Below are 56158 nucleotides of genomic sequence, written 5' to 3' on the forward strand. Positions count from 1 at the left end.
CGCGGGCGAAGGGACCGTCCGCAAGCGCGGGCCGGGAAGCCCAGGAGCCCTCCGCAGGCGCGGGCGCCGGAGCGAAGGGACCGTCCGCAGGCGCGGGCCCGGATTCGCGGGCGAAGGGACCGTCCGCAAGCGCGGGCCGGGAAGCCCAGGAGCCCTCCGCAGGCGCGGGCGCCGGAGCGAAGGGACCGTCCGCAGGCGCGGGCTCGGGCGCGGTGGGCACGTACCCGGGGCGTCCGGCGGCGAAGCCGTCGTAGGTGCCGCCGGGGCTCCGGCCCGGGTTCATGGACTTCCGGCCGGCAGGCTCGCGGGGTGCCTGGCCGCCCGGTGCCCGCCGGTCCGACTCGGCCATGCGGGCGCGCAGTTCGGCGCAGCGGGCGGAGGCGCGTTCGTGGTCGTCTCGGGCCCAGGCGAGGTCGAGGCGGACCGATTCGGCCTCCTCCCGGGTGGTGGCGGAGTCCAGCAACCGGCCGAGTTCGGACTGCCGTTCGGCGGCGTACCGCTGCTCGCGGAGCATCTCGTCGAGCCGGCCCCCGAGTGCGGCCCGGCCGCCGGGCCGGGCGTCGTGCGCGGCGAGCGCGGCGGCGTGCAGGGCGCGGGCCCGCTCGGTCTCCGGCGCCGCGACCGCAAGTCCGTACGCGGCGGCCAGGTCGTGCAGCAGCGCCTCCACGACGTCCCAGGGCGGTACTTCACGCCCTTCGAGGCAGGCCCGCATACCGTCGGGGTCGCGCTCCCAGAAGACCGCGCACCAGCCGCCGCCCTGGTCCAGGCGGCCCAGCAGGCCGTCCAGGTACGTCGAGAACTCCCGTACCCGGACCGAGAGTTGATCCACCGCCATCGCCCAACTCCTGCCAGACCGGAACACTCCGTCCGGCAGGAAACACGACCAGTGTTACGGGACGGCTACAGGGAGTTTTCGGAGTGGCCGCAGCGATCTCAACGATCCCGCGCCCCGACGGCGACCCCGGCCCCCGAGGCCCCCAGGGCTCCCGAGACGTCGAGCGCGCCGAGCCCACCGGCCCCGTCGAGTCCGTCGAGGGCCCCCAGGGCACCGGCCGGGGCGCACCGCCCGACCAGTTCGTCCATCGACAGCCCGAGCGCGCGGGCCAGGGCGGCCACCGTGAAGAAGGCCGGGGTCGGCGCGCGGCCGGTCTCGATCTTGCGGAGGGTCTCGGCGGAGATGCCCGCGCTCGCCGCCACGGACGTCATGCTGCGGTCGCCGCGGGCCTCGCGCAGCAGTCTGCCGAGCCGCTCGCCGCGTTCTCGTTCTTCGGGGGTCAGCGGGGTACGCACCATGCCCCCATTCTAATACCGGTATAGTAATTGGCATGGTGGAGTTGAAAACCGATACGTCGATCGACGCGATGCACGAGGCCGGTCAGGTCGTCGCCAGGGCACTCACGGCCGTGCAGGAGGCGGCGGACGTGGGCGTGTCCCTGCTGGAACTCGACGCGCTGGCGCGTGAGGTGCTGCGCGAGGCGGGCGCGACCTCGCCCTTCCTCGGCTACCGGCCGTCCTTCGCGCCCACCCCGTTCCCCGGCGTGATCTGCGCCTCGGTGAACGACGCGATCGTGCACGGCATCCCGGACGGCTACCGGCTGCGCGACGGCGACCTGCTCTCCGTCGACTTCGGTGCCGAGCTCGGCGGCTGGGTGGGCGACTCCGCGGTCAGCTTCACCGTGGGCACGCCGCGCCCGGCGGACACGAGGCTGATCGCGACCGCGGAGCGGGCGCTGGCCGCGGGCATAGAGGCGGCCGTGGTCGGCAACCGCATCGGGGACATCGCGCACGCGATCGGCTCGGTGTGCCGCGCCGCCGGATACGGCGTCCCGGACGGCTTCGGCGGCCACGGCATCGGGCGCCGCATGCACGAGGACCCGGGCGTCCCGAACGAGGGCCGCCCCGGCCGCGGCCTCCCGCTGCGCCGCGGGATGGTCCTGGCGATCGAGCCCATGCTGGTGGCGAGCGGCAGGGACGACTACCACGCGGCCGCCGACGGCTGGACCCTGCGCACCAACGACGGCTCCCGCGCGGCCCACGTCGAACACACCGTGGCGATCACCGAGGCCGGCCCGCGCGTCCTGACCGCCCGCTGACCGCCGCCCGCCGACCACCCGCGGGAGCCCCCGGCGCGTCGGCCCCCGCTCCCCCGCCGACGCGCGGCCGGGTCCCCCTGCCGCGCACACCGCACCTCCAGGACCACGGGCTGCCGCCTCCGCCGCGCCCCGGCCTCAAGCCGACCGCGGCCCCCGGCCGGTGCGTCGTCCTGGAGGTGCTGCGGGGCAACGATCGTGCGATCGTGTTCTACGTGCACCAGGGCTGTGTGCGTACGGCCGAGCGCCCGCTGCGGCCGGCCTGTGACCTGGTGCCGGACGGGATCGAGTACCCCTGGCCCGCCGCCGCGGTGGGCCGCCCGGCGGCAGCGGACGTGAGGGACGCGCCGCGGGCGTAGACCGGCCGAGTCCGGGCACCCGCGTTCGGACATGCACGTCGATCAGCGAGCGCGTCCCGCGTACTTTCCCCGGGTCCACCGGTTTCCGCGCGGACCGGGAAATCCCCTCGGGACGCCGGAACGGAACGCCATGACCAGCGGCTTCACGGGACCGGAAGGACACGGCCCGGACCCCTTCGGAGATTTCCTCGCACGCTTCTTCAGCGGACCGCGCTCCGGTCCCCGGCAGATCGACATCGGCCGGCTGCTGAGTCAGCCGGCCCGGGAGCTGGTGCGCGGCGCCGCCCAGTACGCCGCCGAGCACGGCAGCCGGGACCTGGACACCCAGCATCTGCTGCGGGCCGCGCTGTCCGCCGAGCCCACCCGGAGCCTGCTCAGCCGCTCCGGCGCCGACCCCGACTCCCTGGCGACGGAGATCGACCATCGCGCCGGTCCGGTGCAGCACGAGGCGGGCCAGGCCCCGCCGCCCACCTCGCTGTCCCTGACCCCGGCCGTCAAACGGGCCCTGCTGGACGCGCACGAGCTGGCCCGCTCCAGCGGCGCCGGCTACATCGGCCCCGAACACGTGCTCGGAGCACTGGCGGCGAACCCCGACTCGGCCGCCGGGCACATCCTGAACTCGGCCCACTTCGCCCCCACCGGCCTGCCGCCCGAGGCGCAGGACGTGACGCAGCAGCAGCTGCATCCCGAGCGCCCCCGGCCCACCGCGACCCCGACCCTGGACAAGTACGGGCGTGATCTCACCGGGTTGGCCCGGGAGGGCCGGATCGACCCGGTGATCGGGCGGGACGACGAGATCGAGCAGACCATCGAGGTGCTCTCCCGGCGCGGCAAGAACAATCCGGTGCTCATCGGCGACGCGGGCGTCGGCAAGACGGCGGTCGTGGAGGGGCTCGCGCAGCGGATCGCCGAGGGGGACGTGCCGGAAGGGCTCACCGGCCGTCGGGTGGTCGCCCTGGACCTGACCGGCGTGGTCGCCGGCACCCGGTTCCGCGGCGACTTCGAGGAGCGGATGAACAACATCGTCAACGAGATCCGCGCACACTCCGACGAACTGATCGTCTTCATCGACGAGCTGCACACGGTCGTCGGCGCGGGCGGCGGCGCCGAGGGCGGCACGATGGACGCGGGAAACATCCTCAAGCCGGCCCTGGCCCGCGGCGAGCTGCACATCGTGGGCGCCACCACGCTGGAGGAGTACCGGCGGATCGAGAAGGACGCGGCGCTGGCCCGCCGCTTCCAGCCGATCATGGTGCCGGAGCCGACGGTCCCGGACGCGATCGAGATCCTGCGCGGACTGCGTGACCGTTACGAGGCCCACCACCAGGTCCGCTACACCGACGAGGCGCTGGTGGCGGCCGTGGAGCTGTCCGACCGCTATCTCACCGACCGCAGGCTGCCCGACAAGGCCATCGACCTGATCGACCAGGCCGGCGCCCGGGTGCGGCTCGGCGCCCGCACCAAGGGCACCGACGTACGGGCGATGGAGCGCGAACTCGAGCAGCTCGTCCGGGACAAGGACCAGGCGGTCGCCGACGAGCAGTACGAGCAGGCGACCCAGATCCGGGACCGGATCGGCGCGCTGCGGCAGCGGATCGCCGAGAGCAGCGGCGAGGACACGGCCGACGAGGGGCAGGACCTGGAGGTGACGGCCGAGGCCATCGCCGAGGTGGTGTCCCGGCGGACCGGTATCCCGGTCAGCCGGCTCACCGAGGCGGAGAAGGAGCGCCTCCTCGGGCTGGAGAAGCACCTGCACCAGCGGGTGATCGGCCAGGAGGAGGCGGTCGCCGCGGTCTCCGAGGCGGTCATGCGCTCGCGCGCCGGACTGTCCAGTCCCGACCGGCCGATCGGCAGCTTCCTGTTCCTCGGCCCGACCGGGGTGGGCAAGACCGAGCTGGCCCGCGCGCTCGCCGAGGCGCTGTTCGGCAGCGAGGAGCGGATGGTCCGGCTCGACATGAGCGAGTACCAGGAGCGGCACACGGTCAGCCGGCTGGTCGGCGCCCCGCCCGGCTACGTCGGGCACGAGGAGGCGGGCCAGCTCACCGAGGTGGTGCGCCGACACCCGTACTCGCTGCTGCTGCTGGACGAGATCGAGAAGGCGCACCCGGATGTCTTCAACATCCTGCTCCAGGTGCTGGACGACGGCCGGCTCACCGATTCCCAGGGCCGCACGGTCGACTTCACCAACACGGTGATCGTGATGACGAGCAACCTCGGCTCGGAGGCCATCGTCCGGCGCGGCGCGGGCATCGGGTTCGGGCCGGGCGGGGACGGGGCCGACGAGGAGGCGCGGCGCGAGCAGATCCTGCGGCCGCTGCGTGAGCACTTCCGGCCGGAGTTCATCAACCGGATCGACGAGATCGTCGTCTTCCAGCAGCTCACCACCGAACAGCTGCGGAAGATCACCGATCTGCTGCTGGAGAAGACCCGCCGGCTGCTGCACGCGCAGGGCATGGAGATCGAGTTCACCGACGCGGCCGTCGACTGGCTGGCGAGCCGCGGCTACCAGCCCGAGTACGGCGCGCGGCCACTGCGCCGCACCATCCAGCGGGAGGTCGACAACCAGCTGTCCCGGCTGCTCCTGGACGGCCGGATCGCGCAGGGCAGCGAGGTGACGGTGGACGAGGCGGACGGCCGGCTCACGTTCCGCACCGACGACATGCCACCCGCCCCCACGTCCTGAACGGCCAGGGCGCCGGGGCGGGTCGAGACGGCAGGGCTAGCGCGCCGGGTACACCACCATCGCCGAGCCGCCGCCGCGCCGTACGGTCTCGGCGGCGGCCCGCCATTCGCCGTTCGGCAGGCGTTGGACGCCGGTCGCGGCGCCGATCTCCGGGTTGAGCTTGAAGCTGTGCCCGATGTCCTCCAGCCGGGTCCTCAACGCACTGTCGTAGAGCCCGGGTTCGAGTTCGGTCTGGGCGGCGTTGCGCTGACTGGCGCGCGGGGCGGCGATCGCGTCGACGAGGGGCAGGCCGCGGTCGACGAACTCGGTGAGGGTCTGCAGCACGGTGGTGATGATGGACGCCCCACCGGGTGAACCGAGCGCCACGACAGGCCTGTTGTGCCGGTCGAGCACGATCGTCGGGGAGATCGAGGAGCGCGGTCGCTTGCCCGGACCCGGCAGGTTCGGGTCGTGCACGGCCGGGTTGGCGGGGGCGAAGGAGAAGTCCGTCAGTTCGTTGTTGAGCAGGAAGCCCCGGCCGGGGACGGTGATGCCGCTGCCGCCGGTCTGCTCGATGGTGAGGGTGTAGGCGACGACGTTGCCCCACTTGTCGGCGACCGTGAGATGCGTGGTGTTCTCGCCCTCGTACGTCGTCGGGGCCGCGGTGCCGGGGCCGGCGCAGGCCGCCGGGTGGCGCGGGTCGCCGGGTGCCAGCGGGCTGGTGAGGACGGCGGTGTCCTTGATGAGGCACGCGCGCGAGTCGGCGTAGCGCTGCGAGAGCAGTTCCTTCGTCGGTACGTCCTCGAAGGCGGGGTCGCCGACCCAGCGCCCGCGGTCGGCGAACGCGATCCGGCTCGCCTCGATGAGGTGGTGCAGGTACTGGACCTCGCTCGCCCTGGACAGGTCGGTGCGCTCCAGGATGTTGAGGGCCTCGCCGACCGTGGTACCGCCGGAGGAGGAGGGCGCGATGGAGTAGACGTCGAGCCCGCGGTACGAAGTCCTGGTGGGTGCCTGGAGTTTGGCGCGGTAGACGGCGAGGTCCTTGGCCGAGAGGCGGCCGGGCCGGGCGTTCCAGCCGGAACCGGGGTCCACGGGCGGCTTGTCGACGGTGTTCAGGACGTCCTCGCCGAGGTCGCCGCGGTAGAGCGCGTCGACGCCCTTGCGGCCCAACTCCTCGTAGGTGCGGGCCAGGTCGGGGTTCTTGAACGTCGAGCCGACCACGGGCAGCTTGCCGCCGGGCAGGAACAGCCGTGCGGTGTCGGGGAAGTAGCGGAACCGGGTCTCGTTGCCCGCGGTCTGGCTGCGGAAGGTGTCGTCGACGGTGAAGCCGTCGCGGGCGAGGCGTTCGGCGGGTTCGAGGACCGTGCCGAGCTTTCTGGTCCCCCACTTGTCCAGTGCCGTCGCCCAGGTGGCGGGTGTGCCGGGGGTGCCGACGCTCAGTCCGCTGGTGACGGCGTCGGCGAAGGCGAGAGGTTTGCCGTTCTCGGTGAAGAGGCCGGAGTCGGCGCTCAGCGGCGCGGTCTCGCGGCCGTCGACGGTGTGCACGGTGCGTGACTTGGCGTCGTAGTAGACGAAGTAACCGCCTCCGCCGATGCCGGAGGAGTAGGGCTCGGTGACGCCGAGTGCGGCCGCGGTGGCGACGGCCGCGTCGACCGCGTTGCCGCCCTTCTTCAGCACCGCGATACCGGCGGCCGAGGCGTCCGCGTCGACGCTGGCCACGGCGCCGCCGTAGCCGGTGGCTACCGGGACCTTGGCCGCCGTGACGCTCCCGGTGGCCGGCGGGTTCTCGGCCGTCGTGGTGCCCCCGGTGGCGGGCGGTGCCGCCGCGCCCACCGACACCACGGCGGCCGAGACCGCGAGGACCGCCAGTTTCCGCGTGACAAGGCGACGCATCCGCACCTCCAGCGAGTGGACCGTTCGCGTAGCGTAGCCACAATTGTCCCGGCCTCAACAGTCTCATTTCGGCTGCTCCGGCGCGAACGGTACGCATCGAACACCGGTACGCACCAACCGTTCGGGCCGTCGGCGGGCCCGCTAGCATGCGCGCACATGACAGACGACCTGCTCCTCATCGTCCCCGGCGTGGCGGCGGCCGGCCTCGGCGTCGCCCTCGGGTGGCTGACCCGTACCCAGCTCTGGAAGCGAAGGCTGCGGCGCAAGCAGGCCTTCTTCGGACTGCCCGACAACTCCGAGTCGTTGCTCGTGGTCAACCGCGAGGCGGGCGGCCCGGAGCTGACCGTGCTGCGCCACGACGTGTTCGCGCTGCTCGAACTGGCCGCGCTCATCAAGGACTGCAACGCCAACGCCCAGATCGTCGCGCACGACGCGGCCCAGCAGGGGTTCGGTGAGCGCACCGAGTTCTGCGTGGGCGGTCCCGCCTCCAACCGCCGGATGGCCGCCCATCTGAACTCGCTGCTGCCGGGGGTGCGGGTGGACGTCGACGCCGGGCCCGGTCCCGAGCGCGGAGCGTTCCGGATAGGCGAGGAGAAGTACCTGCTGGATTCGGGCAAGAGCGAGTACGTGCTGCTCGCGCGGCTCACCGCGGGCCAACGCCGGGAGGCGCGCCCGGTGTTCCTCTTCTGCGGCCAGCGCGCGATCACCAACCAGGCCGCGGCCCGCTACCTGGCGCGCAACCACGAGCGGCTGGCCCGCAAGCACGGCGGCGCCTCCTTCGCCCTGCTGCTGCGGGTGGTCAACTCCCAGGCGTACGGCCCCGACGTCGTCGAACTCGTCGCCGACGTGACCCGTGCCGCCCAGACCCCGCCGCCCGCCCCGGACCCCGCCGACGAGCCCAAGCCGGAGCCCAAGCCGCGCACGAGGTCCCCCAGGACCACGCCCCGCGCCTCCTGAGTCGACCTCGCGCCAAAAATCTTTACTCACGCGTAACTTACCGACGGGTTACCTCCAGTAAGGAAACACGGTTACCGTCGGGTCACTTTGCTGTGTCGCGCGTGAGGAGTGACCCATGGGCCGAACGGGCGCGGAGCGCTTACGAGCAGGGTGGCGGCGGTCGCCGGGCGGTCGCCCGCGCACGCCCCTGCGTACGATCACCGCGGGCGCCCTCTCGGCGACCCTGATCGCCGGCGGCGTCCTCGGTCTCGCCCCCGCCGCGCAGGCGGCCGACGGCCGCGTCCGCTTCGTCGACATCACAGGCGACGGCGGCATCGTCCTGAAGGCGAACGTCGTCACCCCCGCGGGCTCCGACAGCACCCGCCGCTACCCGCTGATCGTGCTGCCCACGAGCTGGGGCCTGCCCCAGGTCGAGTACCTCGCCCAGGCCCGCAGACTCGCCGACTCCGGCTACGTCGTGCTCACCTACAACGTGCGCGGCTTCTGGCAGTCCGGCGGCGAGATAGAGGTGGCCGGGCCCTCCGACACCGCCGACGCGTCCCGGGTGATCGACTGGGCCCTCGCCCACACCCCGGCCGACGCCGGGCACATCGGCATGGCGGGCGTCTCCTACGGCGCCGGCATCAGCCTGCTCGCCGCCGCGCACGACCCGCGGATCAAGGCCGTCACCGCGCTGAGCGGCTGGGCCGACCTGATCGACTCGATCTACTCGGGCCGCACCCAGCACGTCCAGGCCACCGCCCTGCTGGACGTCGCCGGAGCGGTCACCGGCCGCGAGAGCGCCGAGGCCCGGCAGGTCTTCGACGACTTCTACTCCTCGAACCTGGCCCGCGAACAGGCCCTCCTCGCCTGGGGCAGGCAGCGCTCGCCCGCCACCTACCTGGACCGGCTCAACGCCAACGGCCCGGCCGTCATGCTCGCCAACGCCTGGGGCGACACCATCTTCCCGGCCAACCAGTACGCCGACTTCTACGAGAAGCTGACCGGGCCCAAGCGGCTGGAGTTCCGCCCGGGCGACCACGCCACCGCCGAACTCACCGGTCTTTTCGGCCTGCCCAACGACGTGTGGACCGACGCCGGGCGCTGGTTCGACCACTACCTCAAGGGCGTCGACAACGGCATCGACCGCGAACAGCCGGTCGAGCTCAAGTCCCGCTCCACCGGCGGCTACGAGGGCTATCCGGACTGGAAGTCGGTGGGCGCCGCCACCCGCAAGTTCGGTCTGTCCGGCACCACCACGATCCACACGAACGTCGACTCCGGGGCGGACGGCGGGATCGTCCTGCTGTCGAGCCTGTTCGACCAGGTCGCCCGGGTCCCCCCGATGGCCTCGATCCCGCTGCTGCCCCGACGTTGGGCCGCCGTCTGGCAGTCGGAGAGGTACCCCACCGCCCAACGGGTGCGCGGCACCGCCCGACTGCACACCACGGTCACCCCGACCAGGGAGAGCGGCACCCTCGTCGCCTACCTGTACGACGTGGGGCCGCTCGGCCTGGGCAGGCTGGTCAGCAACGCGCCCTACACCTTCCACGGGCGCACCCCGGGCGAGCCGTTCGGTCTCGACCTGGACCTGTTCTCCACGGCCTACGACGTCCCGGCGGGACACCGGCTCGCCCTGGTCGTCGACACGGTCGACCCGCTCTACATCGAGCACAACCCGTCCGGCGCGCAACTGACCTTCTCCTCGCCTGCGGACGACCCGTCGTACGTGACGGTGCCGCTGCGCGAGCAGTGATCTCCGGCCGCGGCCGGGCGGGTATGGCTCTGCGCGCTGCCGCCCCTACGGTCGAGGAGCCATGGGGGGTTCCCCACCCGGCAGCAGCGTCCCGGGGTCGGCCGTGGTCAGCTCCACGGCCCGCGTCTTGGGACTGCGCCGCTCCCACCGGGACACCCGGCCGGCGAACCAGGAGAGCAGCATGCACATTCCGATGTAGATCGGCGAGATCACCATCACCACCGGGATGAACGGCAAATCGTAGTCGAGGTTCGAGGCGATGAGTTTCCCGGCATGGAGAAACTCCTCGTAGGTGATGAGGTAGCCGAGGGAGGTGTCCTTCAGCGCCACCACCAACTGGCTGATGATCGCAGGCAGCATGGCCCGCACGGCCTGGGGCACCAGGACGTGGACCATGACCTGCGTCTTGCGTATGCCGAGCGCGAACGCGGCCTCCCGCTGCCCGCGTTCCACGGCGCCGACGCCCGAACGGAACACCTCGGCGAGCACCGAGCCGTTGTAGAGCGTCAGTCCGGCCACCAGGGCGGTCAGCGGCTGCGCCCGCAGGGCCACGAAGATGAAGAAGATCATCACCAGTACGGGCATCGCCCGGAAGAACTCCACGACGACCGTGGCGAGCACGCGCAGCGACCGGTGGTCCGACAGCCGCCCGGCCGCCAGCACCCCGCCGAGGGCCAGCGACAGGACGGCCGCCAGGGCGAAGGCCTTGAGCGTGTTGCCGAGACCGCGCAGCAGCAGTTCCTGGATCCCCTTGTAGGCGAAGGGCATCCACTTCGTGTACGTGAACTGCTCGGTGTCGAAGAGGAGGTAGAGGATCCAGGCCAGCAGGCCGAGGATGACGGCGGCGGCCACGGCCGAGTAGATCCGGTGCCGCCGCCGGGTCCGGGGTCCCGGTACGTCGTAGAGGGCGGTGGCGGTGGCGTTGACAGGTGTCAACGGGCGACTCCCCACTTCTTCTCCAGCGCGTTGAAGAGCGCGCTGATGGCGAACGTGATGATCAGGTAGCCGACGGCGATCCAGACGAACGTCCAGACGACGTCGTAGCCGAGCTCGCCGAGGGTCTTGTACGTGCCGAGCAGTTCGGTGACGCTGAACGCGCCCGCGATCGCGGAGTTCTTGGCGAGCGCGATGAGGGTGGAGCCGACCGGGGGGATCACCGAGCGGAACGCCTGCGGCAGCACGACCAGGTTCAGGGTCTGCCCGAAGGTCATCCCGAGGCTGCGGGCCGCCTCGCCCTGGCCCGTGGGCACGGTGTTGATCCCGGATCTCAGTACCTCGCAGATGAACGCCGAGGTGTAGCAGCCGAGGGCGAGCACGGCGAACACCTCGAAGGGCAGGACGACTCCGAACCGGGGCAGTCCCAGCAGCACCGCGAAGAACAGCAGGGTCAGCGGGGTGTTGCGCAGCACGGTCACCCACACGGTGCCGAAGACCCGCAGCGAACGCACCGGCGCGACCCGGAAGGAGGCCATGAGGAAGCCGAGGAACAGGGCCAGCACCGAGGAGTAGACGGTGAGTTCGAGGGTGCCGAGGAACCCCTCGGCGTAGAGGGAGAAGTTGTCGATCAGAACGTTCATGTACCGGCCTGGTAGCGGTCGATCGGGGGCGGGGTCGGCGCGGGCACTCCGGACAGGCCGAGCGTGGCCTCGTACGCCTTCTTCCAGTCGCCGTTCCTCTCACGGGCCTCCAGCGCGTCGTCGAGGGCGAGGCGCAGGGCGTTGTCGCCGTGCGGGACGCCGATGCCGTAGGGCTCCTCGGAGAAGGGCCGGCCGACCACCTTGAGTTCACCGGGGGCCTTCGCCGCGTAGCCGATGAGGATCGCGTCGTCGGTGGTGACGGCGTCGACCTGGTAGGTGAGCAGGTTGTCGACGCAGACGGAGTAGGTGTCGTAGGCGACGAGGACCGCCTTCGGATAGTCCTCCTTGATGCGCTGGTACGGGGTCGAACCGGCCGCCGAGCAGACGCGCTTGCCGTCCAGGTCCTGCGGGCCATGGATGTCCTTGTCGTCGGCGCGCACCAGCAGCGACTGCCCGGCCAGGTAGTAGGGCCCGGCGAAGCCGACGAGCTTCTTGCGGTTGTCGTTGATGGTGTAGGTGCCGACGTAGTAGTCGATCTGGCCGTTCTGGAGAGCGGTCTCGCGGTTCGCGGAGGCGATCGTCCTGAAGCGGATCGTGCCGGGGTCGAAGCCGAGGGACGCGGCCGTCATCTTCGCGATCTCGATGTCGAAGCCGGCGTAGGCGCCGGTCGCCGGGTCCCGCTCGCCGAGGTACGGCTGGTCCTCCTTGACGCCGACGACCAGGTACCCGCGCTTTCTCGCCCTGGTCCAGGTCGGGGAGCCGGGCAGCTCGAAGTTCTCCGCCACCGCGTAGTGCGGGAGCTTCTCGGGCGCGGGCCCCTTGCCCGGCGGGCTGCCCTCCTTGCCGCAGGCGGCGGCGAGGAGGAGGGCCGTCAGCGCGGCCAGGACGGTGGACACACGGGTGGTGCGGAACATGCGACGCGCTCCCCGCTCAGTGCTTGAGGATCTTGGACAGGAAGTCCTTGGCGCGCTCGGTGCGCGGGGCGGTGAAGAACTCCTCCGGGGGGCGGTCCTCGACGATGCGGCCGTCGGCCATGAACACCACACGGTTGGCGGCCGAGCGGGCGAAGCCCATCTCGTGGGTGACCACGACCATGGTCATGCCGTCCCGGGCGAGCTGCCGCATGACCTCCAGCACCTCGTTGATCATCTCGGGGTCGAGGGCCGAGGTCGGCTCGTCGAACAGCAGGGCCTTGGGCGCCATGGCCAGAGCTCGGGCGATGGCCACCCGCTGCTGCTGGCCGCCGGAGAGCTGGGCGGGGTACTTGGGCGCCTGGGCGGCGAGGCCGACGCGGTCGAGGAGTTCGAGCGAGCGTCGGTCGGCCGCCTCCCGGCCGTGCTTGCGGACCTTGATCTGCGCCAGGGAGACGTTCTGCAGGACGGTCTTGTGGGCGAAGAGGTTGAAGGACTGGAAGACCATGCCGACGTCGGCGCGCAGCCGGGCGAGTGCCCTGCCCTCCTCGGGCAGCGGCCTGCCGTCCAGCCTGATCGTCCCGGACTCGACCGTCTCCAGCCGGTTGATCGCCCGGCACAGGGTCGACTTGCCCGACCCGGACGGGCCGATGACGACGACCACTTCCCCCTTGCCGACGGTGAGGTCGATGTCCCGCAGAACGTGCAGCTCCCCGAAGTGCTTGTTGACGCCGTGCAGCTCGATCAACGGATCGACAGCCATGCCCACCGGTACTCACCCTCAGCCGTGTCGTGGTCGCCGCAAACTATCCAGACGACGATCAAGTCCGGGCACGACACGCACTTTTCCGGAATAAGCCGTATTTAAGGTGTCGGCAGGTCCCGGCCAGGACCTGTCCGACCGTTCCCGTCGCCCGGCCGACGGACGGGCGACGGACGGGCGACGGGAACGGCCGGACAAGCCCTACGCCTCGGCCACCTCCGCGTACAGCTGGGACAGTTCGGGCACCCCGCTCGCGGCCCACTCGAGCCCGGCGGTCACCACGTCGAACTCCCGGCCGGAGGCGAGCCGTATGACGGGCTGCCCGCCGGGCCACACCTCCCAGACCGCGCCCGGCACGGTGCGCACGATGACCGTGCCCAGATACAGTCCCGCGTCGTTGCCCAGCCAGGGCAGCACCTCGTCGTCGTCGCGCCAGCGTGGCACCAGTTGGTCGAGCGCCTCCAACGAGGCGGCGGAATCGTCGAGTTGGACGCCCTCCTGGGACGCCTGCGAACGCAGCAGCTCGCACTCGGACAGAAGTTCGGCGACCCCCTCGGGGTCGGCGGAGAACGTCGCACCGTCGCTCTTCTTGCGCCGGTTGCCCAGGAAAGGGATGTTCATACGTCCAGCGTGTCATCGGCACCCGCGCGCGCACCACAGGCGCGCGCGACCGCTCGTCCCGGTGCTTTTCACCACGCCTGTGTGCATGGCGCGTTGACCACCGTCAGTGGTGTCCCTAACTTCACCGTCCGTATGCGTGCGACCGGTGATCGGGAGGAGTCCGTACGTGCACCGAGGTCTCCGGGGTGTCCCGCTGGCGCTCGCCCTGCTCACGACGGCCCTGGTGCCGGCGTCCGCCGCCCGGGCCAGCGCCCCGCCGTCGTCCGCCCCGCTGCCGCTGGAGCGGTTCTTCGACAACGTCGCCGTCAGTGACGACGCGCGGCCCGCCGAGGCCGACTTCGACGGCTCGGGCGCCTCGCTGTCGGCCCGGGACCTGCGGGCCGCGGGCTGGCTGCCCGGCCGCACCCTCACCGTGCAGGGGGCCGCGCTGACCTGGCCGCGCAGCCGGCCGGGCGAGCCGGACAACGTACGGGCCGACGGACAGGAGGTGCGCCTCGGCGGGCGCGGCGACGCGCTGGCCTTCCTGGTGGCCGGCACCCGCGGCGGCGGGGCCGCCGGTTCCGGCACGGTCACCTACGCGGACGGCCGCCGCTCCCCGTACCTGCTCACCGCCCCGGACTGGCGCAGGGGTCCGCTGGCCACCAGGGCGGTGGCGCTCCCGCACGTCAACGGACCCGGCGGCCGGCGCACCGGCAGGGCCCGGCTGTACGTCGTGACGGTGCCGCTGCCGCCGGACCGCGCGGTCGCCTCCGTACGGCTGCCGCGCGCGGCCGGGCTGCATGTGTTCGCCCTGTCGGTGCGGGCGGCGGCGAGCGGCTGGAGCGGCACCTGGGCCACGGCCACCTCGGGTGTGCAGGCCGTGGGGCCGTGGAGCGACCGCACACTGCGGCTCGTGGTGCACACCTCGGTGGGCGGGCGGCGGGTGCGGCTGCGCTTCGACAACACCTTCGCCGCCGCCCCGGTCCGCATCGGGGCGGCGACGGTGGCGGTGCGGGCGGCGGGCGCGGCGGCCCGGGGCAGGCCGGTGCGGCTCGCCTTCCGGGGTGCGCGGGGCGTCGTCGTCCCGGCGGGGGCGCAGGCGGTCAGCGATCCGCTGGGTTTCCGGGTGCCCGCCGACGCGGATCTGCTGGTGAGCTTCCACCTCCCCGGCACGGTGCGGGCGGTTCCCGGGCACCGGCTCGCGGTCCAGCGGTCGTACCTGAGCGCGCCGGGCGACCACACGGCCGACCGCCGGGCGGTCGCGTACACCCCGGCGCTGACGTCCTGGCCGCTGCTGACCGGGGTGGACGTGCGCGGCGGGCCGGGGTCCCTGGTCACGCTGGGCGACTCCATCACCGACGGGGACCGCTCCACGCCGGACACCGACCGGCGCTGGCCCGACGTGCTCGCCGCCCGGCTGCTGCGGCAGGGCACGGCACCCCGCTACGGCGTCCTGAACGCGGGCATCGCGGGCAACCGGGTGGTCACCGACCGCTACCCGGGCGACGGCGTCTCCGCCGGCGGCGCCGGGGTGAGCGCGCTGCACCGCCTCGACCGGGACGTGTTCGCCCAGACGTCGGTGCGCACCGCGCTCGTGTTCGAGGGCGTGAACGACCTGAGGGCGGGCACCACGGCATCCCGGCTCGTCGCCGGGCTGCGGGAGATCGCGGACCGGGCGCACGAGCGGGGCGTGCGGGTGCTGGCGGCGACCGTCCTGCCGTGCGGGGGAAGCTCCCGCTGCACACCGGCCGTCGACGCCCGGCGGGCCGAGGTCAACGCCTGGATCCGGGACTCCGGGGTGTTCGACGGCGTCCTCGACTTCGACGCCGTCCTGCGCGATCCCGCCCGCCCCACCCGGATGCTGCCCGGCTACGACAGCGGGGACCATCTGCATCCCGGCGACGCGGGGCTCGCCGCGCTGGCGGAGTCGGTGGACCTGGCCCTGCTGTGAGCCGGGCCGTGCCGGGGCCGCACGCCGTCCGCCGCTCCGGCCCGCTCCGGCCGGGACCGGCTTACACGTCCAGGTCCACGACCACCGGCGCGTGGTCCGAGGCACCCTTGCCCTTGCGCTCCTCCCGGTCCACGTACGCGTCCTTGACCGCCTTCGAGAACGGCTCGTTGCCGTACACCAGGTCGATGCGCATACCGCGGTTCTTGGGGAAGCCGAGCTGGCGGTAGTCCCAGTACGTGTACGGGTGCGCGTACTTCAGCGGCCGCGGCACCACGTCGGACAGGCCCGTCCCGCGCAGCTCGGCCAGGGCGGCGCGCTCGGCGGGCGTGACATGCGTGAGGCCCTCGAAGACGGCCACGTCGTACACGTCGTCGTCCGTCGGCGCCACGTTGTAGTCGCCGAGGACCGCGAACGGGCGCCCGCCGCCCGCGTCGCCCGCGACGGCCGCCTTCAGGGCCTCGAACCACTGGAGCTTGTAGGCGTAGTGCGGGTGGTCGACCTCGCGCCCGTTGGGCACGTACACCGACCAGACGCGGACCGGGCCGCAGGTCGCCGAGACGGCCCGGGGCTCCTCCACGCCCTCGTAGTCGGGACCACCGGGCAGGCCCTTCACCACGTCTTCGAGGCCGACGCGGGAGATCACCGCCACGCCGTTCCACCGGCCGGTCGCGTTCACCGCGGCCTCGTAACCCAGCTCGCGCAGCTGGTCGAACGGGAACTGCGCCTCGGCGATCTTGGCCTCCTGGAGGCACAGCACGTCCGTGCCGCTGCTCTCCAGCCAGGCCAGCAGCCTCGGCAGACGGGCGGTGATCGAGTTCACGTTCCAGGTGGCGATGCGCATGCCCCACAACCTACCGGGCGGGTACGACAACGGCCCCGCTCCCCGCTCCCCCGCTACAGCTGCGCCGACGCCCCCGAGGCCAGCCGCAGGTGCTCCGCGCCGCCGAGGGCGCCGATCTGCCGGTCGTAGATCGGGCGGGCGAGGTCGGTGAGCAGGGCGTCGTGGATGTCGTAGGCGCGCTGCGGCTCGACCTCGCGGACGTAGTCGATGACCTCGGAGATCTTGTTCCAGGGGGCCATCACCGGCAGCATCAGGGTCTCCACCGGGCGGTCGGGGACGGTGAGCGCGTCGCCCGGGTGGAAGAGCCGGCCGCCGTCGACGAGGTAGCCGACGTTCGTGATGCGCGGGATGTCCGGGTGGATCACCGCGTGCAGTTCGCCGTGCACCTGGACGTCGAAGCCGGCCGCGGTGAAGGTGTCGCCGTGGCCGACGGTGTGCACCCGGCCGGGGAAGGCGGCCGAGAGCTGGTCCGCGACGGAGGCGAGGGTCCAGATCTCGACGGCCCGGTCCGCCTCCAGGGCGGCCCGCAGCCGCGCCTCGTCGAAGTGGTCGGGGTGCTCGTGGGTGACGAGGATCGCGTCCGCGCCGAGCGCGGCGTCCTCCTCGCTGAACATCCCCGGGTCGAGGACGAGCGTCCGGCCGTCCTTCTCCAGCCGGACACAGGAATGCGCCTTCTTCGTGAGCTTCATGAGTCCCATCCTGCCCCCGCCGGCCCGGCGGCGGGGGCTGAGGACGGCGCCCGGAGGCCCGTCGGGGCGCATCCGAGGTCCGTCCGGGGATCGCTCGCGCAGTGCCCGCCGAGCGTGTCCCCGGCGCGGTGGTCACTCGGCGAGCGTGGTCTCCTCACGGATGACCTGCTGGGCCACCCGGAAGGCGCTGTTCGCCGCCGGCACCCCGCAGTAGACGGCCGCCTGGAGCAGCACTTCCCTGATCTCGTCCGGGGTGAGGCCGTTGCGCAGCGCGGCCCGGGTGTGGAAGGCGAGCTCCTCCAGGTGTCCCCCCGCGACCAATGCGGTGAGGGTGACACAGCTGCGCGAGCGCCGGTCGAGTCCGGGCCGGTCCCAGATCTCGCCCCACGCGTAGCGGGTGACGAACTCCTCGAAGTCGCCGGAGAAGTCGTCGGCCTGCGACAGCACCCGGTCGACATGGGCGTCGCCGAGCACCTCCCGGCGCACCTTCAGCCCGGTCTCGTAGCGGTCCGTCTCGCCCCAGGACTGCGCCGGTACGACGGCCGGGGCGATCGCGGCGATGGGCGCCGCCGACTGGAGCAGGGCGGGGGCCGGTCCGGCCGGGACCGGCGGAAGGGCGACCTGACCGGTGGTCGCGTCGAAGCCGGGGTCCCAGGCGGTCGAGAAGTGGTGGACGAGCAGGTCGGTGACGGCGGCCGGCTGCTCCACCGGGACCAGGTGGGAGGCGCCGGGGACGACCGCGAGGCGGGCGTCCGGGATGCCGGCCACCAGGGTGCGGGCCTCGGCGGGGCCGGTGACCTGGTCCTCCGAGCCGACCAGGACGAGGGTCGGCACACCGACGCGGGCCAGTTCGTCCCGCACGTCGAACACGGCGAGCGCCTCACAGGCCGCGATGTAGCAGCCGGGGTCGGTGGTGCGCACCATCTGCACCGCCCACTCGGTGATCGCGGGCTGGGCGGCCGCGAACCCGCCGGTGAACCAGCGGTCCGGGGACGAGCGGGCGATGGGGTCCAGCCCGTTCGTCCGCACGACCACCCCGCGCCGGCGGAACTCGTCGGCCGTGCCGAACCGGGGCGAGGCGGCGATCAGCACGAGCGAGGCGAGCCGCTCGGGACAGCGCAGGGCCAGCTCCACACCGATCGCGCCGCCGAGGGAACATCCCGCGTACCCGAAGCGCTGCACGCCGAGCGCGTCGAGCGTGGCCAGCAGCCGGTCGGTCAGATCGGACACCGCGCCTGCCGGGTGCGCGGGCGCGCCGCCGTGTCCTGGCAGGTCGAACCGGAAGACCCGCCACTGCCTGGTCAGCTCCGGGACCTGACGGTCCCACATGTGCCAGGTGGTCCCCAGCGAGGGACCCAGGATCAGGACGGGGGCGTCTTCCGGGCCGTCGAAGCGGTATTGCAGGCTGTTCGGTGGTGTCTCGCTCACCCTTCTGACCCTCTCATGTATCACAGAAGCACCTATACCAGGGCCCACAGGGAGGCGCGCCGTGTCCTTCCACAAAGACCGAAACTTGCAGGAAACGGTCTCGGCGCGAACAGATTTCCGCACCGGGCCGAGGGCCGCGGCCGGCTGAACGCGGCTGCCACGAGGAACCCGAAGCCGCCCGAACGCGGCTGGCACCAGGATCCCGAAGCCGCCCGCGACGACGGTGCCGGCCGGTCAGAGTTCGTCGCTGCCGCCCAGGCCGGTCAGGGCGCCGACCGGGTCGAGGTCGGGGGTGCCGCGGGGCCACCAGTCGTCGGCGCCGGGGTCCGACTCGTAGGCGTACCACAGGCCGTCGCGGCCGAAGCGGAGTTGGACCCGGCCCTGGGGGTGGGTGAGGCGGTTGCGGGCGGGGCGGAACGCGGGCAGGTCGGCGGCGAGCAGCAGGGGGCGGGCGCGGTCGAAACGTCCGGCGGGCGGGTCCCAGGGCTCTTCGAGGACGGCGAGCCCTTCGAGCCCGCCCTGCCGCCAGGCGGCCACCGCGCGGGCCAGTTCGGCCGGGGTGCGGTCGACGGCGGAGGAGAGCGAGGAGTAGAGGGCGCGGGTGCCCGCGGTGAGTCCGGAACCGGGGCGGGCCGCGGCCAGCCGGACCGCGTCCTGCCACAGCGTCAGTTCCCCCGCCTCGTCGTGTCCGGTGCTCAGCAGGGCGTGGGCGCGGGCGGCGGCGTCGGTGGCCAGCTGGTCGAGCGCGAAGGGGTCGGGACCGCCCGGCGCCGAGGGGTAGACGGGCGGCTGCCCGGGATGGGCGGGCAGGGGAAACGGGTTGGGCAGGGGCGGGAGCAGGCGCTCCGCCAGGGCGTCGGTGGCCCGCACTCCGGGGAGCGGCTCGGGATCCCTGTCCTGGGCGGCGCGGGCCGCTCGGGCGGCGCTCAGCCGGGACAGCGCGTCGAGCAGCTCGCGCTCGCCGCGGCCGCGCAGCAGGAGCAGCACGAAGGGGTCGGCGTCCAGCAGACGGGCCGTCTGGAAGCAGAGGGCCGCCGCGTGTTTGCAGGGGTGGCCGTGGTCGGGGCAGCTGCACTGCGGTTCCAGGTCGCCCGCGCCGGGCAGGAGAGGGACCCCGCAGTCGGCGAGGGACTGGGGCATCTCGCCGTCGAGCAGCGCGGCGATGTGCCCCGCGCGGTCGGCGGCCGCGTCCAGGAACTGCTCCCAGTCGGTGTCGTCGAGGGTGCGCAGGCGCACCTGGACGCGGTACGGGCGGGGGCGGCTGCCCTGTACGTAGGCCAGGACGAGTCCGGGGGTCACCGTGATCGCGTCCACGTGCCCCTGTGCGGCGTAGGCCCTGCCGCGCGCCAGCCGCTTGGCGTCCAGCGCGCCCGCCTCCAGCGCGGCGACCCAGGCGTTTCCCCACCAGCTCTCGACGAACCGGCCGTCCCCGCCGTCGCCCTCCCCTACGCCGGTCAGGGGCGGGAAGGCGGGGAAAGTGCGGCGCAGGTCGCCGTCCCGGTGGGGGGAGGCCATGGACCGGGGGGCGCGGGGAGCGGCGGCGGGTGCGGGCGGGGAGGGTTCGGGGAGTGCGGGTGATGCGGGAGGTGCCGTGGCGTCCGGGGCGACGAGGTCCGAGGGGTCGACGCTGCCGAGGGCGACGCGCCCGGGGCCCACGCTCCTGGGGCCGACCGGCACGCGACCGGCCTTCGGGGAATCGGCCGTCGGGGCAGCGGCCTCGGGGGCAACCGTCTCGGGGGCAACGGAGGCCTGGGAACCGGCCTCCGCCTCCGCCGGTGTCGTCGCGTCGGACGGCATCCGGAAGGCGTCGGCGAGCAGCGCCCGCAGTGCGCGGGCCCTGGCGCCGGGGGTGTCGGCGCGTGCGGGGGCAGGGTGGCGGGAGGCCTCGGGCTCGCGCCGGGGCGCGGCGTCGGCACGCGGTTCCCCGGCGTCCGTGCGGGCCTGCCGCGCCTCGGCGCGGGCGGCCCGCAAGGCCTCTCGGGCGACATCCGCGGGGCGGGCGGGACGTGGCTCGGGCGCCCCCTCGTCGGACGTGGCATGTGCGCCCGTCGAGGCAGCGGCGGACGGGGCGGGCGTGCCGGTCGTGCCGTCCTGCGCGGGGCTCCCGGCGAGGGCGTCCCCGGTCCTCCCGGGACTCGCGGACACGTGCTCCCCACGGCTCAGCGAGACGCCAGGGCCGGCCTTCCCGCGACTCGCGGACACGCCGGGGCCGTCACCGGCCGTACCCAGGGGCGCACCGCTGTCCCCGAACCGGCCGCTGCCGGTATCGGTGCGCGTGCCGGTCTCGGTGCCGTCGCCTACGCCCGTGCTCGGGCCGGGGCCGGTACCCGTGCCGGGGCCGTGGTCGGCGCCCGTGCCGGCACGGTGGCCGGTGGCTGTGCCGTGGCCCGGCTCGGTGCCCGGACCCGTGCCGAGGCCGGGGTAGGCGCCCGTGCCGGGGCCGGAGCCCGGCACGGTGGGGACACCGGGATCCGCTTCCGCGCCCGCGCCCGTGGTGCGGCTCGCGGCCATGGCCCGGCGCAGGGCCGCGCGGGCCGCGTCGGCCGGTCCGGGCCGGCTGGTCCCGGGCTCCTCAGCAGCGGGGTGGCGCCCGCTCGGCTCCCCGGTGCCCGCAGGTTCCGTACGGACCGCACGGCCCGGCGGGACCCCGCCGCCCTGCGGGTCTCCCTCGGCTTCTGCCCCGGTCGCGGTCGCTGCTCCCTCGGCGGTCGGCGCCGTGCCCGCGCCCGCACGCTCGCGCGCCGCCCGCAGGGCCCGGCGTGCGGCGTCGGCCGGGCGTTCCTCCACGGTCGGCCCCGCCGCCTCGCCCGGGGCGTGGACCGTGTGCGCCGACGGTGCCTGCTCCGCGGCGGTCACCCCGTTCGGCGGTTCCTCCGCCGACGTCGCCCGCACCGGTGTCTCCTCCGTCCCCATCACGCCTCCCTGCGCAGGGACACCAGGTCGGCCAGCTCACGGTGCGTCAGTTCGGTGAGGGCCGACTCGCCGGAGCCGAGGATCGCGTCGGCGAGGGCGCGCTTGGACTCCAGCATCTGGGCGATGCGGTCCTCGACCGTGCCCTCGGTGATGAGACGGTGGACCTGGACCGGCTGGGTCTGGCCGATGCGGTAGGCGCGGTCGGTGGCCTGTTCCTCGACGGCCGGGTTCCACCAGCGGTCGAAGTGCACGACATGGCCCGCGCGGGTGAGGTTGAGGCCGGTCCCGGCGGCCTTCAGGGACAGCACGAGGACGGGTGTCGCGCCGCTCTGGAAACGGTCCACCATGCGCTCGCGCTCCGGCACGGCCGTGCCTCCGTGCAGGAGGTCCATGGGGATCGCGCGGGCTGCGAGGTGGGCGGCGATCAGCCGGGCCATGCCGACGTACTGGGTGAAGACGAGCGCCGAGCCGTCCTCGGCCAGCACGGTGTCCAACAGCTCGTCGAGCAGGGCGAGTTTGCCGGAGCGGGCGGCGAGCCGGTCGGCGGGTGCGGCCGCCTCCTTGAGATAGAGCGCGGGATGGTCGCAGATCTGCTTCAGCGCGCCCAGCAGTTTCAGGACCAGCCCCCGGCGGGCGATCCCCTCGGCGGTCTCGATGGCGAGCAGCGACTCGCGCACCACCGCCTCGTAGAGCGCGGCCTGTTCACGGGTGAGCGGGACGGGGTGGTCGGTCTCCGTCTTGGGCGGCAGTTCGGGGACGATGCCGGGGTCGGACTTCTTGCGGCGGAGCAGGAAGGGGCGGACCAGCCGGGCCAGCCTGGCCACCGCCTCCTCGTCCTCGCCGTTCTCCACGGCGCGGGCGTGCCGGGCCCGGAAGGACTTCAGGGGGCCGAGGAGTCCCGGTGTCGTCCAGTCGAGCAGGGCCCAGAGCTCGGAGAGGTTGTTCTCGACGGGGGTGCCGGTGAGCGCCACGCGCGCGGGGGACCCGATGGTGCGCAGCGCCTTCGCCGTGGCGGAGTAGGGGTTCTTGACGTGCTGTGCCTCGTCGGCGACGACCAGGCCCCAGCGCTGCCCGGCCAGGGTCGGCGCGGCCGAGCGCATCGTGCCGTACGTCGTGAGGACGAACCCGCCGGTCAGGTCCTCCAGGGTGCGCTCCGGGCCGTGGTAGCGGCGGACGGGGACGCCGGGGGCGAACCGGGTGATCTCCCGCTGCCAGTTGCCGAGCAGCGAGGCCGGGCACACCACCAGGGTCGGTTCGCTGCGGGCGCGCTTGAGATGCAGGGCGATGAGGGTGATCGTCTTGCCGAGTCCCATGTCGTCGGCGAGGCAGCCGCCGAGGCCGAGGGAGGTCATGAGGTCGAGCCAGGCCAGGCCGCGCAGTTGGTAGTCGCGCAGGGTGGCGGCCAGGCCCGGGGGCGGATCGGCGGGCCGCACCCCGGCGGTCAGCCGGTCGCGCAGGGCGGCCAGGGCGCCGACCGGGACGGCCTCGACCGTCTCCCCGTCGACCTCCGCGCTGCCGGTGAGGGCGACGGACAGGGCGTCGACCGGGTCGAGCAGGCCCAGTTCACGGCGGCGCGCCTTGCGGACGAGGGCCGGGTCGACCAGGACCCACCGGTCGCGCAGCCGGACGACCGGGCGGTGGGCCTCGGCGAGGGTGTCCATCTCGGCCTCGCTGAGCGGATCGCCGCCGAGCGCCAGCTGCCAGCTGAACCGCAGCAGGTCCTCGCCCTCGAAGAAGCCGGTGCCGTCGGTGGCCGATCCGGGCGCGGAGCGCACGACCGCCGTGGCGGTCAGGTCCTGGGCCAGGTCGCGCGGCCAGTGCACGGCGACCCCGGCGGCGGCGAGCCGGCCGGCCGCGGCGCCGAGCAGGTCGCCCACCTCCTCCTCGGTCAGGGCCAGGACGTCGGGCGTGTCCTGTTCGGCGAGCCGGTCCAGCGGGGGCCAGACACGGGCGGCGCGCCGCACGGCGAGAGCGGCGTCCACCCGGGCGCGGGGTCCGAAGGCGGCGTCCGCGTCACCCGCCCACAGGGCCGCCGCGTCGGCCACGAGGGTGGGGTCGGCGAGGCTGTGCACCTGGAGGACGGCCGCGCCCGCGCTGCGCACCCGCTCGCCGGAGTCGAACAGGTCGTACGCCGACAGGTCCAGGCGCAGCGAGATCCGTACGCCCGCGTCCATGCCGGCGGCGACCTCGGCGGCCCAGTCGGCGGCGCCGGGCAGTCGCTGCGGGCGGCGGTCGGCGAAGGGCCTGCCGCAGGCGTACGGCGCGGCGGGGGTGCGCGGGAGGGTGTCCGCAACCGCGTCCAGGAAGGAGCGCATCAGCGCCTCGGGCTGCGGCAGCCGCAGCGGCCCGGGGCCGGTCAGCAGCACGGCGTGTCCCTCGTACGGGAGGGCCGCGGCGACCGCCCGCAGATGGGCGATGTCGTCGGGGTCCAGGGGGCCGGCCCGCCAGGCGTCGTGGCCCGTGCGGGTGAGTCCGGGCAGCAGCCGGCCGCGGGCGGTGAGCCGCAGCGCGTGCAGGGCGGCCGCACCCCAGCAGGCGGTGGCGGGGTGGGCCGCGGGGTCGCGGCGGGCCCGCACGAGCAGGGGCAGGGCCCGGTCCAGCGGCAGGGACAGCGCGGGGGCCTGCCTGCGGCGGACCGAGGCGCCATGGCGTCGTACGACGGTGAGTTCGGTGCGTTCGGCGGGCTCGGCGGTGTCCACGGGCAGCGGCGCGTCCGCCGGGTCCCAGAACGCGACGCGGCCGTCGCGCGGGAGCGGGGCGGGCAGGAAGACGGCCGCGAGCCGCAGGGGGACGCTCTCGCGCTCCTGCGCGCGCCCGGCCGCATCGGCCGTGTCGCGCGTGCCCACCGTCCCGCTCGCCTCCACGGTCCCGCTCGTACCCACTGTCCACCTCCCGCCCGTGATTCGGATCAACCGTCTTCGACTCTACGGGCGGGGTCTGACAACCGGCTCCGGCGGCCGGGCCTGGCCGGCCGGACCGGTCAGGGGACCGCGCGCGAGACGACGTAGATCATGGGGTATTTGGGGTTGGAGGTGTTCACCACCACGTCCTGCGTCGGCTGCGGGTTCTTCTGCCGGTGGACGAAGCCCCAGTACGGGCCGGGGCGCGCGGCCGGGCTGCTGAAGTCCCAGCCGGTGATCTTCCGGTCGCGGGCGCCGATGACGATGTCGTCCCGCTTCAGCAGGTCCCGGTCGGCTCCCAGCTCCGCGAGGAAGGCGTCGAGGCCGGCCTGCGTGGTCTGGAACTGCACGTAGAGACGGCTGGTCTTCCAGTTGTTGGTCTCGTAGTAGGCGACCTGGTTCGACGGGTGCGGGACCGGCACCTGGTAGAGGCGGCGCTGCACCTTGGAGGGCCAGCCCGCGGTCAGGCCGGTCGCCGAGTACTTCTTCTCCTTGTCCTTGCCGCTGTCGCGGCTCTGGTCGGCGGAGATCACCAGATAACCGGCCGGGACGCCGATGAGCAGCACGATGATCAGCAGGGTGAGCGCCCTGCGGCGGTTGCGGTGCCGGCGGTCCTCGACCGGGCGGGGCGGCTCGCTGGGGGGTGCGGCCTGGCGGGGCAGTGCGGTGGTCATGCGGTGTCCTGGGTGCGGCGGGCCTCGGAGTACTTCTCGTAGCGTTCGTGGCGTTCCACCCGGCGTCTCTTGGCGCGGCGGAAGCGGCGGGCGACCAGCCGGGCGAGGTCGGCGGCGCCGACCATGCCTGCCTCGGGACCGAGCTGGGCGCGCGCGATGCGGGCCTCGGGGCGGTAGCCGCGGCCGGTGAGCTGGCGCCGGAAGGCGTCGCGCGCCGGGCCGATCAGCAGGTCGTCGGCCGCGGAGACACCGCCGCCGATCACGAAGCAGGACGGGTCGAGCGCCGCGGCCAGGTTGGCGATGCCGACACCGAGCCACTGGCCGATCTCCTGGAGCAGCTCGATGCACATGGCGTCGCCGTCACGTGCCAGCTCGGTGATCATCGGGCCGGTGATCTCGCCGATGTTGCCCTTGACGTGCTCGATGATCCCGTACGCCACCGGGGAGTCGGCCGCGGCCAGCTCCCGGGCCTCCCGGACCAGCGCGTTGCCGGAGCTGTACTGCTCCCAGCAGCCGCGGTTGCCGCACGGGCAGCGGTGACCGCCGGGCACCACCTGCATGTGGCCGAACTCGCCGGCGACCCCGAACTTGCCCCGCTTGACCTGCCCGCCCTCCAGGATCGCGCCCCCGATACCGGTACCGAGGGTGATCATGACGAGGTGGTCCTCGCCGCGTCCCGCGCCGAAGCGCCACTCGGCCCAGGCGGCGGTGTTGGCGTCGTTGTCGACGAGCACGGGCACCGACAGGCGGCCGGAGAGCCGGTCGCGCAGCGGCTCGTTGCGCCAGGACAGGTGGGGCGCGAACAGGATGCGGTTGCGGTCGGCGTCGACCCAGCCGGCCGCGCCGATGCCGACCGCGTGCACGTCGTGCCGGTCCGACAGGTCCAGGACCAGTTCGACGATGGTGTCCTCGACGACCTTCGGGCTCTTGGACTTGTCCGGGGTCTCCGCGCGGACCTTCTCCAGGATGTTGCCGTCGGCGTCGACGACGCCCGCCATCACCTTCGTACCGCCGATGTCGATGCCGACCGTCGGCACCCGGGGCGCGGTGAGGTGCGAGCGGCGCTCGCGGGTGCCCACGGTACGCAGCACGGGGGCTCGGCGGGAGCCGATGGGGGCGCTGAGGTCGCGGTAGGTGCTCATCAGGCCCGATTGTGCCTCACCGCTCCGGCCGGTGGGTCCGGGTGACGTGGGCCGGTGCGCGGCACGGTCGACCGCGGAGCCGCCGCCGTCCGCGGAGCCTTCGGGCCGCGCCCGGGGCCCGGTCGCGACCCGGCACCGCCCCGCGCGCCCGCGCCCGCCGCGGCTCGTGCCGCAGGTCGTCCGGCTCTTCGCCGCCCGCCGTCGGGCCGGCCGGCTCCGCCACGCCGGCGTCCGCGCGGGTGCGGTCGCCGGCCGTCGTACCGCGCGTCGAGGAGTACGGGACGGTCGCCCACCGGGCAGGTGTGACGAGGGTTGCGGGTGATGAACACAACACCGGGACGCCCCGTCCCGTGCCGTCGCCGCAGGACCCGCACATGTGCACGCCCGGTGACCGGGGAGCGTACGGCGGTCACGTTGTCCTGACATTGCGGCGAAAGGGGACGCGCCGGCCCGGGGAGGACGGGCGCGAGCGGTGGGATCAGGGGCGCACGAGCAGTTGGAACTCGAACGCGTAGCGGCTCGGCCGGTAGAGATGGTCGCCGAACTCGACCGCGCGGCCGGTGTCGTCGAAGGTCGTGCGCTGCATGGTGAGCAGGGGGGCGCCCGCGGACTCGGTGAGCCGCTCGGCCTCCGTGGCGGTGGCGGCGCGCGCGCCGATGGACTGGCGGGCGCTGTGCAGGGTGATCCCGGCGGAGCGCATCATCCGGTACAGGCCGGTGGCCTCGAGCTGAGCGGTGTCGAGGTCGAGCAGTCCGGACGGCAGGTGGTTGCACAGGTACGCCAGCGGCTCCCCGTGCGCGAGCCGCAGCCGCTCCACCCGGTGCACCTCGCTGCCCTCGGGCACGGCGAGCGCGGCGGCGACCCCGGCGGTGGCCGGGACGACGGTGTTGACGAGGACCCGGGTCGCCGGGCGCCGGCCGGCCGCCTCCAGGTCGTCGAAGAGGCTGCTGAGCTCCAGGGGGCGCTTGACCTGACTGTGGACGACCTGCGTGCCGACGCCCCTGCGGCGCACCAGCAGTCCCTTGTCGACGAGCGACTGGATGGCCTGGCGGACGGTCGGACGGGACAGACCGAGCCGTGCGGCGAGCGCGATCTCGTTGCCGAGCAGACTGCCGGGGGTGAGCGTGCCCCGCTCGATCGCGGCCTCCAGCTGCTGGGACAGCTGGAAGTACAACGGCACGGGGGAACTGCGGTCCACACCCAGCTCCAGCCGCACGGTGGGGTCCACTTCTGGTTTCGGCACGGTGCGAGCGTAGCCCCGTGGTCGGTTGACGGGAAGTTGTGTAGTTCGGTTGTCCGGACATGCGAATTGACTGTCCATTGACAGCGCGCAGGGTCAGCCACCAGGTTGTTCCCATGCGCATCGGTGTCATCGGTACAGGTCGGATCGGCGCGATCCATGCGAACACGCTCAGCCGTAATCGCGAGGTCGGATCACTGATCCTCACGGACGTGAACCCCGCGAGAGCCCAGGAGTTGGCGAACAGACTGGGCGAGACGGCGGCGCCGGGGGTGGACGAGATCTTCACCTGGGGCGTGGACGCCGTGGTGATCACCGCGACGACCTCGGCCCACGCCGAACTGATCGGCCGGGCGGCACGCTCGGGGCTGCCGGTCTTCTGCGAGCAGCCCATCTCCCTCGACCTGCCCAACACGCTGCACGCCCTCGCCGAGGTCGAAGCCGCTGGAACGATCCTTCAGATGGGTTATCAGCGCCGCTTCGACGCGGGGTACAAGGGGGCCCGCGAGGCGATCTTCTCGGGCCGGCTCGGCCGGCTGCACACCATCCGGGCCGTGACCTCCGACCAGTCCCCGCCCCCGGCGGCCTGGCTGCCGCAGTCCGGCGGGCTGTACCGGGACGCGCTGATCCACGACTTCGACGTCCTGCGCTGGCTGACCGGCCGCGAGGTCGTGGACGTCTACGCCACCGGGTCCGACGCCGGTCCCCCGATGTTCCGTGCCGCGGGCGACATCGACACGGCCGCGGTGGTCCTCACGCTCGACGACGGCACCCTCGCGACGGCGACCGCGACCCGGCTGAACGGCGCCGGCTACGACGTCCGCATGGAACTGGCCGGGGAACTGGACCAGATCGTGGTCGGCCTGGACGACCGTACGCCGATCGCGTCCACGGAACCGACCGGGCCGCCGGCCGCGGACCGGCCGTGGACGGGCTTCCTGGAGCGCTTCAAGCCCGCCTACGAGGCCGAGCTGTGCGCGTTCGTCGAGGTGGCGCGCGGAGAACTCGCCAACCCGTGCGACGGCCGCGAGGCCCTTCAGGCCCTCAGGATCGCCGAGGCCTGCGAGGTGTCCCGGCGCGAGCGCAGGTCGGTCGCCCTCGCGGAGATCCCGGGCGGAGTGATGTCGACTTTACGGTGAGCGGATCCGACGGGTGAGCCGGTCCCGCGGGGCCGGATCGGCGGGGACGGGGGCAGGGGCGGCGGGGAGACGCGGGGGCCGTACGGCCGGAGAGGTCGTACGGCCGGAGATCCGGTTGCGTGGGGGGCTCGGACCTCCGGCCGGTCGCGCCGTTCCTGCGCGTCAACCCGTCAACCCGTCAACCACGGACGAGCGGCCTTCTCAGCAGCCGTAGTTGATCAGGTTGAACGTGACGTAGTGGTCCGCGGTGTAGTAGTCCTCGTCGGTCTTCTTGCCGGTCACGATGCGACGCGCTCCGCGCGTGGACGACCCGGGGGTCTTCACCGTGTACTCGTGGTAGTAGCCGGTCGCCTGCGAGGGCAGCACGCCCTCCCGGTTCTGGAAGACCGCCCCGTCCTGCGAGTACGGGAACGGGCCGCCGCTGTCGATGAGGGCGAGGGTGTCGTACGCCTGGGACGGCAGCTTGGAGTAGCAGACGCTGCCGACCGCGGCGTTCGCCGTCGTGGCGGAGACGGTACCGCCGACGAGCAGGGCGGTGAGGACGGCGGCCGAGGCGCCGATGCGGGTGATTCGTGGGGGGAATCTCATGCCCTCATGATGACGCGCGTAGAGAGTGGCATGTCAATGACAAGACTGCGGATTTTGCCGTCAAGTCCGATGAGTTTTCGGGGAGTTAACCTGAGTTCGCCCTTCGTCGCGGGCCCGTTCAAGACAGGGCGACGCGCCGCCTCCTGACGTACGGCCGGGGCCGCGCCTCGCCGGCGGGAAGGTCCCCGTCGGCGTCCGCGGCCCGCCCGCCTCACCCGGCGTGGGTCGAGAACAGACCGCCCGTCGGGCCCTGCTTGTCGCCGCCCTGGGCCTTCTTCAGGGCGTTGGCGAGGCCCTCGATGGTGAGCGACTGGAGGATGACGCGACCATGGCCCTCCAGGGTCGCCAGGGACAGGCCCTCGCCGCCGAAGACCGCGTTCATCAGGCCCTGGCGGTTGAGGCCGCCGACGCGCTGGACGCCGTAGCGGATGCCCTCCTCGAAGGCGACGACGCAGCCGGTGTCGACCTCGATACGGCCGCCGAAGTCGGCGGGATCCAGGTCGATGAAGTTGCCGGCGCCGGCGATGATCACCGTGCCCCGGCCGGTGAACTTCTCCAGGACGAAGCCTTCGCCGCCGCTCGTGCCGGTACGGCCGCTCTGGAAGGCGATGCCGAAGTCGACGGTGGACTCGGCGGCCACGAAGGCGTCCTTCTCCGCGAACCACGCGCGGCTGCCGTCGAGCTCCAGGGCGCGCATCTCGCCGGGCAGCACACCCGCGAAGCCGACCGTGCCCTCGCCGCCCCGGGCGGTGAAGTACTGGAACGCCAGCGACTCGCCCGCGAGGGCGCGCTGGCCGACCTGCATGGCCGTCCCCATGGCCTGGCGCAGCATGCCTCCCATGCCGCCGCCCCCGCCGGACTGCTGTGCACCGCCGCTTCCCGACGGCCCGGAGAGCCGGGTCTCCATGGTCACGTTCGTGGTCTTGAAGAGGAACTTCCCGGCCTCGCAGTACACGGTCTGGCCGGGGCGCAGGCTCACGACCGCCATCTGCATGGCGTTACCGACGATTTCTTGCTGAAGAGTCACGACGGGAGAACGCGGGAAGCGGACGAAAGAGTTCCGGCCGCCGCCGCACCCGGCCCCCACCACACCCGGCCGGCCTCCCGACCGCCCGCCCGCACGCCTGGGACACGGCGCCCGCCGTGTTCGGCCGTCCGCGCGGGCTTCGGCGGTAAGGTGCCGGAGACGTTGCAGTTTGCACCTGCCGAGGTGTCCGGTGCCGCGCCGGGAGCGCGACCGCCCGCAGCACTCCATCCACGGTGAGGGACGATGATCGTATCGGTGGTGTCGATGCCGGAAGGTGTCGTCACCCGCACAGGACCGGCGCAGGCCCGTGAGCGCCTGCGGGCCTCCGGTCTCGTGATCGTGACCGTCGAGCAGGAGGACGACGACACACCGTCCGACGACCAGCCGCTGTCCCGGCTGCTCGGGGTGGAGGACGAGGCCTGGGAGTGGTTCGGCGAGCCGCAGGACGAGGTGCGGGCCGAGTACCACGGCGACTTCGCCGCCTGCGTCGTACCGGTGGTCCACGGCGGCCGCCGCATCACCCACGTGCAGGTACTGGTCGGTCCGACTCACCTCGTCATCGCCCACCGGGGGCCCGCCGACGCGGTCGACACCTTCGTCGGACGGCTGCCGGTGGACACGCCCGCCGACTCGTTCACCGCGCTGTTCCTGTTTCTCCAGGGTGTGCTGGAGACCTTTCGGCGTGCCGTCACGGACTCCCATCTGGAGGTCGAGGACCTCGAGGAGGCGATGTTCGTGGAACGGCGGCCCGAGCAGGTCCGGATGCTGGCCCGGCAGCGTCGGCGCGCGGCGCAGCTGCATCGCGCCTTCCTGCCGTACGCCGCGCTCGCGCAGGAGGTCCTGGTCCGCCGCCGGATGACGAACCACGGCCTCACGGAGGAGCGGCGAGCGCTGAACAGCTTGCACGAGCACACGGTGCAGCTGGTGCTCCTGGAGATCGAGTCGTTGCGGGACGCCGCCCGGCGGGCCGCGGGAAGTTACACGTCGCTCATCGCCGACCAGCAGAACGTCGTGATCAACCGGCTCACCGTCGTGTCGATGATCTTCCTGCCGCTGTCCTTCCTGACCGGGTTCTTCGGGATGAACTTCGCCTTCCTGACCAGCGGGATGCAGAGCGAGGACTCGTTCCTGTGGCTCGGTCTGGGGCTTCAGCTGCTCGCCGTGGTCATGGCCATGTACTACGTGCTGTACCGCACGCACTGGCGGCAGTTGCGCGTCAACCATGCCCGCGACGCGCTGGACGACCTGGACGCCCTCGACTCCCAGCCCTGACCGCGGCGGTCGGCCCCGGGCCCCGCCCCCGAGTGCCGCCCTCAGCCGCCTCGGTCGCCCGAGCCGCCTCAGCCGACTCAGCCGCCTCAGCCGCCTCAGCCGCCGAGTTCCTGGTACCGCGCGGTGAGCGCGGCCGTGCCCTCCCGGGTCAGGGAACCGAACAGCCGCAGCCGGGAGATGCCGCCGTCCGGGAAGATGTCCACGCGCGCGTGGGTGCCGACGGCCGGGTCCGGCAGGACGAAGCGGTGGCCGGTGTCGGGCTGGAGCCGGGTGCGGGGCAGGATCTCGGTCCAGTCGCCGTCGTCGGCGGCATCGGCGTCGTTGCTGTCCTTCACCGACACCGACGCCCAGCCCGCCGCGTTCCCCTTCAGGTACGCCGTGTCGATCTCGATCGCGCGGATCGCCGACCGGGCGGCCAGCCGGTAGCGGATCCAGTCGTGGCCGGTGTCACGGCGGCGGCGGGTCTCCCAGCCGTCGTCCATCCGGCGGGAACGGCCCGGCCTGATGGTGTTCGCCGCCGGGGAGTAGAACAGGTTCGACGCGTCCTCGGCCCGGCCGCCGTTCTCCAGGGCGACCACGTCGAAGGTGCCGAGCACCGCCAGCCACCCGGGGTCGGGCACGACCTCCCCGTACACCCGCAGGCGCGCGATGCCGCCGTCGGGGTGCTGGTTGACGCGCAGGTGGGTGAGGCGCTGTTCGACCGAGACGGAGAACCCGTTCGCCGCGTGGCCGCCGACCTCGGTGCGCGGGACGAGCGTCGTCCACTTCACGTCGTCGCCGAGCAGTTCCGCCGGGGACGGGGAGCCCGGCACGGACGTGCCCTCGACCGAGACCGCCCGGGGATGGTTGCCGCGGAAGTGGGCGGTGTCGACGACGACGCCCCGGACGACGCCGGGCGCGCCGAGGCGGACCAGCGCCCAGTCGTGGTCCTCGGCCGTCGGCCAGGGGTGCTCGGCCGAGACACCGCGCCGCCTGCGCGTCTCCCAGCCGTCCATGATCTTGCCCTTGTGCCCGAAGCGCTCGGGGTCGAACTCGGCGGGGCCGGGCAGCAGCAGGTTCTCCCGCTGGGCGAAGAACTCGTCGTTGGCGGCGACGACGGCGCCCCCGAGCCGCCGGTCGGCGAGGTCGGTGTGGTGGGTGAAGGGGAAGTCGGCGGTGCGGTAGTCCGCGTACGGGTCACCGCCGCCGTAGGGGTTCGCGTCGCCGGTGAAGCGGACCAGGGGGAGTTCGTGCTGCGCCGTCACGGTGATCAGGTGTTCCTCTCGGGAGCCGGCCGTTGCGGGGCGGGACGCGTCAAGGGGAGCGGGTCAGGGGGTGCGGGTGAGCAGTCGGCCCTTCGGGGCGGTGAACACGCCGTCCGCGAAGATGCGCTCCCCGCGCAGCCAGGTGGACTTCACGACCCCGTGCAGGGTCTTGCCCGCGTACGCCGTGACGCGGTTGCGGTGCTGGAGGGCCGCCGGGTCCACGGTGAACGTCTCGTCGGGGGCGAGGACGGCGAAGTCGGCGTCGTGGCCGGGCGCGACGGCGCCCTTGCGGCCGTCCAGTCCGACCAGCCGTGCCGTGCGGGCGGACATCCAGCGCACGACGTCCTCCAGGCCGTGTCCGCGTCCGCGCGCCTCGGTCCAGACGGCCGGCAGGCTGAGCTGGAGGCCGGAGATGCCGCCCCAGGCGGTGGCGAAGTCGTCGGTCTTCAGGTCGGCCGTCGACGGCGAGTGGTCGGTGACCACGCAGTCGACGGTGCCGTCCGCCAGCGCCCGCCACAGCAGGTCCCGGTTGGCGGCCTCGCGGATCGGCGGGCAGCACTTGAACGCGCTGGCGCCGTCGGGGACCTCCTCCGCGGTCAGGGTCAGGTAGTGCGGGCAGGTCTCGACGCTGACCCGCACGCCCTCGGCCTTGGCGGCGGCGATCAGCGGCAGCGCGTCGCCGGAGGACAGGTGCAGGACGTGCACGCGCGCGTCGAGCCGCTTCGCCTCCGCGACGAGCGCGGCGACGGCGCTGTCCTCCGCGTCGCGCGGCCGGGAGGCGAGGAAGTCGGCGTACCTGGGGCCGCCGCGCTGCGGGGCTGCGTCCAGGTGGTGCGGGTCCTCGGCGTGCACGATCAGCAGGCCGCCGAAGCCGGCGATCTCGGCGAGCGAGCGCCCGAGCCGGTCCCGGTCGAGCTGCGGGAACTCGTCCACGCCCGACGGGGACAGGAACGCCTTGAAACCGAAGACGCCGGCGTCGTGCAGCGGGCGCAGGTCCTCGACGTTGCCGGGCAGGGCGCCGCCCCAGAAGCCGACGTCGACGTGCGCCTTGTCCGCGGCGACCCGCTGTTTCGTACGGAGGTGCTCGACGGTCGTCGTCGGCGGGAGGGAGTTGAGCGGCATGTCGACGAGGGTGGTGATGCCGCCGGCCGCCGCCGCGCGCGTGGCGGTCCAGAAGCCCTCCCACTCGGTGCGGCCCGGGTCGTTGACGTGGACGTGGGTGTCGACCAGGCCGGGCAGCAGGACGTCGTCGCCGAGGTCCTCCAGCCGGGCCCCGTACGGCACCTCGGCGTCGTACGGCAGCACGGCCGTGATCTTCCCGGCACGAACCGCGACCGAGGCGGCGCGTGTCCCGTCCGGGGCGACGACGCGTCTTGAGCGCAACACCAGTTCGGCGTCGGACACCTGGACCCTCTCTCTGCCGCTGTTCGGTTCCGCGCCCTTCCGAGACACGGGATTTACTTCCACGTAACGGAATTCAACTTTCTGTTGAAGGAGTCTTCACTCCCGCCCCCGCGTCGTCAAGAGCGCCCCCGCCCGCAGCGGACCGAGCACCCCCGCGCCTGCGCTTTTCCATCCATCGGAATCGTCCTTCCGATAAGCAGAATGTCATTTCGCTTTCCCGGGCGGTCGGCCCGCTGCCGGGTAGGCTGCTGATCTCCCGCCACGCCGAAAGGAACGCGCCGTGCCGACGTCCAGCGCCAGCACCACCGACTCCGCCAAGTCCGCCAGCGGCGGGGTCCAGTCCCTGGAGCGCGCCTTCGACCTGCTGGAGCGGATGGCGGACGCGGGCGGCGAGGTCGGACTGAGCGAGCTCTCGGTGAGCAGCGGACTGCCGCTGCCCACCATCCACCGCCTCATGCGCACCCTGGTGGCCTGCGGTTACGTACGCCAGCAGGCCAACCGCAGGTACGCGCTCGGTCCGCGGCTGATCCGTCTCGGCGAGTCCGCCTCGCGGCTGCTCGGCACCTGGGCCCGGCCCTATTTGGCCCGCCTGGTGGACGAGACCGGTGAGACGGCGAACATGGCGCTGCTCGACGGGGACGAGATCGTGTACGTGGCACAGGTGCCGTCCAGGCACTCGATGCGCATGTTCACCGAGGTCGGCCGGCGGGTCCTGCCGCACTCCACGGGCGTCGGCAAGGCACTGCTGGCCGACTTCCCCGACCACGAGGTACGGGCCCTGCTCGGCCGTACCGGCATGCCCGCGGCGACGGAGAAGACGATCGTCACGCCCGAGGGCTTCCTCGCGGCGCTGGATGACGTACGGCGGTCCGGGTACGCCGTCGACGACAACGAGCAGGAGATCGGGGTGCGCTGCCTCGCGGTCTGCGTGCCGGACTCCCCCACCGCCGCCGCGATCTCCATCTCCGGCCCGGCGGGCCGGGTCACCGAGGCGGCCACGGAACGGATCGTGCCGGTCCTCCAGCAGGTCGCCCGGGAACTGTCGGAGGCGCTGGCCGGCTCGAACACCGCCAACGCGTAGTCCGCCCCCTCGCACTCCGTCCGAAAGTCAGCGCCGCGGGGGCTCGCCGAAGAGTTCGACCGCCGTACGGACGTCCGCCAGGGCCTGCGCGAGGGCGCTGACCGAGCCGATGGCGCCCGCGATCAGCAGCAACGAGCGGCGCAGCCGCGGGATTTCCGGGGCGCCCCCGGCCGTCATGGCGTTCAGTGCGGCGAGTTCGTCCTCGGCGATGTCCCGGTCGGAGAACTCGGCCGGGTGGGCGGCGAGTTCGCGGCGCAGCCGGGACACCGCGGAGCGCAGCCCCGCCACCCGCAGATCCTCGTCGCTCCCGGTCACAGACTTCTGCTCCACACTCCGCAACACAGTCCTCCCCCTCACCCGTGGCCCACACCCCACACCCGCACCCCACCGTCCCCGCCGCGCGCCCCACGCCCGGCACCCCGTCGGGACGGGCGCCCAGTTAACGCCACCGGGACCCGCGTCCGCCAGTCCGATGCATCGTCAACTTCCTTTGTACGCAAAGGAGATCGAATCGGTCAGAGCGCGCTGTGCCAGACCTGCACATCGCGTGCCCTTCTGCGTCCGGGCGAGCGGGATGATCCTGGCGTCCGTCCGGATCCGGTCGAGGTCCGCGTGGTACTCGATGTCGACGGGGGTGTCGTCACCGGTCGGCCGCAGCGCGTCGTCGCGCAGCGTCAGGTGACAGCCGCTGGTGACGTCGATGCCCTTCCGGTCGAGGTCCGGCGCCGCGCCCGCGTCAACGGTGCGGCTCGCCGAGGCGGTCGGCTCCGGGTTCCCGCCGGTCCGCCCCTCGTCGCCGGCGGGCGTCGTGCCCTGCCGCGCCGGACTCCGGGAGGGCCCGGCGCCCTGGGCCGCCGAAGTGCCCGGCTTCGCCCCCGGTACTGCTCCGGTTTCCATGAAACCCCATGCACCGTCCCGGCCTCCACCCGCATCCTGCGGTATGCAGGGTCCATGACGACTTCGCAGACGACGCCCGGCCCGCCGGTGGTCGTGGGTCTGCTGCTAGCCGCGGGCGGCGGACGGCGGCTGGGCGGACGGCCCAAGGCCCTGCTCACGCATCGCGGACGGCCGCTGGTGGAGCACGCGGTCCGGGTGCTGCGGTCGGCCGGGTGCCGGCGCGTCCACGTGGTCCTGGGGGCGCAGGCGGACGCCGTACGACGGCGGGCGGAGCTCGGCGGCTGCGTACTGGTGGACAACCCGGAGTGGGAGCGGGGCATGGGCACCTCGCTGCGGGCCGGGCTCGCCTCGCTCACCGGAACGGACGCGGAGGCGGCGCTGGTCTCGCTCGTCGACCAGCCCGGCATCGGCCCGGAGGCGGTACGGCGGGTGCTGGCCGCCCACCGGGACGGCGCGTCCCTGGTCTCGGCCTCCTACGCGGGCGTACGCGGCCATCCCGTCCTGTTCGGGTCCGAGCACTGGGCGGGCGTCGCCGCCGCCGCGACCGGCGACCAGGGGGCGCGCGCCTACCTGCGGGAGCACGCGGCATCGGTGACGCTCGTCGAGTGCGGGGACGTGGCCCGGCCGTACGACATCGACACGGAGGCCGACCTGGCCCACCTCGAGTGACGCCGACAGAGCGTTGAGCTTCCGCGATGAGGAAACTAGTATCCATTGATCAAATGCGTCCGGCCGCACTCCCGACGCCGTCCGCCTCACCCGGTTCGTCCGGCACCCGGTGCCACGCCCGCTGAAGGAAGTGACAGCTCATGTCCGCACCAGCGCCGTCCCCGCTGGCCATCGTCGACGCCGCACCGCTGCCCCGGCAGGAGGAGGTCCTCACCGACGCCGCGCTCGCCTTCGTGGCCGAGCTGCACCGGCGTTTCACACCGCGCCGGGACGGGCTCCTGGCCCGCCGGGCGGAGCGCCGCGCCGAGATCGCCCGCACCGCCACGCTCGACTTCCTCCCGGAGACCGCCGCGATCCGCGCGGACGACTCCTGGCGGGTGGCCCCGGCCCCCGCGGCCCTGGACGACCGGCGGGTGGAGATCACCGGCCCGACCGACCGCAGGATGACGGTCAACGCGCTCAACTCCGGTGCCCGGGTGTGGCTCGCGGACTTCGAGGACGCCTCCGCGCCGACCTGGGAGAACGTCGTCCTGGGCCAGCTCAACCTGAGCGACGCCTACGCCCGGAGCATCGACTTCACCGACGAGCGCACCGGGAAGTCGTACGCCCTCAAGGCCGCCGGGGAACTCGCCACCGTCGTCATGCGGCCGCGCGGCTGGCATCTGGACGAGCGTCACCTCGTCGACGCCGACGGCACCCCGGTCCCCGGCGCGTTCGTCGACTTCGGGCTGTACTTCTTCCACAACGCCCGGCGGCTGCTCGACCTCGGCAAGGGACCGTACTTCTATCTCCCGAAGACGGAGTCCCACCTGGAGGCCCGGCTCTGGAACGACGTGTTCGTCTTCGCGCAGGACCACCTCGGCGTCCCGCAGGGCACGGTCCGCGCCACCGTCCTCATCGAGACCATCACGGCGGCCTACGAGATGGAGGAGATCCTCTACGAACTCCGCGACCACGCCTCCGGATTGAACGCCGGCCGCTGGGACTACCTGTTCTCGATCATCAAGAACTTCCGGGACGGCGGGCCCCGGTTCGTGCTGCCGGACCGCAACGCCGTGACGATGACGGCCCCGTTCATGCGGGCGTACACCGAACTCCTGGTCCGCACCTGCCACAAGCGCGGGGCGCACGCGATCGGCGGCATGGCTGCGTTCATCCCGTCGCGGCGCGACGAGGAGGCCAACCGGATCGCCTTCGAGAAGGTCAGGGCCGACAAGGACCGTGAGGCGGGCGACGGTTTCGACGGGTCGTGGGTGGCCCACCCGGACCTGGTGCCGATCGCCCTCGCCTCCTTCGACGCCGTGCTCGGCGACCGCCCGAACCAGAAGGACCGGCTGCGCGAGGACGTCCGCGTCGAGGCGGCCGACCTGATCGCCGTCGACTCCCTCGACGCCAGACCGACGTACGCCGGACTGGTCAACGCCGTCCAGGTCGGCATCCGTTACATCGAGGCCTGGCTGCGCGGCCTCGGCGCGGTCGCCATCTTCGGCCTGATGGAGGACGCGGCCACCGCCGAGATCTCCCGCTCGCAGATCTGGCAGTGGATCGACGCGGGCGTGGAGTTCGAGAACGGCGAGAAGGCGACACGGGAGCTGGCCCGCAAGGTCGCGGCGGAGGAGCTGTCCGCCGTCCGTGCGGAGATCGGCGAGGCCGCCTTCGCCGCCGGCCACTGGCAGCAGGCGCACGACCTGCTGCTGAGGGTCGCCCTCGACGAGGACTACGCCGACTTCCTGACCCTGCCCGCCTACGAGCAGCTCCGGGGCTGAGCGCCGCCCGGCCTCACCGGTCCGAGTGGCCCAGGGAGCGGCCCGGGGCCACTCGGTCGCGTACCGCCTTCTTGACCTCCGTGGGCTCCGGGAAGCCCTGCTCGCTCCGGTCCCACACCACCTCGTCGTTCACCCGCACGACGAACACCCCGCCCGTGCCCGGCTTCAGCGCCAGCTCGGTCAGCTCGGCCTCGAAGGTGGTCAGCAGTTCCTGCGCCAGCCAGGCGGCCCGGGGCAGCCAGCGGCACCGGGTGCAGTACTCGATCTCCACCCGCCGGACGTCCGTCATTGCAGATGCACCGACCAATCCTGTTCCGCGGCCGGCTTGCCGTGCAGATCGGGGACCGTCTTGAGCCAGTCCGGCCGGCCTTGCCGTGTTCTCGCCCGCCGCCGGGCCTCCTCGCCGGCGAGCTCCTCCCCGCTGGGGAAGTCGGTGGGCAGCCAGGCGGCGGAGGCCCGCACCCGGGCGTGCAGATGATCCACGTACGCGCTGCGGGCCTCGTCGGGCGTGGCGAACTCCGGGTCGTCGGCCAGCCAGGCGTCGGGTACCTCGGCGACGATCCGGCGCAGCAGTTCCCCGGTCACCCTGGGGGCCAGCTCGGCGTCGGCCGCCCGGGTGTCCGGTGCGTACCGGCCGAGGGCGTGATGGCGGAAGTCGTAGGCCTTCTGCGGCGCCGCCGAGTCCCAGCGGTGGTGGAAGACGAGCGCGGCCCCGTGGTCGATCAGCCACAGTCGCGGGGGGACCGTGCCGAACGTGGGCCAGACCATCAGGTTGGAGCTGTGCACCGTGCGGTCGACGTTCACGGTCAGGGCGTCGAGCCAGACGATCCGGCCCGCCTCCACCGGGTCGACGTCGAACGTCCCGGCCACGTCGGGCGTGAAGTCCTTGGCGCCCGGCAGATAGTCCATGCCGAGGTTGACGCCCCCGCTGGCGTCCAGCAGGTCCCGCACCTCCTGGTGCGGTTCGTCCGCGCCGAGCTGCGGGTCGAAGCGCACCAGGACCAGTTCGGGGAAGCGCAGCCCGAGGGCGCGGGCCAGTTCGCCCACGATCACCTCGGCGACCAGCGCCTTGCGGCCCTGCGCGGCGCCGGTGAACTTCACGACGTAGGTGCCGAGGTCGTCGGCCTCGACGACGCCGGGGACGGAACCCCCGGAGTGCAGGGGTGTGAGGTAGCGGGTCGCGGTGACCTCTCTCAGCATTTTCTCAGGCCACCCGACCTTTCAGCCTCTCGATCCACGACCGACTCCCGGCGTGCACACTCCGAGAGTCTGCCACTGATCGCGACGGGGGACGCCGGCGGCCGAAGCCTCGGCCGTCTCAGCCGGTCCTCTCGGCGAGGGTGTACGCCACGAGCGCGTTCGCGTGGCCGTGGCCCAGGCCGTGCTCGGTCTTGAGCCAGGAGACGAGCTCCATGTGCTTGGTCAGCGGCGAGGAACGGATCAGGTCCTGCCACTCCGCGACCGGTCGGCCGTACTTCTTCTCGATCGAGGGGAAGTAGCTGGCGGGGCCCTTCACGGGTGCGGTCATGTCGGTCGCGTCCTCCCTGTCGGCCGGTCCGGCTGCGCCGGGCGCCGGTCCTGTGCGCTGTTGTCGGTACGACCGGCGGGAGGGGAAGGAATGATCGCTCCACCGAAGTGACCTGAGTCACACGCTGTGGCGCAGGCCGCCCGCTTCCCGCCGCGGCTCATCCGGCGAGCGGGTTGGGCAGCGGCAGGTAGCGGGCGTCGGCGCCGTCCGCACCGGTCCAGCGCAGCAGCAGGTTCGTCTTGCCGGGCAGGGTGGGCGAGGCGAGCAGGGTGCCGACCTCGGCCAGGTCGTGGCGGGCGAACTCGCGGCGGGCGGCCGGCCAGGGATCGAATCCGGGGTGGCGTTCGGCCAGCGCGCCGGCGATCTCGGTGAGGTGGTTGACCACCAGGCAGTAGACCAGCCGCTCCCAGCCTGCCTCCCGGGACACGTCCGGCAGCAGCTTGACGCCCTCGGCGTCCCGGAACAGCGCCTGCACCGGAGTGCCGTCCGCGTCGACCGCGACCAGCGTGTTCTGGAGGTGCGCCTCCAGTACGACGCCGTGGTCGGCGAAGGCCGCGAGGGCCGGGGGGACGACCGCGCCCAGATAGGCCTCCCACCAGGCCTCGGGGTCCTTCGTGCCGTCCAGCGGGCTGCCCGCGAAGCCCTCGGCCAGGGCCGCGGCGAGCAGCGGTGTGGCGCCGGGGCGCAGGTGCTCGCGCAGTCCGTCGCGGACCAGGACGGCCAGTTCCTCGAAGGCGAAGGCGGCGGTGCGGTAGCCGCGGTCACTGAGCCAGGCCGCTGGTCCCTCGACCGCCGCGAGGGCGTGTCCGGCCGCCGTGTCGGTCCGGCGCAGCTTCAGCAGGTCGTGACGCCACAGGCGGCGGATGTCGTTGGTGATGCGGACGTCCAGGCTGAACTTCAGGAAGACGTCCCGCTCCGGGCTGTACGTCGTACGGATCGCGGCCGTGGGCCGGACCGCGGAGGCGGTCGTGCCCAGCCGGACCAGCCGGCCGTCGGCGAAGGCGGGGGCGAGGTCGTGGCCGGCCAGGTCGAGCTGCCAGGGGTGCGCGGGCAGCAGCCGGTAGCCGGGCGGGGCCTCGCCGAGGGTGTCCAGGGCCGCGGTGTCGCCCTCCTCGACGACCAGGTCCTCGCGCACCCCGAGCAGGACGAGCGGGAAGCGGGCGTACGCCTCGGGGGCGTACGGCAGCCAGCCGGCCACCGGGCCGCCGCCGCGCGCCTTCGGGGCGGGGTGGTACGGGTGGCCGGTGATCAGAGACTGCTCGGAGCGGAGGTAGAGGTCGTCGGGCGGGGTGGCGGCGGCGCGGGCGGTGAGCAGCGCGGCGACCGCGTCCCTGCTGTCGATCATCTCGGCGGGCAGTTCGTGGTTGGACAGCCCGGTGTGCCGGCGCAGCTCCTCGGCGACGAGTTTGACCAGTTCCGGGTGGTCCAGGCGGTGCCAGGCGCCCGCCGCGTAGACCTCGGGTTCGGTGGGCCGCCGGGTACCGCGCACCCGCAGCAGCCGGTCGCCGCCGGGCAGGCGGTACACCGGGCGCTCGCCGGGACCGGCGGGGTCGCCCGGCGGGCGGGCCACCTCGCGCAGCAGGCAGTTGAGCAGGGGGGCGGCCGCGTAGGCGTCGGCCGGGTCGGTGCGGCTGTCGCGCGACACGCCGACGGGCGACGCGCCGGACCGCGGGGCGACGGGCGGGACCGCGCCGTCACCGGCGGGCACGGCGGTGTCGCCGTCGCCCGGCTGGGCGGCGTCGTCGTCGGCGTGCGGGGGCAGGAGGTCCACGCGATCCACTCGTTCCCTACGGTCCGTCCGGACGGAGATGATCAGTATCTCTGCTGTCACCACCTGCCTTGACCGACCAGTCCCACCCCACTCGTACCCGAGGAGCCCCACCGTGTACCGATCTTCCGGCGCCGAGGACGCGGTCGCCGCCGAACTGGCCGCCGTGCGTCCCGGCCTCGTGGCGCGGTTCGCGGCCGAGCTGCCCGGCGCCCGCGCGGCCGTCCTGACCCGGCTGTGGCGCGCGCTCGCCCATGAGCCGCTGCCGTGGATCGTGGGCCGGGAAGCCGGCGGCGACGGGCTCACCCTGCGGCTGTCCGACGGCCGCAGACTGCACGGTCCGGCCCCGGACCCGTACGCCACCGCCGCGTACGTCACCTCGGTGGAGCTGGAGGGGGTGGCGCACGACCGTCCGGAGCGGCTGCTCACCGCGCTCGGCGTGCCGAACGGCGCGGCCTTCGCGGCCGAACTCGACCACAGTGTCGCGTCGTTGGCGCTGTCCCGGGCCGGACAGCCGGATCGCCCCGCCGAGCGGGTCGCCGACGAGCCGTCGACGGACGGGTGGCCGACGGACGAGTGGGAGTGGGAGCAGCGGGTGGTGGACGGGCATCCGTACCACCCCAACTGCCGCTCCCGGCCCGGCTTCTCGGTCGCCGAGCAGCTCGCGTACGGGCCGGAGCACCGGCCGCTGGTGCGGCTGGGCCTGGTGCCGGTGGATGCGGACGAGTGCCTGGTGACGGGCGAGTGGCCGGACCGACTGCGGGACGGACGGCGGACGGTGCTGCCGGTGCACCCCTGGCAGGCGGCGCACGTGCTGAAGCGGACGGGCGACACCGGGCTCGACGCGCATCCGCTGATGTCGCTGCGCACCCTGGCCGTGCCCGGCGGTCCGCACGTCAAGACGGCGCTCAGCGCCCGGCTGACGTCCTCCGTGCGGGACATCTCCGTCGGGTCCGTCTCGCTGTCCGCGGTCCTCTCGGACTTCGGACAGGACCTCGCGGCGCGCACGGACGGCCTGCTGCACGTCACCCGCACCCTGGGCGCGGCCACCGCGAACTCGCCCGACCTGGCGGCCGTGCTGCGGGAGTCGCCGGGTGCGTACGGGGCTCCGGGCGAGCACGTGGTGCCGGTGGCCGCCCTGGCGACCACCGGTCTGCCCCGGTCGCCGGGCTGGCTGGCGGACTTCGCCCGGCTCGCGCTGACCGTCGGGCTGCGGCTGCTGGAGCTCGGTGCAGCCCTGGAGGCGCACGGCCAGAACCTGCTGGTGGTGCTGTCGCCGACGGGCGCGCCGCTGCGCCTGGTCTACCGGGACCTCGCCGACATCCGGGTCGGCCCGCTGCGGCTGGCCCGACACGGCGTCCCGGTCCCCGCGTTGACCGGACGCACCGTCACGGACGATGTGACGACCCTGCGGCGCAAGCTGTTCGGCTCGCTGGTGGCGGGCTCGCTGGCCGCGACGGCCGGCTCGGCACCGGCGCTGCGCGCGGCGCTGGAGCGGGCCGTACCGGATCTGCCGCGCACCGCGGATCTGAAGGCGCTGCTCGAAGAGCCGCTGCCGGTAAAGGCGTTGACGCTGATGAGGCTGTCGCCGGGGGTGGCAGGGGACCAGTGGGCGCGGCTGCCCAATCCGCTGGGGCCCGTCTGACGGGCCCTGGGCGCGGGGCCGGGGGGCGGCGCGGGGCGGACCCCGCTTTGTGGCGGGACCCGTCCGGTCAATAGGATCCGCCGATGATCAGAACACAACGGCTGGCGGCAGGGATCTGCGCCCTGCTCGCCGCGTTCACGGTCGGGATAGCGTTCCCTGCCGGAGCGGTCGCCGACGAGACCACCGCCGACGCACCGAAGGTCGACCTCGTTCTCGATGTGAGCGGGTCGATGCGGGCCAACGACATCGACGGCAAGTCGCGGATGGCCGCGGCGAAGCAGGCGTTCAACGAGGTGCTGGACGCGACGCCCGAGGAGGTCCAGCTCGGCATCCGCACGCTGGGCGCCAACTACCCCGGCGACGACCGCAAGACGGGCTGCAAGGACACCGCGCAGCTCTACCCGGTCGGCCCGCTGAACCGGACCGACGCGAAGACGGCGGTGGCGACCCTGTCGCCCACCGGCTGGACGCCGATCGGCCCCGCCCTGCTGAAGGCCGCCGACGACCTCGACGGCGGGACCGGCTCCAAGCGCATCGTGCTGATCAGCGACGGCGAGGACACCTGCGCCCCGCTCGACCCGTGCGAGGTGGCCCGCGAGATCGCGGCCAAGGGCGTCGGCCTCACCATCGACACGCTCGGCCTGGTGCCGAGCACCAAGCTGCGCGCGCAGCTGAGCTGCATCGCCGAGGCGACCGGCGGGACCTACACCTCGGTGGAGCACGCCGACGAACTGACGGACAAGGTCAACCAGTTGGTGGACCGGGCGGCCGATCCGGTGGTGACGCCGGTCGCCACGGAGGGCGCGGCCGCGTGCTCCCAGGCGCCGACCCTGAAGTCCGGTCTGTACACCGACCGTGAGGAGTTCGGCCAGGAGCGCTGGTACCGGGTGGACGTCAACCCCGGCCAGGAGCTGCGGGCTTCGGTGAGCGTGGCGGCCGACCGGGCCGTGAACCCCGACTACGGGGTGCTGCTGCGGGCGGTGACCGTGCACGCCCGGGAGATCGTGCGCGGCGAGGCCGCGGGCAACGGCCGCACGGACGTCGTCTCGACCGGCCTGCGCTACCCGAAGGCCGAGAGCGACGAGGAGAACGCGCCCGCCGAGACGGTGTGTCTCCAGGTCACCAACTCCTTCTCCGCCGCAGCCGGGGTGAAGGCCACGCCCGGTATGCCGCTGGAGCTGACCGTCGACGTCGTGGACGGCCCGTCCCGGGCGAGCGACGTGGCCTCCTTCGGCCTCGGCCGCGGCTGGTGGCTGCTCGGCGCCCTGATCCTGGCCGGCTTCCTCGCCGGTGTGCTGTGGGGCTGGCTGTCCCGCTGGCGCGTCGCGGTCTGGAGGACCAACTGATGCGAATCACACGTGCGCTGAGCCTGGCGCTGCTGACCCTCGGACTGGCCGCGGGTCCCGCGGCGGCCGATTCCTCACCCTCCGCGAGCCCGACCGACGACGCCAAGGCGCCCACCACGGCGGGCACTTCGTTCCGTACGGCGACCGAGGTCGAGCAGGGCGTGACGGCCACGGCGAGCGGCTCCGCGGGTGACTACCTGTACTGGTCGTTCCCGGCGGACGCCGGTCAGCGGCCCACCGTCAAGGCGACGGTGAAGCTGCCGGACACCCACGCGGGCCAGTCCTGGCAGATCGACGTGTACGACGGTCTGCGCCGCCGCCAGGCCTGCCAGTACGGGGCGCAGACGCGCACCGCCCAGCCGGGCTCGACCTCCGTCGAACTGGCCTGCACGATGCGCACGGTGCGCGCCTGGACCGAGCCGTGGGACGACGCCCCACTGCCCGGCACCTACTACGTCCGGCTGACGGTGGTGGGCCTGAAGACGGCCGACCTGGGTCTGCCGGTGAGCGCCGAGATGTCGGTGGAGTCCAAGGACATCGGCGGTGCGGCCGCCGTGGACGGCTCGCTGTCGGAGGCCCTGGTGCCGGGGATCGCGGTCACGTCCAAGAAGGACGAGTCGAACGGCTCCGACGGCTCGGCGAAGTCGGCGGTGCTCTCCAGCATCGAGCCGGACGACGGCTGGTCGTCCAACTGGTGGTCCGACCGCTGGGTGTGGACCGCGGTGGGCGGCATGCTGGCCGCGCTCGCGGGCATCGGCGGGTACGCGCTGACCCGCGGCCACGGCCGCCCGCGCAACGTGCCGCCGGGCGTCTGACGCCCGTGCCCTCCGGGCCGGTCCCGGCCGCCTCGCGCGCGCCGGGACCGGCCCGTTCGTCTCTCACCCGGGAGCCGCCACCGGGCCCACCGGGTCCACCGGGTCCACCGGTCAGACCGGTTCGGCCACTTCAGCCGTCTCGGTCGGCTCGGCCGGTCCGGACAGTCCGGCCAGTTCCTTGGCCAGCGGGCCGTCGCCGCCGACCTCGGCCCGCCCCTCGCGCACCGCATCGGACAGCGTGAGCAGCCCCCGGGCCATGGCCTCGCAGGTGGCGGTGTCCAGGATCAGCAGCGCGTCGGGGCCGACGGGCGCGGGCCCGTCGCCGTACACCGGCCCGTCCGCGTCACCGTCGCCGTCACCGGCGTACAGATGGAACCTGCCCTCCTCCAGCCTGACTTCGAGGACGCCCCGGGCCGCGGGGGCCTCCCGCAGCGCCCGCAGCAGCGGCAGCGCGAACCAGTGGGCGCGTACCGCGTCGGTGGGCCGCCGTTCCCCCAGCTCCGCCTCGCCCCACGCGCCCAGCGCCTGGAGCACCGGCCGCAACCGGCGGCCGTGGGGCGTGAGTTCGTAGACGTGGACGGCGCCGGGCGGGGGCAGCCGACGGCGGGTGGCCAGGCCGTCGCGCTCCATGTCCTTCAGCCGCGAGGCCAGTACGTCCGTGCTCACGCCCGGCAGGTCGGCGTGCAGGTCCGTGTAGCGGCGCGGTCCGGCGAGCAGCTCGCGGACGATCAGCAGGGTCCAGCGGTCGCCGACGACGTCGAGCGCGCGGGCGGCGGAGCAGTACTGGTCGTAGCTTCGGCGAGGTGGCATGCGACGCAGTCTAGACATGTTGTTGGACTTTCCAAGCTCCCACTTGGTAAAACCAAGCAACATCAGATATCCGAGAGGCGGCGGCGCATGGAGTTCCGGCAGTCCAACAAGCTCAGCGAGGTCTGCTACGAGATCCGCGGTCCGGTGATCGAGCACGCCAACGCCCTGGAGGAGGCGGGTCACAGTGTGCTGCGCCTGAACACCGGCAACCCGGCGCTGTTCGGCTTCGAGGCGCCGGAGGAGATCCTCCAGGACATGATCCGGATGCTTCCCCGGGCCCATGGCTACACGGACTCGCGCGGCGTCCTCTCCGCCCGCCGCGCGGTCGCGCAGCGCTATCAGGACCGGGGCCTGGAGGTCGACGTCGACGACGTGTTCCTCGGCAACGGCGTCTCCGAGCTGGTCTCCATGGCCGTACAGGCGCTGGTGGAGGACGGCGACGAGATCCTCATCCCCGCCCCGGACTTCCCGCTGTGGACGGCCGTCACCACCCTGGCGGGCGGCAAGGCGGTCCACTACCTGTGCGACGAACAGGCCGACTGGTACCCGGACCTGGACGACATGGCGTCGAAGATCACCGACCGCACCAAGGCGGTCGTGATCATCAACCCGAACAACCCCACCGGCGCGGTCTACCCCAAGGAGATCGTCGAGGGCATCCTCGACCTGGCCCGCCGGCACGGCCTGATGGTCCTCGCCGACGAGATCTACGACCAGATCCTGTACGACGACGCCGTGCACCACTCGGCCGCCGCGCTCGCCCCCGACCTGGTGGTCCTCACCTTCTGCGGCCTGTCCAAGACGTACCGGGTGGCGGGCTTCCGCTCGGGCTGGCTGGTCGTCACCGGCCCCAAGCAGCACGCGAAGAGCTATCTGGAGGGCCTGACCATGCTGGCCTCCATGCGGCTGTGCGCCAACGCGCCCGCCCAGTACGCCATCCAGGCCGCGCTCGGCGGCCGCCAGTCCATCCACGAGCTGACCGCCCCCGGCGGCCGGCTGTACGAACAGCGCACCGTCGCCTGGGAGAAGCTGAACGAGATCCCGGGGGTGTCGTGCGTGAAGCCGAAGGGCGCGCTGTACGCCTTCGCGCGCCTGGACCCCAAGGTGCACCGGATCCACGACGACGAGAAGTTCGTCCTGGACCTGCTGCTGCGGGAGAAGATCCAGGTGGTCCAGGGCACCGGGTTCAACTGGCCCACCCCGGACCACTTCCGGATTCTCACGCTCCCCCACGCGGACGAGCTGGAGGCGGCCATCGGACGGATCGGCAGGTTCCTGAGCGGGTACCGCCAGTAGCCGCCATACCCTGGCGGCATGGGTGATCTTTTTATCGTCCGGCACGGTGAGACCGAGTGGTCGCGGTCCGGACGGCACACGGGCCGCACCGACGTCCCGCTGACCGAGCGCGGCCGGGAGGAGGCGCGCCGCCTGATGCCGCTGATCCGTTCGCACCGCATCGGCGCCGCCTTCGTCAGCCCGCTCCAGCGGGCGCGGGAGACGGCCGAGCTCATCGGTCTGCACGACGTACGGATCGACATGGACCTCCAGGAGTGGGACTACGGCGCGTACGAAGGGGTCACGACCGTCGAGATCCACCGCACCCGGCCGGGCTGGTTCCTGTTCACCGACGGCGTGCCGGCGGGCCCGCCCGAGCGTCCCGGGGAGACCCCGGAGGAGGTCGGCGAGCGCGCCGACCGGGTGCTGGCCAAGGTGGACGCCGCGCTCGCCAACACCGAGGGGTGCGTCGTGCTGGTGGCGCACGGTCACCTCCTGCGGGTCCTCACCGCCCGCCGGCTGGGACTGCCCCCGGCGGACGGCGCGCTGTTCCAGCTCGCGACGGGGGCGCTGAGCCGACTGAGTACGGAACACGGGCGGCCGGTGCTCGCCGGCTGGAATGTCAGACCCCACCCGTAGCCTTCGAGTGGGTCGCCCCGCGGCCCGTGGGACAGGGAGGGAGTCCTGCCGTGACACGACCGCCGACCGCCGCGCAGCGGCGGGTGATCGACGCCGCCGAGCCCGTGACCGGACGGCTGCGGGGCACGCAGGCGCAGCTCGCGGCGCTGGTGCGGCACGGGCTCGCCTTCCGGCACCCGCGGCCGCCCCACGACCACTTCCTGACTCCGGCCGGGCACCGGATACGCGAGACGGCCGAGCCCGTGCCGCAGACGACGGACCGGCCTCCGCAGGGGCCGCCGGGCCGGAGTGCCGCGCCTCCGGAAGCTCCCGCCGACACCGGGGTGTTCGCCGCTCGGGTCGGCGGCGAGGACCGGCCGCAGGGGCCCGACGGGCCGGACACCGCCGCGGGCCGCGCGCGGGCGCGCGAGGTGCACAGTGCCTGGCAGGGCCTGCTGGAGCTGCGCCGGATGACGAGTCCGGGCGGCGCCACGGAGCTGCCCTGCGGCTGGGAGCGGGCGCATCTGGTGCGGGCGGCCGCGCTCGCCCTGGAAGCGGCGGGCCACCGGCCGGCGGGCCCGGACACGGCCGGCTACCGGGTGCGCGCGACCCCGCAGCCGGAGGCCGTCGCCGTGCACGAGCCGGACGTCGAGGCGCTGCGGGCGTGTGCGCTCACCCTGGAGAAGGCGGGCTGGCAGACCGGCGAACACACCGACCCCCGGACCCGGGAGCGCTATCTGCTGGCCTCCCCGCGCCGGGCCTGACGGCCGTGCCAAGATCGGTGCGTCGGGCACCGACGAGCACGAAGGCGAGAGCCCGACGGCAAGTGCCCGACGACAAGTGCCCGACGACGCGAGGGAGAAGCAGTGAGCGAGCCGTTCTCCGTCCTGGTGACCGTCCGCGGTTACGAGACGGACGTACAGGGCCACCTCAACCAGAGCGTGTACCTCAACTACGCGGAGCACGCCCGCTGGTCGTTGCTCAAGGCGGCCGGCATCAGCCAGTCGGGGCTGGTGGCCAAGGGGGTGGGTCCGGTCGCGCTGGAGACGACCATCCGTTACCGGCGGGAGTTACTGGCGGGCGACGAGGTCGAGGTGACCTGCGCGTTCACCTGGGGTGAGGGCAAGACGTTCCGGATCGAGCAGACGATCCGCCGGACGGACGACGGCACGGTGGCCGCCGAGGTCACGGCGGTCGGCGGACTGATGGACCTCAAGGAACGCAGACTGGTGGCGGATCCGCGCGAGTACTTCCGCGCACTGGCGGCGGACCCGGCCCTGTTCGGGCTGTGAGCCGGGCCGGACCGCCTGTCCCGGAGCACTGACGGACGGCGGCCTACGCGTCGATCAACTCCGGGCTGTGCTCGACGTCGTAGGCCGCGCGCGCCTCCGCGATGTACACCCGGTTGCGTTCGGCCCAGTCGGTCAGCCGTTGCAGGGTCTCGTGCAACTCACGCGCTACCTGGGTGAGTTCGTACTCGACCTTGGGCGGCACCGTCGGGTGTACGGTGCGCGTCAGCAGCCCGTCGCGCTCCAGGTTGCGCAGGGTGAGGGTCAGCATGCGCCGGCTGATGCCCTCGATGCTGCGCTCCAGTTCGGTGAAGCGGATCGGGCCGTGCGTCGCCGCCACCAGGATCTGCACGCTCCATTTTCCGGAGACCCTGTCAAGAACCTCACGCACCGGGCAGGCGTGCGCGTTCACGACCTGGGCGGTAACACCGGTGTTCCTCCGGGACATCGGACTGCCTCCTTACCTCGGCCTCCACGGTCACCCACGATGAACTCCGTTACAAGTCGTGCACCAAGGGCGTTCCCGAGAATACGGAGACCGGAAGACCATGTCGACCACGGCCGAGACACCGACGCAGCCACCACTGCCCCGGACCCGTCACCGCACCCACCCCCGCTCGTACTCCCGCCGGTCGGCCCTCGCCGTCCTGTGCGCGGGCACGCTGATGACGATCCTGGACGGCAACGTCGTCACCGTGGCGATGCCCGCGATCCAGAGCGATCTCGGCTTCAGCGGACCGGGGCTGGCCTGGGTCGTCAACGCGTATCTGATCCCGTTCGGCGGTCTGCTGCTGCTCACGGGCCGGCTCGGCGACCTGCTCGGCCGCAGACGGATGTTCACCACCGGGCTCGCCGTGTTCACCGCGGCCTCCGTGCTCTGCGGGGTCGCCACCGGCCGGGAGACGCTGATCGCGGCGCGGGCCCTCCAGGGTGTCGGCGGGGCGATGACCACGGCGGTGGTGCTCGGCATGCTGGTCGCGCTGTTCCCGGAGCCGCGGGAACAGGCCCGCGCCATCGCGGTGTTCAGCGCGGTCGGTGCGGCGGGCGGGGCCCTGGGCACGTTCCTGGGCGGCGCGCTGACCCAGGCGCTGAACTGGCACTGGATCTTCCTGATCAATCTGCCGATCGGCCTGGTCGCGCTGTTCGCCGCGGTCCGCGTCCTGGCGCCCGAGCCGGGCACCGGCCTGCGCGGGGGCGCCGACTTCCCGGGAGCCGTGCTGGTCACCGGCGCGCTGACGCTCACGGTCTACGTCATCGTCGGGGCCGGTGACCGGGCGCTCACGGCCACGCTGTCGCTGTCGGCGCTCGCCCTCGTCCTCTTCGTGGCGTTCACGCTCCGCCAGGCACGGGCGGCTCGCCCGCTGCTGCGGCTGCGGATGTTCGGTTCACGGCTGCTGAGCGGGGCGAACGCCGTCCAGGTACTGATGATCGCGACGATGTACGGCTTCCAGTTCATCGGCGCGCTCTACCTCCAACGCGTGCTCGGATACGACGAGTTGATCACCGGCACGGCCTTTCTGCCGGCTCCTGTCACGATCGGCGTGCTGATGCTGGGCCTCTCGGCGAGGACCGTCGGCCGGTTCGGCCCGTACCGGGTGCTGCTCGCCGGACTGGCCCTCGTCGTCGCCGGAACGGCCCTGCTGAGCCGTGCGCCCGTCGGCGGCTCGTACGCCGGGGACGTCCTTCCTCCCCTGCTCCTGCTCTCCGTCGGCTTCGCCGCCGCGATGCCCGCGCTGACCGGGCTCGCCATGTCGGGAGCCCGGCCGGAGGACGCCGGTCTGGCCTCGGGGCTGTTCAACACCACGCAGGTGGTGGGCGGTTCGCTGGGTCTCGCGGTGCTGTCGACGCTCGCGGCGGGCCACACCGACGCACTGGTCGAGCAGGGTGCGCAACTCGTCCCGGCCACCGCGGAGGGCTACCGGCTGGCGTTCCGGGTGGCGGCGCTGATCGCGACGGGCGCGCTGGCACTGGCGGCGACGGCACTGCGTCCGCGGACCGCACCCCCCGGCCCGGCCACCCGGTGACACCCGGCTCCCCGGGGCGCGGCCCCGCCAGGCCGTCCGCGGGCTCCGAGGCGGGCCCGGCCGCCGTCCGGCGGTACGTGGGGACGGTCGCCGGGGACCGCCTCGAACCCGACTGTTCATAAGTTCTTAGGCTTACGGTGATTTCCTACGGCCGTCCCCACGCGTTCCCCAGTCGGTGCGCACCCGACCGCCCTTCACAGCGAACCACTTTGGAGACGACGTGCCGATCTTCCGCAGAATCGCCGCCCGCCGCACGCTGCTCGCCGCTCTCGGCACGGCGATGGTGACCGCCGGATGGCCCTCGGCCGAGGCGGGCGCCTCGCAGAGAGGGCTCGACGACCCGGCGAAGAAGGACCTCGCCATGCGGCTGGTCTCCAGCGCGGAGAACTCGTCCCTGGACTGGGAGGCGCAGTACGGGTACATCGAGGACATCGGCGACGGCCGCGGCTACACCGGCGGCGTCATCGGTTTCTGTTCCGGCACCGACGACATGCTGGCCCTGGTGGAGCTGTACACCGAGCGGGTCCCGGACAACGTCCTGGCCGGCTATCTGCCCGCGCTGCGCGCGGTCAACGGCAGCGGTTCCCACACCGGCCTGGACCCCGGCTTCCCGGCCGCCTGGCGCACGGCGGCCGAGTCGTCCGCCTTCCGCAGGGCCCAGCGCGACGAACGCGACCGCGGCTACTTCGACCCGGCGGTGGCGCGCGCGAAGCAGGACTGCCTCGGCACGCTCGGCCAGTTCGTCTACTACGACGCCATGGTGATGCACGGCCCCGGCACGGACGCCCTCAGCTTCGGCGGCATCCGCGAGCGGGCCCGGCAGCACGCGGTCACCCCCGCGGACGGCGGCGACGAGACGGCGTATCTGAACGCGTTTCTCGACGCCCGGGTCCGGGCGATGAAGCAGGAGGCCGCCCACAGCGACGTCAGCCGGGTCGAGACGGCCCAGCGCGTGTTCCTCCGCGACGGCAATCTCGGGCTCGCCACCCCCCTCAAGTGGAAGGTCTACGGGGACAGTTACGAGATCGACTGAGTCGGTCGCCGGCGCGGACGAGGGGTGCGGCGGCTGCCGTACCCCTCCTCCGTCCGGGCCAGGGCGGACCGGCTCAGCCCTGGGCCGTGATCCGCGCGAGGCGCTGGGCCTCGGTCCGGGTGGAACGGGCGATCGCGTCCTCGTCGACGGTCAGGAGCCGTCCGTTCTCCACGATCTGACGGCCGTCGACGAACGACGCGGTGACCGGGGCCGCGGCTCCGAACACCAGCGCGGTCACCGGGTCGGCGATGGAGGCGTGGGCGATCGTGTCGAGCTTCCACAGCACCAGGTCGGCCAGCTTGCCCGGCTCCAGCGACCCCGTCTCGGCCGCCCGGCCGAGGACCCGGGCGCCCCCGTAGGTTCCCAGGCGCAGTGCCTGACGGGCGTTCAGGGCGGCCTCGCGACGGGCGCCGAGCCGGTTGATGAGCAGCGCGTTGCGCAGTTCGGTGTGCAGTTCGCCGGACTCGTTCGACGCGGTGCCGTCGACGCCGAGACCGACTGGAACACCGGCCGCGAGCATGTCGGGGACCCGGGCGATGCCGGCCGCAAGGCGGGCGTTGGAGGACGGGCAGTGCGCCACGCCCGTCCCGGTACGGGCGAAGGCGGCGATGTCGGAGTCGTTCATGTGGACGCAGTGCGCCATCCACACGTCCTCGCCGAGCCAGCCGGTGGACTCGAAGTAGTCGGTCGGCCCCATGCCGAACAGCTCGTGGCAGAACTTCTCCTCCTCGACCGTCTCCGAGCCGTGGGTGTGCAGCCGCACGCCCTTGTCCCGGGCCAGCTCGGCGCCCTGGCGCATGAGTTCGGTGGAGACGGAGAAGGGCGAGCAGGGCGCCACGGCCACCTGCGTCATCGCGTCGAAGGAGGCGTCGTGGTGCTCGTCGACGGTCCGCGCGGTGGCGGCGAGCGCGTCGTCGAGGGTCTCGACGGCGAAGTCCGGGGGCAGCCCGCCGTCCTTCTCGCTGCGGTCCATCGAGCCGCGGGCGAGGGTGAAGCGGACGCCCGTCTCGCGGGCGGCCCTGATGATGGCGCCGGACAGGTCGCCGGAGCCCTCGGGGTAGACGTAGTGGTGGTCCATGGCGGTGGTGACGCCGCCGCGGGCCATCACCGCGAGGGAGCCCTGGGCGGCCGCGTACACCATGGGCTCGTCGATGCGCGCCCAGGTCGGGTAGAGCGCGACGAGCCAGCCGAAGAGGTTGTGGTCCGTCGCCAGGCCTCGGGTGATCCACTGGTAGAAGTGGTGGTGGGTGTTGATCAGCCCGGGAGTGACCAGGTGGCCGGTGGCGTCGATGCGGCGCACGACGTCCTCCAGGCCGTCCGGGGCCCGGCCCGCACCGACCGCCTCGATGCGGTTGCCGGCGATGATCACGTGTCCCGAGGCGTGTTCCGTGTCGTCGGCGTCCACGGTCGCGATCGCGCAGTTGTCGATGACGATGCGCTGGGCTGCTGCCATGGTTCGTCCTTTTCGCTCTGGGGAGGGCACGGCAGGACCCTAGGAGATCCGAGTGCCGTGGTCCGGGACCGACGTCACAGGTTGGTGAGGTCCACCGGTATGCGCGGCTCGCAGCCGTCGCGCAGCACGGTGGCCTCGATCAGGCCGTACGGTCGGTCGGCCGAGAAGTAGACCTCGTTGTCGTTCTTGAGGCCGAACGGTGCCAGGTCGACGAGGAAGTGGTGCTGGTTGGGGAGCGAGAAGCGGACCTCGTCGATCTCGGCGCGGTTGTCGATGATCCGCGCGCCCATCCGGTAGAGGGTCTGCTGGAGCGAGTACGAGTACGTCTCCGCGAAGGCCTGGAGCAGATGCCTGCGGGCCTCCGCGTACGACGTCTCCCAGGAGGGCATGGGGTCCGCGTCGTCGCTCCAGCCGAACCGCCAGCGGGCGGCGACCTTGGTGGCCAGGATGCGGTCGTGGGCCTCCGGCAGCGTCGTGTACTTGTCCTTGACGTACCCCCAGAACTCCGAGTTCGTCGAGTTCATGACGGTGAGGTCCTTCAGTCCCGAGACGACCTCCCACGACGAGCCGTCGTAGGTGATCTGGGCCAGGCGCGTCTCCTGGCCCTGGCGTACGAAGGAGTGCCGGGCCCGGTCGGCGCCGCCTCCTCCGGGACCGCTGCCGGTGGTGGCGTCGTCGGAGGTCCCGATCCGGTCCCAGGCGTACTCCTCGATCCGGACGCGGGCCGTCCTGATCGCCTCCTGGCTGGTCACGAAGTGCCGGGCCAGATGGATGCCGAACTGCTCGGCCGACTCGATGCCGTGCTCCTTGGCGAACGCGTACACCGTGTTCTTGGTGGTGTCGGTCGGCAGGACGTTGGCGTTCGAGCCGGAGTAGTGGACCTCGTCCATGTCGCCGGAGAGCGCGACGGAGACGTTCAGGTCCTTGATGTGGTGGGTGGCGCCGTCCCGCGTGATCCTCACGACGCGGGTCTCGGCCTTGCCGTACTGGTTCTGGCCCAGCATCACCGGGCGGCCGGGACGGGAAAATTCTGTCATCTTGCGCTAGCTCCCTCGGTAAACGGAGTAGCCGAACGGGTTGAGCAGCAGCGGTACGTGGTAGTGCTCGCCGGGCTGCACGGCGAACGTGATCGTCACCTCGGGGAAGAACGCGCCGCTGTCCCGACGCGCGGGGGTGTCCTGGCGCGCATCGGCTCGCTCGTCCTCGGTCCGCTCGAAGTACGGCTCCACGGCGAAGTCGAGCCGTACGTGGGTCGTTCCCTCCGGCAGGGCCGGCAGGTCCTTGCACCGCCCGTCCGTGTCGGTCGCGGAGCCGCCGAGCGCCCGCCAGTCGGCGGCGCGCCCGCCGCGGGCGGCGAGCAGGACGGCGACGCCCTCGGCGGGGCGGCCGACGCTGGTGTCCAGGATGTGCGTGGACACCGAGGCGGTGGTGCCGGTGGTCATGCGGGGTCGGTCCCTTCGGCGAGGCGGGCCAGTCGGATGCGGTTGATCCTGCTCAGTTCGGTGCGGACGATCTCCCGCTCCAGCTCCGGCGGGTTGCCGAGCCGCTGCCGGAGCGCGTCGCGCATCTGCTCGCCGGTACGTCCGGTCGCGCAGATCAGGAAGACATGCCCGAACCTGTCCTGATAGGCCAGGTTGAGTGCGAGCATCTCCGCCTTGAGCTCCTCCGCGGCGTCGGCCATGCCGCGCTGTTCCCGGGCCGAGGTCGGATCGCCCGGCGCGGGGCGGCCGATCGGCGGGTGCCCGGACATGGCCTCCGCCAGGTCGGCCGCGGTCAGCGCGGCCGTGGCGGTGTCGTTGGCGGCGTAGAGGTCTTCGGCGGTGGCGTACGGGCGGGCGGCGAGCAGTCGGCCGGCCCATGCCGTGGAGGCGCACACCTCGTGCAGGGCTGCCAGGGCCTCGTGTTCCCCGAGGACGTTGAACCGGGCCAGACCCGGGGACGCGGAAGTCGAAGTCACGGGAGCCTCCGTAGCCGGATGCGGCCTGCTCGGCCGGACGCGGCCTTCGTGCGGTGCGGACTGCCGTCAGCTAACGCCCTCCGCGAGACAGCGTCAACACTTTGTTGAAAATTCTGTGTGACAACACCGGTCGACGGCGCCGGGCGGCAACGGCCCCGGCCCGGACTTCAGCCCTGCTTCTCGCG

At 73.1% G+C, this 56158-nt stretch carries 51 protein-coding genes and 2 pseudogenes (1 of these 53 running past the window's edge); 20 read left to right on the forward strand and 33 right to left on the reverse strand.

The annotated features are described in order from the left end of the window. Both ACWC24_RS24060 and ACWC24_RS24065 read right to left on the reverse strand, forming a co-directional pair. Positions 1–835, reverse strand: a pseudogene (locus ACWC24_RS24060) (hypothetical protein); the annotation flags it as partial. Positions 836–1050: 215 nt separating this feature from the next. Next, a pseudogene (locus ACWC24_RS24065) lies at positions 1051–1293 on the reverse strand (helix-turn-helix domain-containing protein); the annotation flags it as partial. Between the two features lie 32 nt (positions 1294–1325). Here ACWC24_RS24065 and map point away from each other — a divergent pair. The 3 genes from map to ACWC24_RS24080 all read left to right on the forward strand — a co-directional run bounded on the left by map (position 1326) and on the right by ACWC24_RS24080 (position 5132). Further along, positions 1326–2093 (forward strand): type I methionyl aminopeptidase, encoded by a 768-nt coding sequence (gene map, locus ACWC24_RS24070; protein WP_450664922.1) that lies wholly within the window; start codon positions 1326–1328, stop codon positions 2091–2093. Positions 2094–2296: 203 nt separating this feature from the next. Next, entirely contained in the window at positions 2297–2449 is a 153-nt protein-coding gene (locus tag ACWC24_RS24075; protein ID WP_450664923.1) for a hypothetical protein, read from the forward strand. A 130-nt stretch (positions 2450–2579) separates the two neighbouring features. Further along, a complete protein-coding gene (locus tag ACWC24_RS24080; RefSeq protein ID WP_450664924.1) occupies positions 2580–5132 on the forward strand; it encodes an ATP-dependent Clp protease ATP-binding subunit in 2553 nt (850 codons plus the stop codon). Between the two features lie 36 nt (positions 5133–5168). Here ACWC24_RS24080 and ggt read toward each other — a convergent pair whose 3' ends face one another. After that, entirely contained in the window at positions 5169–7004 is a 1836-nt protein-coding gene (ggt, locus tag ACWC24_RS24085) for a gamma-glutamyltransferase (protein WP_450664925.1), read from the reverse strand. Between the two features lie 156 nt (positions 7005–7160). Here ggt and ACWC24_RS24090 point away from each other — a divergent pair, with 156 nt between their 5' ends. Further along, positions 7161–7961 carry a hypothetical protein gene (locus ACWC24_RS24090; RefSeq protein ID WP_450664926.1) on the forward strand — a complete coding sequence of 267 codons (801 nt, stop codon included), beginning with the start codon at positions 7161–7163 and terminating at the stop codon, positions 7959–7961. A 115-nt stretch (positions 7962–8076) separates the two neighbouring features. Beyond that, the gene (locus ACWC24_RS24095; RefSeq protein WP_450664927.1) at positions 8077–9696 is read left to right on the forward strand and encodes a CocE/NonD family hydrolase; all 1620 of its coding nucleotides are present in this window, start codon (positions 8077–8079) and stop codon (positions 9694–9696) included. 45 nt (positions 9697–9741) lie between these two features. Here ACWC24_RS24095 and ACWC24_RS24100 read toward each other — a convergent pair whose 3' ends face one another. The 5 genes from ACWC24_RS24100 to ACWC24_RS24120 all read right to left on the reverse strand — a co-directional run bounded on the left by ACWC24_RS24100 (position 9742) and on the right by ACWC24_RS24120 (position 13568). After that, entirely contained in the window at positions 9742–10632 is an 891-nt protein-coding gene (locus tag ACWC24_RS24100; RefSeq protein WP_450664928.1) for an amino acid ABC transporter permease, read from the reverse strand. Beyond that, positions 10629–11273 (reverse strand): amino acid ABC transporter permease, encoded by a 645-nt coding sequence (locus ACWC24_RS24105; protein WP_450664929.1) that lies wholly within the window; start codon positions 11271–11273, stop codon positions 10629–10631. The genes ACWC24_RS24100 and ACWC24_RS24105 overlap by 4 nt, the downstream gene beginning before the upstream one ends. After that, positions 11270–12187 carry a glutamate ABC transporter substrate-binding protein gene (locus ACWC24_RS24110; RefSeq protein WP_450664930.1) on the reverse strand — a complete coding sequence of 306 codons (918 nt, stop codon included), beginning with the start codon at positions 12185–12187 and terminating at the stop codon, positions 11270–11272. The genes ACWC24_RS24105 and ACWC24_RS24110 overlap by 4 nt, the downstream gene beginning before the upstream one ends. A 16-nt stretch (positions 12188–12203) precedes the next feature. Further along, positions 12204–12947, reverse strand: a complete 744-nt coding sequence (locus ACWC24_RS24115) for an amino acid ABC transporter ATP-binding protein (RefSeq protein WP_450664931.1) — start codon at positions 12945–12947, stop codon at positions 12204–12206. Positions 12948–13148: 201 nt separating this feature from the next. Beyond that, complete coding sequence (locus tag ACWC24_RS24120) at positions 13149–13568, reverse strand: DUF6278 family protein (protein ID WP_450664932.1); 420 nt, start codon at positions 13566–13568, stop codon at positions 13149–13151. Between the two features lie 166 nt (positions 13569–13734). Between ACWC24_RS24120 and ACWC24_RS24125 the strand changes: the two genes are divergently transcribed. Next, positions 13735–15498, forward strand: a complete 1764-nt coding sequence (locus ACWC24_RS24125) for a GDSL-type esterase/lipase family protein (RefSeq protein WP_450664933.1) — start codon at positions 13735–13737, stop codon at positions 15496–15498. Positions 15499–15559: 61 nt separating this feature from the next. On the opposite strand, the gene ACWC24_RS24130 is transcribed toward ACWC24_RS24125, so the two are convergent. The 8 genes from ACWC24_RS24130 to ACWC24_RS24165 form a co-directional block, all read right to left on the reverse strand. Next, positions 15560–16339 carry an exodeoxyribonuclease III gene (locus ACWC24_RS24130; protein ID WP_450664934.1) on the reverse strand — a complete coding sequence of 260 codons (780 nt, stop codon included), beginning with the start codon at positions 16337–16339 and terminating at the stop codon, positions 15560–15562. A 53-nt stretch (positions 16340–16392) separates the two neighbouring features. Continuing rightward, positions 16393–17028: an MBL fold metallo-hydrolase gene (locus ACWC24_RS24135; RefSeq protein ID WP_450664935.1), complete on the reverse strand. Its 636-nt coding sequence runs from the start codon at positions 17026–17028 to the stop codon at positions 16393–16395. A 132-nt stretch (positions 17029–17160) separates the two neighbouring features. Continuing rightward, complete coding sequence (gene pcaDC / locus ACWC24_RS24140) at positions 17161–18456, reverse strand: bifunctional 3-oxoadipate enol-lactonase/4-carboxymuconolactone decarboxylase PcaDC (RefSeq protein WP_450664936.1); 1296 nt, start codon at positions 18454–18456, stop codon at positions 17161–17163. Positions 18457–18690: 234 nt separating this feature from the next. Continuing rightward, positions 18691–20601 (reverse strand): SWIM zinc finger family protein, encoded by a 1911-nt coding sequence (locus tag ACWC24_RS24145; protein WP_450664995.1) that lies wholly within the window; start codon positions 20599–20601, stop codon positions 18691–18693. Positions 20602–21368: 767 nt separating this feature from the next. Beyond that, the gene (locus ACWC24_RS24150) at positions 21369–24215 is read right to left on the reverse strand and encodes an SNF2-related protein (protein ID WP_450664996.1); all 2847 of its coding nucleotides are present in this window, start codon (positions 24213–24215) and stop codon (positions 21369–21371) included. 134 nt (positions 24216–24349) lie between these two features. Next, positions 24350–24943, reverse strand: a complete 594-nt coding sequence (locus ACWC24_RS24155; protein ID WP_450664937.1) for a sugar kinase — start codon at positions 24941–24943, stop codon at positions 24350–24352. Then, positions 24940–26085, reverse strand: coding sequence for an ROK family glucokinase (locus tag ACWC24_RS24160; RefSeq protein ID WP_450664938.1), 1146 nt, complete (start codon positions 26083–26085; stop codon positions 24940–24942). The genes ACWC24_RS24155 and ACWC24_RS24160 overlap by 4 nt, the downstream gene beginning before the upstream one ends. Before the next feature lie 478 nt (positions 26086–26563). Further along, entirely contained in the window at positions 26564–27301 is a 738-nt protein-coding gene (locus ACWC24_RS24165) for a GntR family transcriptional regulator (protein WP_450664997.1), read from the reverse strand. 140 nt (positions 27302–27441) lie between these two features. Between ACWC24_RS24165 and ACWC24_RS24170 the strand changes: the two genes are divergently transcribed. Further along, complete coding sequence (locus ACWC24_RS24170) at positions 27442–28464, forward strand: Gfo/Idh/MocA family protein (protein WP_450664939.1); 1023 nt, start codon at positions 27442–27444, stop codon at positions 28462–28464. A 201-nt stretch (positions 28465–28665) separates the two neighbouring features. Here the strand turns inward: ACWC24_RS24170 and ACWC24_RS24175 are convergent, their stop codons facing one another. Next, complete coding sequence (locus ACWC24_RS24175; RefSeq protein ID WP_450664940.1) at positions 28666–29052, reverse strand: ribonuclease domain-containing protein; 387 nt, start codon at positions 29050–29052, stop codon at positions 28666–28668. 211 nt (positions 29053–29263) lie between these two features. Further along, entirely contained in the window at positions 29264–30079 is an 816-nt protein-coding gene (locus ACWC24_RS24180; protein ID WP_450664941.1) for an AIM24 family protein, read from the reverse strand. 264 nt (positions 30080–30343) lie between these two features. Here ACWC24_RS24180 and ACWC24_RS24185 point away from each other — a divergent pair, with 264 nt between their 5' ends. Then, complete coding sequence (locus ACWC24_RS24185) at positions 30344–31351, forward strand: magnesium transporter CorA family protein (protein ID WP_450664998.1); 1008 nt, start codon at positions 30344–30346, stop codon at positions 31349–31351. 95 nt (positions 31352–31446) lie between these two features. Here ACWC24_RS24185 and alc read toward each other — a convergent pair whose 3' ends face one another. After that, positions 31447–32595 carry an allantoicase gene (gene alc / locus ACWC24_RS24190; protein WP_450664942.1) on the reverse strand — a complete coding sequence of 383 codons (1149 nt, stop codon included), beginning with the start codon at positions 32593–32595 and terminating at the stop codon, positions 31447–31449. Between the two features lie 63 nt (positions 32596–32658). Further along, complete coding sequence (allB, locus tag ACWC24_RS24195; protein ID WP_450664943.1) at positions 32659–33999, reverse strand: allantoinase AllB; 1341 nt, start codon at positions 33997–33999, stop codon at positions 32659–32661. 280 nt (positions 34000–34279) lie between these two features. Here allB and ACWC24_RS24200 point away from each other — a divergent pair, with 280 nt between their 5' ends. Then, complete coding sequence (locus ACWC24_RS24200) at positions 34280–35080, forward strand: IclR family transcriptional regulator (RefSeq protein WP_450664944.1); 801 nt, start codon at positions 34280–34282, stop codon at positions 35078–35080. A gap of 27 nt (positions 35081–35107) precedes the next feature. Here the strand turns inward: ACWC24_RS24200 and ACWC24_RS24205 are convergent, their stop codons facing one another. Both ACWC24_RS24205 and ACWC24_RS24210 read right to left on the reverse strand, forming a co-directional pair. Further along, a complete protein-coding gene (locus tag ACWC24_RS24205; protein WP_450664945.1) occupies positions 35108–35422 on the reverse strand; it encodes a DUF5955 family protein in 315 nt (104 codons plus the stop codon). A gap of 138 nt (positions 35423–35560) precedes the next feature. Next, positions 35561–35977 carry a hypothetical protein gene (locus ACWC24_RS24210; RefSeq protein WP_450664946.1) on the reverse strand — a complete coding sequence of 139 codons (417 nt, stop codon included), beginning with the start codon at positions 35975–35977 and terminating at the stop codon, positions 35561–35563. 54 nt (positions 35978–36031) lie between these two features. Between ACWC24_RS24210 and ACWC24_RS24215 the strand changes: the two genes are divergently transcribed. Continuing rightward, complete coding sequence (locus tag ACWC24_RS24215) at positions 36032–36646, forward strand: nucleotidyltransferase family protein (protein ID WP_450664947.1); 615 nt, start codon at positions 36032–36034, stop codon at positions 36644–36646. 140 nt (positions 36647–36786) lie between these two features. Beyond that, positions 36787–38412 (forward strand): malate synthase A, encoded by a 1626-nt coding sequence (gene aceB, locus ACWC24_RS24220; RefSeq protein ID WP_450664948.1) that lies wholly within the window; start codon positions 36787–36789, stop codon positions 38410–38412. 13 nt (positions 38413–38425) lie between these two features. Here aceB and ACWC24_RS24225 read toward each other — a convergent pair whose 3' ends face one another. From ACWC24_RS24225 to ACWC24_RS24240, 4 genes are all read right to left on the reverse strand, one after another. Continuing rightward, positions 38426–38701 carry a SelT/SelW/SelH family protein gene (locus ACWC24_RS24225; protein WP_450664949.1) on the reverse strand — a complete coding sequence of 92 codons (276 nt, stop codon included), beginning with the start codon at positions 38699–38701 and terminating at the stop codon, positions 38426–38428. Further along, entirely contained in the window at positions 38698–39612 is a 915-nt protein-coding gene (locus ACWC24_RS24230) for a HipA family kinase (protein WP_450664950.1), read from the reverse strand. Before ACWC24_RS24230 ends, ACWC24_RS24225 begins: the two co-directional genes overlap by 4 nt. 118 nt (positions 39613–39730) lie before the next feature. After that, positions 39731–39940 (reverse strand): DUF4287 domain-containing protein, encoded by a 210-nt coding sequence (locus tag ACWC24_RS24235; protein WP_450664951.1) that lies wholly within the window; start codon positions 39938–39940, stop codon positions 39731–39733. A gap of 157 nt (positions 39941–40097) precedes the next feature. Continuing rightward, positions 40098–41720 (reverse strand): IucA/IucC family protein, encoded by a 1623-nt coding sequence (locus ACWC24_RS24240; protein ID WP_450664952.1) that lies wholly within the window; start codon positions 41718–41720, stop codon positions 40098–40100. A gap of 103 nt (positions 41721–41823) precedes the next feature. Between ACWC24_RS24240 and ACWC24_RS24245 the strand changes: the two genes are divergently transcribed. The 3 genes from ACWC24_RS24245 (at position 41824) to ACWC24_RS24255 (ending at position 45514) form a co-directional block, all read left to right on the forward strand. Beyond that, positions 41824–43353 carry an IucA/IucC family protein gene (locus tag ACWC24_RS24245; RefSeq protein WP_450664953.1) on the forward strand — a complete coding sequence of 510 codons (1530 nt, stop codon included), beginning with the start codon at positions 41824–41826 and terminating at the stop codon, positions 43351–43353. Between the two features lie 83 nt (positions 43354–43436). Continuing rightward, the gene (locus ACWC24_RS24250; protein WP_450664954.1) at positions 43437–44699 is read left to right on the forward strand and encodes a VWA domain-containing protein; all 1263 of its coding nucleotides are present in this window, start codon (positions 43437–43439) and stop codon (positions 44697–44699) included. Beyond that, positions 44699–45514 (forward strand): hypothetical protein, encoded by an 816-nt coding sequence (locus ACWC24_RS24255; RefSeq protein WP_450664955.1) that lies wholly within the window; start codon positions 44699–44701, stop codon positions 45512–45514. The genes ACWC24_RS24250 and ACWC24_RS24255 overlap by 1 nt, the downstream gene beginning before the upstream one ends. Positions 45515–45625: 111 nt before the next feature. Here the strand turns inward: ACWC24_RS24255 and ACWC24_RS24260 are convergent, their stop codons facing one another. Beyond that, positions 45626–46324 carry a winged helix-turn-helix transcriptional regulator gene (locus ACWC24_RS24260; protein WP_450664956.1) on the reverse strand — a complete coding sequence of 233 codons (699 nt, stop codon included), beginning with the start codon at positions 46322–46324 and terminating at the stop codon, positions 45626–45628. A gap of 87 nt (positions 46325–46411) precedes the next feature. Here ACWC24_RS24260 and ACWC24_RS24265 point away from each other — a divergent pair, with 87 nt between their 5' ends. From ACWC24_RS24265 to ACWC24_RS24280, 4 genes are all read left to right on the forward strand, one after another. Then, positions 46412–47620, forward strand: a complete 1209-nt coding sequence (locus ACWC24_RS24265; protein ID WP_450664957.1) for a pyridoxal phosphate-dependent aminotransferase — start codon at positions 46412–46414, stop codon at positions 47618–47620. Between the two features lie 18 nt (positions 47621–47638). After that, on the forward strand, positions 47639–48238 hold the full coding sequence (locus ACWC24_RS24270) for a histidine phosphatase family protein (protein ID WP_450664958.1): 600 nt from the start codon (positions 47639–47641) through the stop codon (positions 48236–48238). Positions 48239–48288: 50 nt separating this feature from the next. After that, positions 48289–48981: a hypothetical protein gene (locus ACWC24_RS24275; protein ID WP_450664959.1), complete on the forward strand. Its 693-nt coding sequence runs from the start codon at positions 48289–48291 to the stop codon at positions 48979–48981. 102 nt (positions 48982–49083) lie between these two features. Continuing rightward, positions 49084–49509: an acyl-CoA thioesterase gene (locus ACWC24_RS24280; protein ID WP_450664960.1), complete on the forward strand. Its 426-nt coding sequence runs from the start codon at positions 49084–49086 to the stop codon at positions 49507–49509. Positions 49510–49552: 43 nt separating this feature from the next. Here ACWC24_RS24280 and ACWC24_RS24285 read toward each other — a convergent pair whose 3' ends face one another. Further along, positions 49553–49954: a winged helix-turn-helix transcriptional regulator gene (locus ACWC24_RS24285; RefSeq protein ID WP_450664961.1), complete on the reverse strand. Its 402-nt coding sequence runs from the start codon at positions 49952–49954 to the stop codon at positions 49553–49555. A 100-nt stretch (positions 49955–50054) separates the two neighbouring features. Between ACWC24_RS24285 and ACWC24_RS24290 the strand changes: the two genes are divergently transcribed. Together ACWC24_RS24290 and ACWC24_RS24295 are read left to right on the forward strand one after the other, a co-directional pair. Beyond that, positions 50055–51530 carry an MFS transporter gene (locus ACWC24_RS24290; RefSeq protein WP_450664962.1) on the forward strand — a complete coding sequence of 492 codons (1476 nt, stop codon included), beginning with the start codon at positions 50055–50057 and terminating at the stop codon, positions 51528–51530. Between the two features lie 280 nt (positions 51531–51810). Beyond that, on the forward strand, positions 51811–52563 hold the full coding sequence (locus tag ACWC24_RS24295) for a chitosanase (protein WP_450664999.1): 753 nt from the start codon (positions 51811–51813) through the stop codon (positions 52561–52563). Positions 52564–52636: 73 nt separating this feature from the next. On the opposite strand, the gene ACWC24_RS24300 is transcribed toward ACWC24_RS24295, so the two are convergent. From ACWC24_RS24300 to ACWC24_RS24320, 5 genes are all read right to left on the reverse strand, one after another. Beyond that, positions 52637–54016, reverse strand: a complete 1380-nt coding sequence (locus tag ACWC24_RS24300; protein WP_450664963.1) for an 8-oxoguanine deaminase — start codon at positions 54014–54016, stop codon at positions 52637–52639. 74 nt (positions 54017–54090) lie between these two features. Beyond that, positions 54091–55053: a factor-independent urate hydroxylase gene (gene pucL / locus ACWC24_RS24305; RefSeq protein WP_450664964.1), complete on the reverse strand. Its 963-nt coding sequence runs from the start codon at positions 55051–55053 to the stop codon at positions 54091–54093. Between the two features lie 6 nt (positions 55054–55059). After that, entirely contained in the window at positions 55060–55458 is a 399-nt protein-coding gene (uraH, locus tag ACWC24_RS24310; RefSeq protein WP_450664965.1) for a hydroxyisourate hydrolase, read from the reverse strand. After that, complete coding sequence (gene uraD / locus ACWC24_RS24315; protein WP_450664966.1) at positions 55455–55973, reverse strand: 2-oxo-4-hydroxy-4-carboxy-5-ureidoimidazoline decarboxylase; 519 nt, start codon at positions 55971–55973, stop codon at positions 55455–55457. Before uraD ends, uraH begins: the two co-directional genes overlap by 4 nt. Before the next feature lie 167 nt (positions 55974–56140). Continuing rightward, on the reverse strand, positions 56141–56158 hold the 3' portion of the coding sequence (locus ACWC24_RS24320; protein WP_450664967.1) for a helix-turn-helix domain-containing protein. The gene runs 351 nt beyond the window's last position; only the last 18 of its 369 coding nucleotides appear in the window; its start codon lies off the right edge, out of view — the gene reads right to left on this strand; its stop codon occupies positions 56141–56143.

The sequence above is a fragment of the Streptomyces sp. NPDC001443 genome, assembly GCF_053597355.1.

Excerpts from the sequence above, each read along its gene's own strand:
- ACWC24_RS24285 (WP_450664961.1), bottom strand. The coding sequence starts at position 49,954 with ATGTCCCGGAGGAACACCGGTGTTACCGCCCAGGTCGTGAACGCGCAC.
- ACWC24_RS24135 (WP_450664935.1), bottom strand. The coding sequence starts at position 17,028 with ATGAAGCTCACGAAGAAGGCGCATTCCTGTGTCCGGCTGGAGAAGGAC.
- ACWC24_RS24225 (WP_450664949.1), bottom strand. The coding sequence starts at position 38,701 with ATGACGGACGTCCGGCGGGTGGAGATCGAGTACTGCACCCGGTGCCGC.
- ACWC24_RS24235 (WP_450664951.1), bottom strand. The coding sequence starts at position 39,940 with ATGACCGCACCCGTGAAGGGCCCCGCCAGCTACTTCCCCTCGATCGAG.
- ggt (WP_450664925.1), bottom strand. The coding sequence starts at position 7,004 with ATGCGTCGCCTTGTCACGCGGAAACTGGCGGTCCTCGCGGTCTCGGCC.
- ACWC24_RS24300 (WP_450664963.1), bottom strand. The coding sequence starts at position 54,016 with ATGGCAGCAGCCCAGCGCATCGTCATCGACAACTGCGCGATCGCGACC.
- ACWC24_RS24175 (WP_450664940.1), bottom strand. The coding sequence starts at position 29,052 with ATGAGATTCCCCCCACGAATCACCCGCATCGGCGCCTCGGCCGCCGTC.
- pucL (WP_450664964.1), bottom strand. The coding sequence starts at position 55,053 with ATGACAGAATTTTCCCGTCCCGGCCGCCCGGTGATGCTGGGCCAGAAC.
- ACWC24_RS24115 (WP_450664931.1), bottom strand. The coding sequence starts at position 12,947 with ATGGCTGTCGATCCGTTGATCGAGCTGCACGGCGTCAACAAGCACTTC.
- ACWC24_RS24260 (WP_450664956.1), bottom strand. The coding sequence starts at position 46,324 with ATGCCACCTCGCCGAAGCTACGACCAGTACTGCTCCGCCGCCCGCGCG.
- map (WP_450664922.1), top strand. The coding sequence starts at position 1,326 with ATGGTGGAGTTGAAAACCGATACGTCGATCGACGCGATGCACGAGGCC.
- ACWC24_RS24120 (WP_450664932.1), bottom strand. The coding sequence starts at position 13,568 with ATGAACATCCCTTTCCTGGGCAACCGGCGCAAGAAGAGCGACGGTGCG.
- ACWC24_RS24270 (WP_450664958.1), top strand. The coding sequence starts at position 47,639 with ATGGGTGATCTTTTTATCGTCCGGCACGGTGAGACCGAGTGGTCGCGG.
- ACWC24_RS24185 (WP_450664998.1), top strand. The coding sequence starts at position 30,344 with ATGCCGGAAGGTGTCGTCACCCGCACAGGACCGGCGCAGGCCCGTGAG.
- ACWC24_RS24290 (WP_450664962.1), top strand. The coding sequence starts at position 50,055 with ATGTCGACCACGGCCGAGACACCGACGCAGCCACCACTGCCCCGGACC.
- ACWC24_RS24170 (WP_450664939.1), top strand. The coding sequence starts at position 27,442 with ATGCGCATCGGTGTCATCGGTACAGGTCGGATCGGCGCGATCCATGCG.
- ACWC24_RS24095 (WP_450664927.1), top strand. The coding sequence starts at position 8,077 with ATGGGCCGAACGGGCGCGGAGCGCTTACGAGCAGGGTGGCGGCGGTCG.
- ACWC24_RS24215 (WP_450664947.1), top strand. The coding sequence starts at position 36,032 with ATGACGACTTCGCAGACGACGCCCGGCCCGCCGGTGGTCGTGGGTCTG.
- ACWC24_RS24250 (WP_450664954.1), top strand. The coding sequence starts at position 43,437 with ATGATCAGAACACAACGGCTGGCGGCAGGGATCTGCGCCCTGCTCGCC.
- ACWC24_RS24230 (WP_450664950.1), bottom strand. The coding sequence starts at position 39,612 with ATGCTGAGAGAGGTCACCGCGACCCGCTACCTCACACCCCTGCACTCC.
- ACWC24_RS24130 (WP_450664934.1), bottom strand. The coding sequence starts at position 16,339 with ATGCGCATCGCCACCTGGAACGTGAACTCGATCACCGCCCGTCTGCCG.
- aceB (WP_450664948.1), top strand. The coding sequence starts at position 36,787 with ATGTCCGCACCAGCGCCGTCCCCGCTGGCCATCGTCGACGCCGCACCG.
- ACWC24_RS24210 (WP_450664946.1), bottom strand. The coding sequence starts at position 35,977 with ATGGAAACCGGAGCAGTACCGGGGGCGAAGCCGGGCACTTCGGCGGCC.
- ACWC24_RS24155 (WP_450664937.1), bottom strand. The coding sequence starts at position 24,943 with ATGACCACCGCACTGCCCCGCCAGGCCGCACCCCCCAGCGAGCCGCCC.
- ACWC24_RS24265 (WP_450664957.1), top strand. The coding sequence starts at position 46,412 with ATGGAGTTCCGGCAGTCCAACAAGCTCAGCGAGGTCTGCTACGAGATC.
- ACWC24_RS24110 (WP_450664930.1), bottom strand. The coding sequence starts at position 12,187 with ATGTTCCGCACCACCCGTGTGTCCACCGTCCTGGCCGCGCTGACGGCC.
- ACWC24_RS24080 (WP_450664924.1), top strand. The coding sequence starts at position 2,580 with ATGACCAGCGGCTTCACGGGACCGGAAGGACACGGCCCGGACCCCTTC.
- ACWC24_RS24160 (WP_450664938.1), bottom strand. The coding sequence starts at position 26,085 with ATGAGCACCTACCGCGACCTCAGCGCCCCCATCGGCTCCCGCCGAGCC.
- ACWC24_RS24255 (WP_450664955.1), top strand. The coding sequence starts at position 44,699 with ATGCGAATCACACGTGCGCTGAGCCTGGCGCTGCTGACCCTCGGACTG.
- uraH (WP_450664965.1), bottom strand. The coding sequence starts at position 55,458 with ATGACCACCGGCACCACCGCCTCGGTGTCCACGCACATCCTGGACACC.
- ACWC24_RS24105 (WP_450664929.1), bottom strand. The coding sequence starts at position 11,273 with ATGAACGTTCTGATCGACAACTTCTCCCTCTACGCCGAGGGGTTCCTC.
- ACWC24_RS24295 (WP_450664999.1), top strand. The coding sequence starts at position 51,811 with ATGGTGACCGCCGGATGGCCCTCGGCCGAGGCGGGCGCCTCGCAGAGA.
- ACWC24_RS24090 (WP_450664926.1), top strand. The coding sequence starts at position 7,161 with ATGACAGACGACCTGCTCCTCATCGTCCCCGGCGTGGCGGCGGCCGGC.